This window comes from Streptomyces typhae (genome assembly GCF_009755605.1).
GTDB lineage: Bacteria > Actinomycetota > Actinomycetes > Streptomycetales > Streptomycetaceae > Streptomyces > Streptomyces typhae.
Map to the genome: position 1 here is coordinate 323,862 of NZ_WPNZ01000002.1, position 57,671 is coordinate 381,532.

At 72.8% G+C, this 57,671-nt stretch carries 47 protein-coding genes, 3 tRNA genes and 1 pseudogene (2 of these 51 cut by a window edge); 32 read left to right on the top strand and 19 right to left on the bottom strand.

The features are described from left to right. On the top strand, nt 1-553 hold the 3' portion of the coding sequence (locus GPA10_RS05670) for an FkbM family methyltransferase (RefSeq protein WP_343040374.1). It extends 272 nt beyond the left edge of the window; only the last 553 of its 825 coding nucleotides appear in the window; its start codon lies beyond the left edge, outside the window; its stop codon occupies nt 551-553. 119 nt (nt 554-672) lie between these two features. Further along, complete coding sequence (locus tag GPA10_RS05675) at nt 673-1,287, top strand: hypothetical protein (protein ID WP_157164499.1); 615 nt, start codon at nt 673-675, stop codon at nt 1,285-1,287. A 69-nt stretch (nt 1,288-1,356) separates the two neighbouring features. Here GPA10_RS05675 and GPA10_RS05680 read toward each other — a convergent pair whose 3' ends face one another. Both GPA10_RS05680 and GPA10_RS05685 read right to left on the bottom strand, forming a co-directional pair. Then, a complete protein-coding gene (locus GPA10_RS05680; RefSeq protein ID WP_246258787.1) occupies nt 1,357-1,812 on the bottom strand; it encodes an ATP-binding protein in 456 nt (151 codons plus the stop codon). A gap of 98 nt (nt 1,813-1,910) precedes the next feature. After that, on the bottom strand, nt 1,911-2,651 hold the full coding sequence (locus tag GPA10_RS05685) for a GntR family transcriptional regulator (protein ID WP_343040375.1): 741 nt from the start codon (nt 2,649-2,651) through the stop codon (nt 1,911-1,913). 76 nt (nt 2,652-2,727) lie between these two features. Here GPA10_RS05685 and GPA10_RS05690 point away from each other — a divergent pair, with 76 nt between their 5' ends. Then, nucleotides 2,728-3,840, top strand: a complete 1,113-nt coding sequence (locus GPA10_RS05690; RefSeq protein ID WP_343040376.1) for a DUF1152 domain-containing protein — start codon at nt 2,728-2,730, stop codon at nt 3,838-3,840. Nucleotides 3,841-3,966: 126 nt separating this feature from the next. Further along, a complete protein-coding gene (locus GPA10_RS05695; RefSeq protein ID WP_157164501.1) occupies nt 3,967-4,110 on the top strand; it encodes a hypothetical protein in 144 nt (47 codons plus the stop codon). 72 nt (nt 4,111-4,182) lie between these two features. On the opposite strand, the gene GPA10_RS05700 is transcribed toward GPA10_RS05695, so the two are convergent. Further along, complete coding sequence (locus GPA10_RS05700; protein WP_343040377.1) at nt 4,183-5,784, bottom strand: acyl-CoA synthetase; 1,602 nt, start codon at nt 5,782-5,784, stop codon at nt 4,183-4,185. A gap of 428 nt (nt 5,785-6,212) precedes the next feature. On the opposite strand from GPA10_RS05700, the gene GPA10_RS05705 reads away from it, so the two are divergent. Continuing rightward, nucleotides 6,213-6,608, top strand: coding sequence for a hypothetical protein (locus tag GPA10_RS05705; RefSeq protein WP_058845893.1), 396 nt, complete (start codon nt 6,213-6,215; stop codon nt 6,606-6,608). Nucleotides 6,609-6,651: 43 nt separating this feature from the next. Beyond that, on the top strand, nt 6,652-7,206 hold the full coding sequence (locus GPA10_RS05710; RefSeq protein ID WP_058845894.1) for a hypothetical protein: 555 nt from the start codon (nt 6,652-6,654) through the stop codon (nt 7,204-7,206). A 39-nt stretch (nt 7,207-7,245) separates the two neighbouring features. Here the strand turns inward: GPA10_RS05710 and GPA10_RS05715 are convergent, their stop codons facing one another. Beyond that, on the bottom strand, nt 7,246-8,517 hold the full coding sequence (locus GPA10_RS05715) for an MFS transporter (protein WP_343040378.1): 1,272 nt from the start codon (nt 8,515-8,517) through the stop codon (nt 7,246-7,248). A 293-nt stretch (nt 8,518-8,810) separates the two neighbouring features. On the opposite strand from GPA10_RS05715, the gene mreB reads away from it, so the two are divergent. Continuing rightward, nucleotides 8,811-9,848: a rod shape-determining protein gene (mreB, locus tag GPA10_RS05720; RefSeq protein ID WP_058845896.1), complete on the top strand. Its 1,038-nt coding sequence runs from the start codon at nt 8,811-8,813 to the stop codon at nt 9,846-9,848. Nucleotides 9,849-9,861: 13 nt separating this feature from the next. Next, complete coding sequence (locus GPA10_RS05725) at nt 9,862-11,892, top strand: GAF domain-containing sensor histidine kinase (RefSeq protein ID WP_246258790.1); 2,031 nt, start codon at nt 9,862-9,864, stop codon at nt 11,890-11,892. 123 nt (nt 11,893-12,015) lie between these two features. Here GPA10_RS05725 and GPA10_RS05730 read toward each other — a convergent pair whose 3' ends face one another. Both GPA10_RS05730 and GPA10_RS05735 read right to left on the bottom strand, forming a co-directional pair. Continuing rightward, nucleotides 12,016-12,804, bottom strand: coding sequence for a TauD/TfdA family dioxygenase (locus tag GPA10_RS05730; protein WP_343040379.1), 789 nt, complete (start codon nt 12,802-12,804; stop codon nt 12,016-12,018). Continuing rightward, entirely contained in the window at nt 12,797-14,077 is a 1,281-nt protein-coding gene (locus GPA10_RS05735) for an MFS transporter (protein WP_246258855.1), read from the bottom strand. The genes GPA10_RS05730 and GPA10_RS05735 overlap by 8 nt, the downstream gene beginning before the upstream one ends. 339 nt (nt 14,078-14,416) lie before the next feature. On the opposite strand from GPA10_RS05735, the gene GPA10_RS05740 reads away from it, so the two are divergent. From GPA10_RS05740 to GPA10_RS05775, 8 genes are all read left to right on the top strand, one after another. After that, complete coding sequence (locus GPA10_RS05740; protein WP_157164502.1) at nt 14,417-15,472, top strand: ABC transporter substrate-binding protein; 1,056 nt, start codon at nt 14,417-14,419, stop codon at nt 15,470-15,472. Beyond that, entirely contained in the window at nt 15,462-16,646 is a 1,185-nt protein-coding gene (locus GPA10_RS05745) for a FecCD family ABC transporter permease (protein ID WP_198351511.1), read from the top strand. The genes GPA10_RS05740 and GPA10_RS05745 overlap by 11 nt, the downstream gene beginning before the upstream one ends. After that, entirely contained in the window at nt 16,643-17,431 is a 789-nt protein-coding gene (locus GPA10_RS05750) for an ABC transporter ATP-binding protein (protein ID WP_343040381.1), read from the top strand. Before GPA10_RS05745 ends, GPA10_RS05750 begins: the two co-directional genes overlap by 4 nt. Before the next feature lie 364 nt (nt 17,432-17,795). Further along, nucleotides 17,796-18,620, top strand: a complete 825-nt coding sequence (locus GPA10_RS05755) for a Rossmann-like domain-containing protein (protein ID WP_058845588.1) — start codon at nt 17,796-17,798, stop codon at nt 18,618-18,620. Next, complete coding sequence (locus GPA10_RS05760) at nt 18,617-19,753, top strand: GHMP family kinase ATP-binding protein (RefSeq protein WP_343040382.1); 1,137 nt, start codon at nt 18,617-18,619, stop codon at nt 19,751-19,753. The genes GPA10_RS05755 and GPA10_RS05760 overlap by 4 nt, the downstream gene beginning before the upstream one ends. After that, nucleotides 19,653-20,762, top strand: coding sequence for a pyridoxal-phosphate dependent enzyme (locus GPA10_RS05765; protein WP_157164503.1), 1,110 nt, complete (start codon nt 19,653-19,655; stop codon nt 20,760-20,762). The genes GPA10_RS05760 and GPA10_RS05765 overlap by 101 nt, the downstream gene beginning before the upstream one ends. 545 nt (nt 20,763-21,307) lie before the next feature. Continuing rightward, nucleotides 21,308-22,150 (top strand): peptidase inhibitor family I36 protein, encoded by an 843-nt coding sequence (locus GPA10_RS05770; protein ID WP_157164504.1) that lies wholly within the window; start codon nt 21,308-21,310, stop codon nt 22,148-22,150. Nucleotides 22,151-22,307: 157 nt separating this feature from the next. Beyond that, on the top strand, nt 22,308-22,865 hold the full coding sequence (locus tag GPA10_RS05775; RefSeq protein ID WP_157164505.1) for a hypothetical protein: 558 nt from the start codon (nt 22,308-22,310) through the stop codon (nt 22,863-22,865). A 95-nt stretch (nt 22,866-22,960) separates the two neighbouring features. Here GPA10_RS05775 and GPA10_RS05780 read toward each other — a convergent pair whose 3' ends face one another. Next, complete coding sequence (locus GPA10_RS05780; RefSeq protein WP_079085916.1) at nt 22,961-23,479, bottom strand: hypothetical protein; 519 nt, start codon at nt 23,477-23,479, stop codon at nt 22,961-22,963. Nucleotides 23,480-24,251: 772 nt separating this feature from the next. On the opposite strand from GPA10_RS05780, the gene GPA10_RS05785 reads away from it, so the two are divergent. The 3 genes and pseudogenes from GPA10_RS05785 to GPA10_RS42215 all read left to right on the top strand — a co-directional run. After that, nucleotides 24,252-28,322, top strand: a complete 4,071-nt coding sequence (locus GPA10_RS05785; protein ID WP_198351512.1) for a GDSL-type esterase/lipase family protein — start codon at nt 24,252-24,254, stop codon at nt 28,320-28,322. A gap of 152 nt (nt 28,323-28,474) precedes the next feature. Further along, nucleotides 28,475-29,041, top strand: a complete 567-nt coding sequence (locus GPA10_RS05790; protein WP_157164507.1) for a hypothetical protein — start codon at nt 28,475-28,477, stop codon at nt 29,039-29,041. Nucleotides 29,042-29,222: 181 nt separating this feature from the next. Next, nucleotides 29,223-29,455, top strand: a pseudogene (locus GPA10_RS42215) (XRE family transcriptional regulator); the annotation flags it as partial. Between the two features lie 419 nt (nt 29,456-29,874). Here the strand turns inward: GPA10_RS42215 and GPA10_RS05795 are convergent. The 3 genes from GPA10_RS05795 to GPA10_RS05805 form a co-directional block, all read right to left on the bottom strand. Next, a tRNA-Ile gene (locus GPA10_RS05795) sits at nt 29,875-29,948 on the bottom strand. A gap of 239 nt (nt 29,949-30,187) precedes the next feature. Next, a tRNA-Asn gene (locus tag GPA10_RS05800) sits at nt 30,188-30,260 on the bottom strand. Nucleotides 30,261-30,265: 5 nt separating this feature from the next. After that, nucleotides 30,266-30,338: transfer RNA gene (locus tag GPA10_RS05805), tRNA-Asn, on the bottom strand. A gap of 167 nt (nt 30,339-30,505) precedes the next feature. Here GPA10_RS05805 and GPA10_RS05810 point away from each other — a divergent pair. The 4 genes from GPA10_RS05810 (at nt 30,506) to GPA10_RS05825 (ending at nt 36,259) form a co-directional block, all read left to right on the top strand. Further along, nucleotides 30,506-30,811, top strand: coding sequence for a YtxH domain-containing protein (locus GPA10_RS05810; protein ID WP_157164508.1), 306 nt, complete (start codon nt 30,506-30,508; stop codon nt 30,809-30,811). A gap of 125 nt (nt 30,812-30,936) precedes the next feature. After that, nucleotides 30,937-32,379, top strand: coding sequence for a xylulokinase (locus tag GPA10_RS05815; RefSeq protein ID WP_058845595.1), 1,443 nt, complete (start codon nt 30,937-30,939; stop codon nt 32,377-32,379). A gap of 221 nt (nt 32,380-32,600) precedes the next feature. After that, nucleotides 32,601-34,334 (top strand): ABC transporter ATP-binding protein, encoded by a 1,734-nt coding sequence (locus GPA10_RS05820; RefSeq protein WP_343040383.1) that lies wholly within the window; start codon nt 32,601-32,603, stop codon nt 34,332-34,334. A gap of 14 nt (nt 34,335-34,348) precedes the next feature. Further along, nucleotides 34,349-36,259 (top strand): ABC transporter ATP-binding protein, encoded by a 1,911-nt coding sequence (locus GPA10_RS05825; protein WP_246258795.1) that lies wholly within the window; start codon nt 34,349-34,351, stop codon nt 36,257-36,259. Nucleotides 36,260-36,284: 25 nt separating this feature from the next. Here the strand turns inward: GPA10_RS05825 and GPA10_RS05830 are convergent, their stop codons facing one another. From GPA10_RS05830 to GPA10_RS05850, 5 genes are all read right to left on the bottom strand, one after another. Continuing rightward, nucleotides 36,285-37,607: an RNA polymerase sigma factor gene (locus GPA10_RS05830; RefSeq protein WP_343040384.1), complete on the bottom strand. Its 1,323-nt coding sequence runs from the start codon at nt 37,605-37,607 to the stop codon at nt 36,285-36,287. 178 nt (nt 37,608-37,785) lie between these two features. Then, nucleotides 37,786-39,693, bottom strand: a complete 1,908-nt coding sequence (gene dnaG, locus GPA10_RS05835) for a DNA primase (RefSeq protein ID WP_058845599.1) — start codon at nt 39,691-39,693, stop codon at nt 37,786-37,788. 139 nt (nt 39,694-39,832) lie between these two features. Next, nucleotides 39,833-41,095, bottom strand: a complete 1,263-nt coding sequence (locus GPA10_RS05840) for an NAD(P)/FAD-dependent oxidoreductase (RefSeq protein WP_343040385.1) — start codon at nt 41,093-41,095, stop codon at nt 39,833-39,835. 145 nt (nt 41,096-41,240) lie between these two features. Next, a complete protein-coding gene (locus GPA10_RS05845) occupies nt 41,241-42,584 on the bottom strand; it encodes a deoxyguanosinetriphosphate triphosphohydrolase (RefSeq protein WP_157164510.1) in 1,344 nt (447 codons plus the stop codon). Between the two features lie 49 nt (nt 42,585-42,633). Continuing rightward, nucleotides 42,634-43,569 (bottom strand): sirohydrochlorin chelatase, encoded by a 936-nt coding sequence (locus GPA10_RS05850; protein ID WP_157164511.1) that lies wholly within the window; start codon nt 43,567-43,569, stop codon nt 42,634-42,636. A gap of 201 nt (nt 43,570-43,770) precedes the next feature. On the opposite strand from GPA10_RS05850, the gene GPA10_RS05855 reads away from it, so the two are divergent. Beyond that, entirely contained in the window at nt 43,771-45,864 is a 2,094-nt protein-coding gene (locus GPA10_RS05855) for a molybdopterin oxidoreductase family protein (RefSeq protein WP_157164512.1), read from the top strand. A 19-nt stretch (nt 45,865-45,883) separates the two neighbouring features. On the opposite strand, the gene cutA is transcribed toward GPA10_RS05855, so the two are convergent. Both cutA and GPA10_RS05865 read right to left on the bottom strand, forming a co-directional pair. Beyond that, the gene (cutA, locus tag GPA10_RS05860; RefSeq protein ID WP_058845604.1) at nt 45,884-46,234 is read right to left on the bottom strand and encodes a divalent-cation tolerance protein CutA; all 351 of its coding nucleotides are present in this window, start codon (nt 46,232-46,234) and stop codon (nt 45,884-45,886) included. A gap of 69 nt (nt 46,235-46,303) precedes the next feature. Next, the gene (locus tag GPA10_RS05865) at nt 46,304-46,945 is read right to left on the bottom strand and encodes an NADPH-dependent FMN reductase (RefSeq protein ID WP_157164513.1); all 642 of its coding nucleotides are present in this window, start codon (nt 46,943-46,945) and stop codon (nt 46,304-46,306) included. A gap of 63 nt (nt 46,946-47,008) precedes the next feature. On the opposite strand from GPA10_RS05865, the gene soxR reads away from it, so the two are divergent. The 4 genes from soxR to GPA10_RS05885 all read left to right on the top strand — a co-directional run bounded on the left by soxR (nt 47,009) and on the right by GPA10_RS05885 (nt 49,926). Continuing rightward, the gene (soxR, locus tag GPA10_RS05870; RefSeq protein WP_157164514.1) at nt 47,009-47,467 is read left to right on the top strand and encodes a redox-sensitive transcriptional activator SoxR; all 459 of its coding nucleotides are present in this window, start codon (nt 47,009-47,011) and stop codon (nt 47,465-47,467) included. A gap of 27 nt (nt 47,468-47,494) precedes the next feature. Further along, entirely contained in the window at nt 47,495-48,325 is an 831-nt protein-coding gene (locus GPA10_RS05875; RefSeq protein WP_157164515.1) for an aminotransferase class IV, read from the top strand. A gap of 260 nt (nt 48,326-48,585) precedes the next feature. Continuing rightward, nucleotides 48,586-49,152 carry a hypothetical protein gene (locus GPA10_RS05880; RefSeq protein WP_157164516.1) on the top strand — a complete coding sequence of 189 codons (567 nt, stop codon included), beginning with the start codon at nt 48,586-48,588 and terminating at the stop codon, nt 49,150-49,152. 129 nt (nt 49,153-49,281) lie between these two features. Next, nucleotides 49,282-49,926 (top strand): class F sortase, encoded by a 645-nt coding sequence (locus tag GPA10_RS05885; RefSeq protein WP_157164517.1) that lies wholly within the window; start codon nt 49,282-49,284, stop codon nt 49,924-49,926. A gap of 33 nt (nt 49,927-49,959) precedes the next feature. Here the strand turns inward: GPA10_RS05885 and GPA10_RS05890 are convergent, their stop codons facing one another. Beyond that, the gene (locus GPA10_RS05890) at nt 49,960-50,742 is read right to left on the bottom strand and encodes a sulfite exporter TauE/SafE family protein (RefSeq protein WP_157164518.1); all 783 of its coding nucleotides are present in this window, start codon (nt 50,740-50,742) and stop codon (nt 49,960-49,962) included. Nucleotides 50,743-50,857: 115 nt separating this feature from the next. On the opposite strand from GPA10_RS05890, the gene GPA10_RS05895 reads away from it, so the two are divergent. Genes GPA10_RS05895 through nirD form a run of 3 tightly spaced genes read left to right on the top strand, consistent with a single transcriptional unit; the run spans nt 50,858 to nt 55,071 of the window. Next, nucleotides 50,858-52,084 carry an NAD(P)/FAD-dependent oxidoreductase gene (locus GPA10_RS05895; RefSeq protein ID WP_157164519.1) on the top strand — a complete coding sequence of 409 codons (1,227 nt, stop codon included), beginning with the start codon at nt 50,858-50,860 and terminating at the stop codon, nt 52,082-52,084. Between the two features lie 3 nt (nt 52,085-52,087). Then, entirely contained in the window at nt 52,088-54,709 is a 2,622-nt protein-coding gene (gene nirB, locus GPA10_RS05900; protein WP_157164520.1) for a nitrite reductase large subunit NirB, read from the top strand. Continuing rightward, nucleotides 54,706-55,071, top strand: a complete 366-nt coding sequence (gene nirD / locus GPA10_RS05905; protein ID WP_157164521.1) for a nitrite reductase small subunit NirD — start codon at nt 54,706-54,708, stop codon at nt 55,069-55,071. The genes nirB and nirD overlap by 4 nt, the downstream gene beginning before the upstream one ends. A gap of 82 nt (nt 55,072-55,153) precedes the next feature. On the opposite strand, the gene GPA10_RS05910 is transcribed toward nirD, so the two are convergent. Then, nucleotides 55,154-55,714, bottom strand: coding sequence for a hypothetical protein (locus GPA10_RS05910; RefSeq protein WP_058845614.1), 561 nt, complete (start codon nt 55,712-55,714; stop codon nt 55,154-55,156). A gap of 230 nt (nt 55,715-55,944) precedes the next feature. Here GPA10_RS05910 and GPA10_RS05915 point away from each other — a divergent pair, with 230 nt between their 5' ends. Then, on the top strand, nt 55,945-57,671 hold the 5' portion of the coding sequence (locus GPA10_RS05915) for an APC family permease (RefSeq protein WP_157164522.1). It continues 145 nt past the right edge of the window; only the first 1,727 of its 1,872 coding nucleotides appear in the window; the start codon lies at nt 55,945-55,947; its stop codon lies off the right edge, out of view.

A 57,671-nucleotide genomic window follows, 5' to 3' on the forward strand; every position in this document is an offset into this window, starting at 1 on the left:
CAACGTCCGGGTGGTCCGGGGCGCGGCGGGCGACCGCGACGGATCGGCCCGGCTGTGGCTGCCGCACGGCGACCGGGGCGACCGGGGCGTCTCCTCGCTGGTGCGCAGGGACGACGTGCACGCGAGCGCCCTGGACGTGCCGTGTCTGACCCTGGACGGGCTCGGCCTGCGCGACGTCGACTTCATCAAGATCGACGTGGACGGCAACGAACTGCCCGTCCTGCACGGCGCCCACACCCTCGTCGACCGGGACCGGCCCGCGCTCTTCGTCGAGCTGGAGTGCCGCATCCAGCCCGTCGCACCGGTCGTCGACCACCTCACCGACGCCCACGGCTACCGCGGCTGGGTGCTGCCGGACGACACCTGGGTGCCCCTGGACGCCTTCGACCTGGAGACCCACCAGCGCGCCACGTCGCACGTCGTCACGCAGGGCCTGCTGCGCCGCGTCCTCACCCCGCGGCGGCCCCGGTACGTGAACTCCGTGCTCTTCCTTCCCGACGGGCGGCGCCCCGGGGACCGGGCGGTGCGCGACGATGGAGCGTACGCCCGCTAGCTCCGCGGACGGGCGGGGCCCCGGGGGACCGGGCGATGCGCGACCATGGGGCGTATGCCCGCTAGCTCCGCGGACGGGCGGGGCCCCCGGGGACCGGGCGATGCGCGACCATAGAGCGCATGCCCGCCAGCTCCGCCGCCGGACCCGGATCCGGCTCCCCCGCGCCCTTCACCCCGCTCGGCTTCCAGCTGGTCCTGCTGCGCCGCATGGCCGACCACAACCCGGACCTCGTCGAGGACGCCCGGCGCGAACTCGGCGTGTCCGTCGCGGACATGCGCGAGGCGAACCGCCGCTGGCAGGCGATGCTGCACGCCCGCGGCGGCCGCGCGGCCGTCTCCCGCTACCGCTCCGTCCTCGGCCCGCCCGAGTCCTCGACGCCCCGGCGCATCGGCGACCTGGAGTGCGAGGCCCTCCTGTGGCCCGTGCCGCTCTGGCCCGACCTGCGCTTCGAGGTCCTCCTCGGACCGAAGTCCGCGGTGTGGAACGAATGGCTGGTCCGCGCCCCTGGCGCCCCGGGCCCCACCCTGCGCACCACCGCCGACCTCACCCCCTGGTCCTGCACGGTCGACGAGACCGCCCGCGCCTTCGCCCCCGCCCGCCCCCTGGAGGGCACAGCACCGACCCGCTGGCGCCTCGCGTTCACCGTGCCGGACGCGGGGACGGGGGAAGGGCGGGAGTGTGTCGCGGAGTTCACTTGGGGATTGTTGCAGCGCGTTTCTTGGGGCGCAGGATGACGGGGCATGTGCCGATCAACACTCTGTGAGGGATTTCAGACGCATGCCGAAAAGGCGGCAAGGCCGACCTCACAAACCTGGCTGCCTGGGTTTGAACGCCTGCCGCATGACGAACACCACCACCGTTCCCCCGTAGGCACTCGGACCGGACCACCACTCGTCGGCCAATTCGTCCACCAGCAGCAACCCGCGACCATGAGCCTCCGTGACGTCCGGGGAGCGCATACGAACGTGCGCTGGGCAGCCGGAGTTGTGCACGTCAACACGCAGGGCATCGCCGACGCGGTACCAGCGAACCCGTACCAGCCAGGGCTCGTCGACCGCCCCGTACAGGACGGCGTTGGTGACCAGCTCCGAGAGCATGAGGACGCAGTCGTAGCCCGAGCACATGAGTTCATAGGGCTCGGTGAACTTCCGGTACCAGCGGCGCGCCCGGCCAACCGACTCGGGGATGGGGTGCAGCACCATTCCGCCGAGCAGTTCAGGGGCGGTGCCGTTGCTGGATGGGCCGTCGATACGCGTCATTGCATCACCCTCCTGATGAAGTGGCCTTAGCCACTTTCAAGGAGAGTGGCATTAGCCACCTCAAGCAACAAGGGCTTCCATAGAAGCGGCCGTGCTCTTTACCCCAACGGGTACCCCTGCTCGAACGCCCAACGTCCCGGCGGATACACCGCCTCAACGAATTCCAGAGGTCGGTCCTGAAGGTCGTACACGACGTGATGAACCACCAACACTGCGGCAGGCAGCCGTAGAACGAGTTCAGCCGCCTCGTCCTCAGTGGCCAGCCGAGAGCAGAAGCGGTCCTCGCCATAGCTGCCGCGTCGGCCACAGACCTCCTCGACGTATCGGACTGTGCCCTCACGAATCCGTTCGGGCTCGAGGAGCCGTGGCGCCCTGCGCCCCAACTCGGCAGGAAACCACGAGGTGGACGCCTCGACTGGCGAGTCGCCCGAGATCGTCACCCGGTGCCGCTGCACCGCCCGGCGATGACCGCCCAGCTCCAGAGCCTCCGCTACGTGGTCCGGGGCTTCGGCATATCCGGCCGAGGCGATCACTGCGTACTCGTTGGGGCCGTAAATCCGACCAGTCCGACGGGCCCGCCCGTACCGCTCACGCGCCCGCCGGTGCACCTGCTGATCGCGGACGTACGTTCCGGAGCCCCGTCGCTTCTCGACCAGACCCTGATGACGAAGCGCCTCCAGCGCTCGGGCCGACGTCGGCCGCGAGACGTTCCAGTCCGCCGCCAACTGCCTTTCGGAAGGAACCTCATCGCCAGGGTTCAGGTCGCCTCGCAGGATCTGATCCCGGATGTACTGCGCGATCTGCAAGTACTTGGGCAATGCCTCAGCGATCTGCGGCACGCAGCCCTCCTGTCAACTGGCCAATACCACCGGCCACTATAGGTATGAGGGCCCACATCGCCCCTACGCTGGCCCCGTGAAACGACTGATCGTGGCAGCCGGAGGCGGCGGCGACGCGGTGGCCGCCGCGATGCTGCACGCGGCCCTCTACCGCGACGACCGATCTCCGGCCCTGATCCTGACCTACTCGTGGGACCGTCTGCTCATCGACCCCGCGCCGGGGCCCCGCTCGTCCGCGGACTTCGTCGGCCTGCGCGAGCTCACGCCCCACGTCCGGGCGGTGCCCGGCACAGCGGCTCTGAAATCCTCCCACGCCGCGACGCTGCCGCGGCTGGCGGCCGAACTCCCGCACACCTTCGCACTCATCGACCCGTACGCGGGGGCGACCGGTGTCACCACCCAGATCGACGCGCTGACACGGCACTTCGCCCCCGAGTCGATCGATCTCCTGGACGTGGGCGGAGACATCCTCGCCCACGGGGACGAGCCGACGCTCCGCAGCCCGCTGGCCGACGCCCTCACTCTCGCCGCATGCGCCCGCGCGGAGTCCGGCCGCCGAGTCCGGCTGCTGGTGGCGGGCCCGGGCCTGGACGGTGAGTTGCCCGCGGACACCCTCCGTACGCGCCTCGGGGCAAGGGTTGCCACGTTCACCCCCGCCGACGCCGCCGAGGTCGCCCCCGTACTGCGCTGGCATCCGTCCGAAGCCACCGCTCTTCTTGCCGCTACTGCTGCGGGTGCCCGGGGGCTGTGCGAGGTGCGTGACGCCGGTCTTCTCGTACCGATGACAGCTGAAGGGCCCATCGTGCACGAGGTGGACCTGTCGTCGGCCTTCGCCGCGAATCGCCTCGCGCAGGCGCTCGCCGACACCACCTCTCTCACCGAGGCCGAAGAGCACTGCCGACACGTGTGCGGCACCTCGGAGATCGATGACGAGCGTGCCAAAGCCCGGAGGCGGTCCGTCCGGGAAAGGGAGGGCGGGAAGTTCATCCCCGATGTCGAACTCACAGCCCGGGTGAGCGAGTTCGCGAGCAGGGCGCTCGCCAGGGGCGCCACCCACGCCACAGTCCGCCGCCTGACCGAAGCCCTGCGGCTTTCCGAAGGAGCCCGGCAGCGGCTCGTCGAACTGCTCGCGGAGGAGGACAGTGGGCTGCCGCCGTCCGTACGGGCGTTGGGGATGTGGGCCAAGTAGGGCCCGGGCAGCAAAGTCGCGTGTCCGTATCGTGGCTTTTCGGGATGTTCGTCTAGTCTGGAGTCCGGCAGCGCGCTGATCCGTCCAGCCCATCCACCCCGGCCGGTACAAGGGAGAGGGTCAGACATGGAAGTCGACTACACCATCCCCGCACTGGACATCCGCATCGGCGGATTTCGTATGACTCTGCAGCGTCTCCCCCTGCGGTTCCTCGCGGCCGTGGGAACGTTCGGCGGTTCGGCGCTCGCCGCTTGGTTCACCACTCGCTGACGACGCGTTCCGGACGGGCTGAGGGAATCAGCCCGTCCGGGACCCGGGTGGGGAGCCGACAGGCCCGAAGGGTCAGTCGTCGGCCAGTGAGCGCTTCAGGACCTTGCCCATGTCGTTGCGCGGAAGCGCCGCCACGTAGTGGACGACCCGCGGCCGCTTGTGCGGGGCGAGGCGGGTCGCGACGTGGGCGGCGAGGGCTTCGAGGGACGGCGGGGCCGTCGGGTCGGTCGGTGCGATCCAGGCGACGACGCGTTCGCCCAGGTCGGGGTCGGGTTCGCCGGTGACGGCGGCCTCGCGGACACCGTCGAGTTCGAGGAGCGCGTTCTCGATCTCCCCCGCGCCGATCTTGTAGCCCCCGCTCTTGATGAGGTCCGTCGCCTTGCGGCCCACGATGCGGACGTAGCCGTCGGCGTCCCGTACCGCCATGTCGCCGGTGCGGAACCAGCCGCCGGGGGCGAACGCGGCGGCGGTCGCGTCGGGGCGGTTGAGGTACTCCGTGAACAGGTTCGGGCCGCGGACCTGGATCTCGCCCACCGCCTCCGGGTCGTCGCCGGGGAGTTCGGCGTCCGCCTCGTCCACCAGGCGGAGTTCGACACCGGGGAGGGGGACGCCCACCGTGCCCGCCCGCGGTTCGCCGTCCGCCCGGACGCTCGTGTTCATGAGCGTCTCCGTCATCCCGTACCGCTCCACGACGCGGCGGCCCGTCGCCGACGTGATCCGCTCGTGGTCGTGGACGGGCAGCGCCGCCGAACCCGACACGAGCAGCCGCGCGCCGGACAGCGCCTTCACCAACTCCGGTTCGTCCGGCAGGGCTTCGGCCACACGGTGGTACATCGTCGGGACGCCGAACATCATCGTGGCCCCGGCGGCCAGCTCCCGCGCCACGCCCTCGGTGCTGAAGCGGCCCAGGTGCCGCAGCGAGCCGCCCCGGCGCAGCGGGCCGAGGACGCCCAGGATCAGCCCGTGGACGTGGAAGAGGGGGAGGCCGTGGACGAGCACGTCGTCACCGGTCCAGTCCCACGCGTCCGCCAGCGCGTCCAGGGTGGTGGCGAGGGCGCGGCGCGGCAGGACCACGCCCTTGGGCGGGCCCGTCGTCCCCGAGGTGTAGACGATCAGGGCGGGGGTCTCGGCCCCGACGGGTTCGGGTGCGGCGGCAGCCGGGAGCGGCGCGGCAGCGTCCGCCGGTCCTGGTTCCGCCGCCTCCGCCGGACCCGATTCCGCCGCCTCCGCCGGACCCGATGCCGCCGCGTCCGCCGGACCCGATGCCGCCGCGTCCGCCGGACCCGATGCCGCCGGATCCGCCAGGTGTACGTCCACCCGCGGCAGCCCCGTCAACCGCTCGGGCAGCGCCACCCCCTCGGCCGCGAGCACCGCCGACGGCTCGCAGTCCCGCACGATGTGGTCCAGCTCCGCCTCGCCCGACTTCGGGTTCAGCGGCACGGCGGGCACCCCGGCCAGGAGCGCCGCCACCACGCCCACCGCCGTCTCCAGGGTGGGGGTCGCCCAGACCGCCACGCGGGCGGCCCCGGCCGCGGTGAGGCGGGCCGCCAGTGCGCCTGCCGCGGCGGCGAGTCCGGCGTACGTGAGGGAGTGGTCGCCGAAGCGCAGGGCTGGGGCAGCGCCTGTCGGGCCGGCCGGGGCCGTCAGGGCGGGAAGCAGGGGCTCGGGTTCCACGTGTCGTACTCCTCATGTCTGCTGGTGTGTTCTGCGCGGGCACGGTCGCTCGACGCGAGCGTCACCTCGCTGCACCGGAAGCCACCGCACCCCCTGCCAATCTGTCCACCGGCCCGCCCTCGCACGCCCCCGGCCGCGACCTCGCCGTCGCCGTCCTGAACCGGTCGGCGCCAAGCGCGTGGGACAGCGGCAGCGGACGGCGGTCGCCCGGTGTGCGGACCTTGCGGTCGGAGTGCAGACTGTGACTGGCGACGCCGGCCATTTCCAGGCCGGTGGTGCGCGAGCGCGCAATGCACCAGGCGCGCAGTCACAGCCCCTCGCTGTTTCCCCCGGACGCCTCCGAACTGCACTGGACAGAAGCTGTCCATGTCACTTGGCGTCCAGGACCAGTCCTCGAACGAGAACGAATTGAGAACGAAGGGAACGCCATGCCCATCATCGACCCGAACGCCAAGAAGGACGACGGCCCCAAGCTCCCGCCCGGAGTGAGTGAGGGACGGAAATCCGTCCACCTGGAGGCATACACCGGCAGGGGGAGCCTCATCGCGGGCAAGGGCCGCTTCCTGGCCAAGGGAAGGCTGACCACCACGGACGGGCAGCCCATCGCGGACGCCACCCTCGAGTTCCACATCAAGGGCGACAACACGCTCTACGACACGGTGGACACCGACCGCGACGGATACGCCGAGTACGACACCGCCCAAACACTCACCGATGTCCAGGGCATCCTCATGGGCGGCCTGAGCGGGTACACCATTCGCTTCGCCGGCAATCCGACGTTCAAGGCGGCGACAGCCGAGGGCGCCATCCACGTCACCGCATGACCGGCCGGAACCCGAGCCGGCCCCGCGTCACAGGGAGAACAGGATGAAGGAGCAAGCCCCCACGGCCGCCGACACGGCGTTCGAACCGATCGAGAACTTCATCAAGGACAGTGACTTCCGCCAGCCCGCGGCGTCGAACAAGAACGGGGACCAGCCGTACCTGGAGGTCGTCGCGCCGGAATACCTCGGGGCCTGGCAGGTGGAGGACGGGGAGGCGCTCATCTGTTCGGCGACGATGACCCGGTCGAACCACCAGGCCATCGACATCGGCTGCGCGGTCCTGACGCAGGACTTCGACCCGCCGAACGGCAGAGCGGTCGAGATCACCTGGATGCACAGCAAGAACACGGACCCGTCGGTCCAGGGGAAGGCCCCGCAGTCCTACGGGGCCACCGTCCTGGATCCCAGCGGCCAGGTGGTGGCCGAGGGCACGTACCAGCCGAGCAGCAGCACCTTCAATCACATCCCGGCCGCCCAGGCGCTGAGGTTCACCGTCACCAGCGGTGCCTCCTACGTCCTCCGGTTCGAGGGCAACTCCAGCACCACCGGCGGCGCGATGATCTACCAGGTCCTGGGCCAGGCAGCCCCCTCGTCCTGAGGGGCCGACCCGTGCGGGGGGCGTGAGCGGGGGCGCGGCTCAGGCCTCCGGCGCCCGCGCGTCGTACCGCAGGAACGCCCGCCACCGCGTCACGAGCAGCCCCACCGTCACCACGCACAGCGTGCCGCCCCCGACGATCGCCACCCCGGGCGACACGGCCTGTCCGACGGCCCCGGCCAGGAAGTCGCCGAGCCGGGGGCCGCCCGCGACGACCACGATGAACACGCCCTGGAGGCGCCCTCGCATCGCGTCGGGCGTGGCGGTCTGGAGCATCGTGTTGCGGAAGACCATCGAGATCATGTCGGAGCAGCCCGCGAGGGCGAGGAAGAAGACGCCGAGCCACAGGTTGCGGGTGAGGCCGAACACCGCGATCGCCGTGCCCCAGGCGGCCACCGACAGGACGATCGCGAGGCCGTGCCGCCGGATCCTGCCCTGCCAGCCGGAGAACACCCCGCCGAGCAGCGCGCCCACCGCGGGCGCCGCGGCGAGCAGTCCCGCGGTCCTCGCGTCGCCGCCGTACCAGACCACGGCGACCGCGGGGAACAGCGACCGCGGGTGCGCGAACACCATCGCGCACAGGTCGGTGAAGAAGGTCATGCGCAGGTTCGGGCGGGTGGCGAGGAAGCGCAGGCCGTCCATGACGGAGGCCCGCCGCCGCCTGCCCGCCGCCCCGGGGGCGGCCGTTCCCGTCCCCGGCCCGTCGTCGGGGCGTTCCGCGGCCTCCGGGCGCATCGGGGGCAGCCGCCACATCGCGTACAGCGCGGCGGTGAACGCCACCGCGTCGATCACGTACGCCGACTGGTAGCCCCACAGGCCCACGAGGACGCCGCCCAGCATCGGGCCGACGGTGGTGCCCGTCGTCAGCGTGACGGAGTTCAGGGCGTTCGCGGCGGGGAGCTGCTCGGGCGGCAGCAGGCGGGGGATCATCGCGCTGCGGGCCGGGCTGTTCAGCGCGCCGCACATCGACTGGAGCGCGACCACGCCGTAGAGGAGCCACACCCGGTGGAAGCCGGCGAGCGCCGCGGCGGCGAGGGCGAACGACAGGGCGCACAGGCCAGCCGACGAGTACAGGCCCACCTTGCGGCGGTCCAGGGTGTCGGCGATCGCGCCCCCGTACAGGCCGAAGGCGACCAGGGGGACGAGGGTGAACAGACCCACGAGGCCCACGGCGAGGCTGGACCCGGTGATGTCGTACACCTGGAGGGACACCGCGAGCGCCGTCATCGCCTGGCCGGTCCAGGAGACGGTGCTGCCGATCCAGAGCCGCCGGTAGTCGGCGGAGGTGCGCAAGGGGGTCAGGTCGGCGAACACGCGCCGCCTGCCCGCGGGCGGCTGCGGGCCCGGCGGCGGTGGCGGTTCGTCCGGCTCGCGTCGCTCGACCCGTTCGTCAGGTGTGTCCTCTGCCGATGCTCGTGTCACAAGGGATGCTAACCGGCGGCCCCCGGCCGGGGTTTCACCCGCACGGCGGCACCCCGCCCGGCCCAGCCCGGCGTGCGCCCCGCCGCCCGCGGCCGCACGATGCGAGACAGGACCGTCGGCCGACGGTCCTGTCCCGGACCACCGCCCGGCGGTCCGCACGGTCTGTGCTCTCGGGAGGATCCGCCATGACCGTCAGCCTGGAACAGCTGCGCCGCTGCCATATCGCCGTCGACCTCGGGGCCGCGCGCACGCGGGTGTTCGTGAAGGGCGCGGGCCTCGTCGTCGACGAGCCGAGTGCCGCCGCCGTGAACACGCGGACCGGGGCGCTGATCGCGGTGGGCCAGTTCGCGGAGCAGATGACGGGGCGCACTCCCGGATACATCCGGGTGGTGCGGCCGGTGTCCGGCGGCACCGTCGTCGACATCGAGATGTGCCAGCGGATGCTGCGGCATCTGCTCGGCGAGAAGCTGCGCCGTACGCTGCGCCGCAAGCCGCGGCTGCGGGCGGCGGCCTGCGTCCCGCACGACGCGGACCCGCTCGCGCGCCGGGCCGCCGTCGAGACGATGGTGGGGCTCGGCGCCCGCCGTGTCGAGCTGGTCGACACGCTCATCGCCGCGGCGGTCGGCTGCGGGCTGCCCGTGGAACGGCCCGAGGCCACCATGATCCTGGTGTGCGGGGCCGCCACCACCCAGGTCGCGGTGCTCTCGCTCGGTTCGATCGTGACGGCCGAGCGGATTCCCGTGGGGGGCGAGGCCATCGACCACGCGATCGTGCAGCACCTGCGGCACCAGCACGAGCTGATGCTGCCGTCGCAGTCGGTGCGCCCGCTCCAGCTCGCGCTCAGCGGCAACGGTCTGACCCCGCACGGTCCCGAGTCCACGGAGATCCACGGCAGGGACGTGGCCACCGGTCTGGCCCGCTCGGTGCACGTGGACACCGCCGCCGTGCGCGACGCGATCCACACGCCGCTGACCGCCGTGCTCGACGGCATCGGCAAGGTCCTGCGGGACTGCCCGCCCGACCTGGTGGCCGACCTCGCGGACCGCGGGATCATGATGGTCGGCGGCAGCGCGCTGCTCCCGGGCCTCGACCAGATGCTGGTGAACGCGACGGGCATGCCCGTGCGCATCGCCGAGCGCCCCGACGTGTGCGCGGTGCTCGGCCTCGGCGCGATGCTCGACGGCAAGATCCAGCCGCTGGGTCTCGACCCGCTGGCGGGCTGAGGACGCGGGCCCCATGAGCGACGGCGCCGGGCCGCCGCTGCCGGTCCTCCTGGACGCGGTCCTGAGCGTCGGCACCGAACTCGAAGTCGAAGCCACGCTCCAGCACATCGTGGAGGGCGCGGTACGCCTCACCGGGGCCCGGCACGGCACGCTGCGGGTCGCGGGCGGCGGGGAGCGGGACGTGTTCACGGCGGGCGGGGACACCGCGGGCCCCGCCCCCCTGAGCGTCCCCGTCGTCGTGCAGGAGGAGGAGTTCGGGACCCTCCACCTCACGGCCGGGGCGGGCGGGTTCACGGACGGCGACCGCGGGCTGCTGCGGATCCTCGCCGGGCAGGCCGGGATCGCGATCGCCAACGCCCGCCTCTACGAGACCGCCCGCCAGCGCGAACGCTGGATCGAGGGCGCGGCGGCGGTCACCACGGCCCTGCTGACCGGCGAGGCCGCCGCCGACGCCCTGATGACGGTGGCCCAGCAGGCCCGACTGCTCGCGGCCGCGGCGGCGGGCGTCGTCCTACAGCCCACGCCCGCCGGCGGCATGACGATCGTGGCGGCGGCGACGGATGAGACGGGGGGTGGGGCTGGGGTCAGCGCTGGGGCTGGGGTTAGTGCCGGGGCTGGGGCCGGGACCAGCACTGGGGCCGGAGCCGGGACCAGCACTGGGGCCGGAGCCGGGACCAGCACTGGGGCCGGGGCCGGCATCGAGGCCGAAGCCGAGACCAGCGCCGGGGCCGAGGCAGATGCCACCGCCGGGACAGGCGCCAGCGCCGAGACCGGAACCGGGCCGGGTGCCGGGGCCGAAGCCGGTATCGGCACCGAGGCCCTAGCCGGGGCCGAGGCAGGTGCCACCGCCGGGACAGGCGCCAGCGCCGAGACCGGAACCGGGCCGGGTGCCGGGGCCGAAGCCGGAATCGGCACCGGGGCCGGAGCCGATACCGGGGCCGGAGCCGATACCGGAGCCGGAACCGATGGCAGAGCCGGAGCCGATGGCGGAGCCGGAGCCGATGGCGGAGCCGGAGCCGAGGCCGAAGCGGGAGCCGAAGCCGCTATCGGCACCGAGGCCCTAGCCGGGGCCGAGGCCGGGGCTAGGGCCGGAGCCGCGAGTGGCGGTGGTGCCCCCGGCGACCCCCCGCCCAAGCGCCGCAGGCACCCCGCCGAACCCCCGCCCGAGCGCCGCAGGCACCCCGCCGCCGCCGCGCAGAACGACCTCATCGGCACCACCATCGAGCCCGGCAGCGCCGTACTCGAACAGCTCCTCGGCGGGGAGCCGGTGTTCATCGAGGACTCGGCGACCGACCCCCGGATGACTACGCACGTACGGTCCCGCTTCGGGCCGAGCATGATGCTGCCGTTGCAGGCCGGCGGCCGTCTCATCGGCACCCTCGCTCTGCCGCGCCGCCGCGGCGACCCCGCGTACACGGCGGTGGAGCGGCTCCTCGCCACCCAGTTCGCCTCGCAGGCCGCACTCGCCCTCGTGCTCGCCGACGCCCAGCAGTCCCGGCAGCGCCTCGCCGTCTTCGAGGACCGCGACCGCATCGCACGCGACCTGCACGACCTCGTCGTACAGCGGCTGTTCGCGACCGGCATGATGCTGGAGTCGACGCGCCGCAGGGCCGGTTCGGCGCCCGTGCAGAGCGCCCTCGACCAGGCGGTGGACGAGCTGGAGTCCACGATCCAGGAGGTGCGGACCGCCATCTTCGCCCTCCAGCAGCCGCCCGTGGAGGCGCCGACCACCTTGCGCGGGAAGGTGCTCAAGGAGACGGCGGGCGCCGCGGCGGTCCTCGGCGTGCAGCCGTCCGTGCACTTCACGGGCGCACTCGACACCCGCGTCACGGAACCGGCCGCGGGCCGCCTGGTGGCGGCCCTGCGCCGGTCCCTCGCCGCGACCGCCCGCCGCCCCGACGTCACCCGCGTCGACGTCACCGTCGACGCCCGCGCCGCACTGCCGGACGGCAGGACGGGGGTCCGCCTCACGGTGTACGACGACGGCGAGACGGACGGCGTGAGCGCGGGCACGACGGTGACGTGGCAGGCACCGGTCACCTGACGTCGCCAGCGCCGGCGCCAGTGCCTACGACGGCGACAGCGACAGCGAGGCGGCGGCAAGGCGGCAGGACGCGGGGCTGTGACCCGGGGGGTCGACCTGAGGGGCACCCGCGCGGCGGGGCGCCTACCGCGCGTCCGCGCTCCGCACCGTCAGGATCCGCACCGCCCGCTCCCCCACGTGCCCGTCCCGGCCGTGCCAGCAGCGGTAGTTGTCGAGTACGAGGATGTCGCCCGCGTCCAGGCGGAAGCGCGGCAACCCGGGTTCCAGGGCGTGCACGGCGCGGGTGAAGCGGGCCAGCATGGCCGTCACGTGGTCGGCGTCGGGGTCCCGGTGCAGGGGCGCGGCGCCGTCCGTGCGCCGCACCACGCGGCGCCCGGTACGGGTCCACTCCACGTGCCTGCCGACCCGCGGGGTCGCGGGCAGACCGCGCAGGCCCGCCCACGCCCCGTACAGATCGACGTCGTACCCCGTCAGGAAGGACCACAGTTGCGGATCGGCGTCCGCGAGCCCGTCCACGTACCGCACCGCGTCGACCGCGAACGACTCCCCGCCGTCCGGCGCGGGCCGCACGCACTGCACGAACACATGGTCCTCGTCGGGGTGCCGTCTCCTGACCGGCACCCCGCCCACGTCCACGGACACGTCGAAGCTGTCGGCGTGCAGGTGCACGGGGCCGCCGTCGCGCGAGGCCCGCAGCCGCTGCGGGAACAGCTCGCGCAACCGCGCGCCGAGCACCGTCGCGGCGGCGACGGCGAGTTCGTCGCCGCCGGTGCCGTACCCGGTCAGCACGACGGCTCCGTGCCCGGCGAGAAGACCGGCGGCCGCACCGAGGTCCCCGGCCGCCACGCGGGGCGGGACGACCCCGTACCCCGACGCCCCGTCCGGGCTCGGCGGACCCGTCCGGTCACGCACGCGCCGCCTCCTCGGGCTCCGCGCGCCCGGCGCCCTCCCGGGAGAACCCCCGGGCGCTCGGTACGAGGGCCGCCGCCGCGGGCGCCGCGAAGCACAGCGCCGCGCACACCGCGAGCACCGGCCGGGCGCCGAAGTGCTCGATGGCGGGGGCGATCAGGGCGAGGCCCGCGGGGGCGAGGCCGTAGGACAGCATGAAGTCGAGGGACGAGACCCGGGCCAGCTTGTCGGGCGCGACCTCGCGCTGCGTCGCCGTGAACCACGGCACGTTGAACAGTTCGATGCCGATGCCCGCCACCGCGTACGCGGCCACGACGAAGGTCCAGTGCACCGGCAGCAGCAGGCTGAGCGGCGCGAAGCCGTACAGGCCGAGGCCCGCGAGCGCGGCCCACCCCTGAGCGCGGGGCCGCCACCGCGCGACGACGACGGCTCCGCCGAGCGCGCCGAGCGTGTACGCGGTCATGGCGGCGGCCAGCACCACCCCGGTGTCGTACTTGTCCCGGCTGACCAGCGGCAGGGCCACCCCGGTGGCCGAGTAGCCGGTGGAGATGACGACGGTCAGCGCGCCGAGACCGGCGAGGAACCAGGGGTGCCGCCGCGCCTCGCGCAGCCCTTCGGCGAACTCGGCGAAGAAGGAGGGGCGGCGGGCCGTGGTGTCCACGGCGCCCACCGCGCCGGACTCGCCGACCCCGCCGTCCCCTCGGGCCTCGTCGACCCCACTGTCCTCTCCGGCCTCGGTGGCTCGGCCGGTCCTCCCGGCCCCCGGCACTAGCGCCGCGACCAGCCACAGCACCCCGATCCCGAGCAGCAGCGCCCAGGTGTCGAGGACGAAGGCGAGCAGTGCGGTCAGGGAGGGCCCGGCGAGACTCGTGGCCCGTACGGAGAGCGTCATCGCGGCGTTCGCGGTCTGGCGCCGGTCCTCGTCGACGACCTCGGCGGTGAGTGCCTGGAACGCGGGCCGGCAGGCGCCCTGCCCGGCGCCCGCGACCGCGGCGGCGGCGAGCATCAGCGCGAGGGAGCGGCCGAGCCCGAGGGCGAGGAGCGGGGTCGCCGCGGCGGCGGCGAGGCCCGCCCAGAGGACGACGCCGCGCCGCGAGTACCGGTCGGCGAGCACCCCGCCGACGGCCACGGCCACGAGGAACCCCGCGGTGCGGGCGGCGAGGAGCAGGCCGAGCGTGGCCGCCCCGATGGTGCGGTCGAGGACCGCGAGCCCGAGGACGAAGGGCAGCGCCCAGGTGGCGAGGCCGGAGGCGGTGGTCCCCGACCAGAGCCGCAGGAAGGCGACGTCCCGCAGCACGCTGCGCCCGCCGTGAGCCGCGGGCCCCGCCCCGCTCCCGCTCCCCTCCTCGCTCGCCTTCTCGCTCCTCTTCCCGCTCCCGCTCTCCGTCTTGGACTCCGTCTCGGACTCCGGTATCGGCGTAGTCGCCACGTGACGTACTCCCTGTCTCGAAATCGTTATGCGATCCCCGGGCGACGCCAACTCAGCACCCAGGCCGGGGGATTGGCGGTGACCCACGCGCGGCGGCCACGCACTCGACGGCACCCCGGGATCCACTAATGAAAATGATTGCCATTACAGTACCCTTATCGCGTCCCACCCGAGACCGGAGGTCCCATGCGTCACCCCGCCCGCTTCGGCATAGCCGCCCTGACCCTCGCCCTGACGGCCGTCGGCTGTACGTCCTCCGGCTCCGGCCCGACGTCGCACGACAAGGCGGGCGGCGGCCGCGAGACGACCGTCACCAGCTGCGGCCGGAAGCTCAGCTTCGACGGCCCGCCCGAGCGCACCGTCGCCCTCGACCAGTCCTCCACGGAGGTCCTGCTCGAACTCGGCCTGGAGGACCGCTTGGCCGGTACGTCCAACCTCAAGACGAAGATCGCGCCGGAGTACCGGACCGCGTACGACAAGGTCGACGTGCTCAGCCCGAAGATCCTCACCAGCGAGCAACTGCGCGCCGCGACACCGGACTTCACCATCGGGGGCTTCACCGACTACTTCACCAAGGACCGGGTGGGCACCCGCGAGGAACTGGCGGACCTCGGCCTGCCGTCGTTCGTGAGCGCGGTGGACTGCCCGAAGCAGAACATCGCGGGCAGCGGCGACGGCGGCGGGAAGAAGGCGAAGTCGCCCTTCGAGCTGCTCTTCCAGGACTACGCGGACCTCGGCCGGATCTTCGGCACCGAGAAGCGCGCCGCGAAGCTCGTCAAGGACCAGCGCGCCACGCTCGCCGCCGCGGCGAGGACCGCGGACAGGGCGAAGGACGAGGGCGGGGACGCGCCGACGGTCGTCTGGCTGTACTCCGTGTACGGCGACACCCCCTACGTGGCGGGCAGGAGCGCCATTCCCAGCGAGATGAGCCGGACCGTCGGCGCGAAGAACGCCTTCGACGACATCGACGAGGACTGGCCGACCGTCACCTGGGAGCAGATCGCCGAGCGCGACCCGGACTTCCTCGTCATCGGCGACCTGTCCGAACGCGGCAAGCCCGGCGACAGCGCCGCCGACAAGCTGAAGGCGATCCGCGCCAACCCGGTGATGTCCAAGCTGGCGGCCGTCGAGAAGAAGCGGTTCATCGAGATTCCGGGCACCGAGATGGACCCGTCGGTCCGCACGGTCGACGCGCTGCCGCGCCTCACCTCGGGGATGAAGGACCTCGGGTATGTCCGCTAGCCCGGACGCCACCCGGGCCACGCACAGCGCTGTCGCGGACCTGCTGCATCCCTCGGCCCGGGGCAGATCCCCGGGCGCGGCGGCGGCGCCCGAAGTATCCGGGGTGACCGGGGCGTCCGGGGTGTCGGACGCGCCCGACGCAACCGACGCGCCCCGCACCGCCCGCCGGGTGTCCACCGTCGGCCTCTACCTCCTCACCACCCTCGTCCTCCTCCTCTCCCTCGTCGCCTCCGTCCGCATCGGCACCACCGATGTCTCGTACGCGGACGTGCTGCGTACGGCCGGGTTCCATCTGGGCCTGGACGTGGAGCCGCTGCCGCGGCTCGTGGACTCCCTGATCTGGGAGCTGCGGGTGCCGCGCGTCCTGATGGCGGCCCTCGTGGGCGCCTCGCTCGCGGTGTGCGGTGCGGCGCTCCAGGCCGTCACGCGCAACGCCCTCGCCGACCCGTATCTGCTCGGCATCTCGTCGGGAGCGTCCACGGGCGCCGTCACCGTCGTCGTGCTCGGGGTCGGTTCGGCCTCGCTCGGGGTGACGGGCGGCGCGTTCGTGGGCGCGGCGGTGTCGTTCGCGCTCCTCATGGTGCTGCTGCGCAAGGGCGGTCTGGACTCGGTACGGGTGGTCCTCACCGGTGTGGTGGTGTCGCAGCTGTTCACGGCGCTGACCTCGCTCGTGCTCATGGCGTCCGGGGACGCGGAGGCGATCCGGGCGATCACGCAGTGGCTGCTCGGCTCGATGGCTCCGGCGCGCTGGGACACGACGGTGGTGACGGCCGTGGTGACAGCGGCGGGACTCCTTGTCCTGTGGCTCAACTCGGCCGCCCTGGACGGTTTCTCGTTCGGCGCGGACACGGCGTCGTCGCTCGGCGTCGACGTGCGGACGACGCGCTGGCTGCTGCTGGTGGTGACGTCCCTGATGACGGCGGTGGCGGTGGCGTCCGTGGGCGCCATCGGGTTCGTCGGCCTGATCGTGCCGCACGGCGTGCGGTTCCTCGTCGGTCCGCTGCACCGGGTGCTGCTGCCCCTTTCGGCGCTGGTGGGCGCGGTGTTCCTGGTGTGGACGGACGCCCTCGCGCGGGTGGCGTTCGCGCCGCAGGAGGTGCCCGTCGGGGTGTTCACGGCGCTGCTCGGCGTGCCGCTGTTCCTGTTGGTGCTGCGCAGGAGGGGAGAGCTGTGAGGATCACCGCGGAAGGACTGACGTGGGCGGTCGCCGACCGCCGGATCGTCGCGGACGTGGGCCTGGACATCGCTCCCGGCGAGACGGTCGGGCTGATCGGTCCCAACGGCTCCGGCAAGTCGTCCCTCCTCCGGTGTCTCGCGGGGCTGCGGGCGCCGACGGCCGGGTCCGTCGCGTACGACCGCGAGCCGATCGGGGGGTGGAGCAGCCGCCGGATCGCCCGGCACGTCGCGTTCGTGGAGCAGGCCGCCGACACCGACAGCGACCTCAGGGTCGCCGACGTCGTGGGCCTCGGCCGGACGCCGTTCGGCGACCGGTGGCGCGGGCCCGACGCCCGGGACCGGGCCGTGGTGGCCGCGGCCCTCGCCCGCCTCGGCCTCACCGAGCTGCGCGATCGCCCCTGGAAGGCGCTGTCGGGCGGTGAGCGGCAGCGGGCCCACATCGCGCGGGCGCTCGCCCAGCAGCCGTACGCGATCCTGCTCGACGAGCCGACCAACCACCTCGACGTGAAACATCAGTTGCAGCTCCTCGGTCTGCTCGCCGCCACCGACCAGACCGTGCTGATCGCCCTGCACGACCTGTCCCTGGCGGCCCGCTACTGCGATCGGCTGCTCCTGCTGCACGGGGGGCGGCTGGTCGCCGCGGGGCCGCCGCGGGACGTTCTGACGCCGCCGCTCCTCGCCGAGGTCTTCGAGGTGGACGCGCTCACCGCCCCCGACGCCCTCGGCCACCTGACGGTGACCTACCGGGGCGTGGCCCCCACCCCCCTCAAGGAGCCCCGATGACGGCCCCGCCGACACACTGCCCCGAGCCCCCCAGGGACGCGGGACACCGCCCCGAGCCCCACAGGGGCGCGGGGAACTGCGCGACCAGCCACACACCACCCGCAGACGCGCCCGCACACCCACGCAGCAGACGCGACTGCGGCCCACCCCGGGCTGAGCGCGCAGTTCCCCGCGCCCCTACAGGGCGCCACCCCAAGCCCCACAGGGGCACGAGGAACCGCGCGACCAGCCACACACCACCCGCAGACGCGCCCGCGTCCGCGTCCGCACCCGGCAGAGACGCGACAGCGACTCGCCGCGCGCTGAGCGCGCAGTTCCCCACGCCCCCACAGGGCACCACCCCACCCCCCGGAGGAGACCGCACATGAAGACCGTCGACGATCTGCTGTCCGCTGTGCTCGGCGGTGAACTCGGCCCCGACCCGGCCGGGTTGACGGCCACCAGCGTGTTCTGGGTCCACCACGGGACGCGCCTCGCGGGCGGCGGCGTCACCTACCTCAACCAGTACGTCCTCACCCGCGTGGGCGCCTCCTTCGGCGGCTGCGCCTTCGAGGCGGGCGAGATCGGCCCGGAGATATGCGAGGAGGCGTCCGGGAGCCCGCTCGCGACGCTCCTGCGCGAGGCCCCCCGGCCCCTCGCCATGGCGGCGCTCGACGCCTACCTGGCGGCGGTGCGCCCCCACCGCGACGCGGCCGACGCCGAACCCGTGCCCCTGCCCGCGGGCCCGCCCGAGGTCCGCGCGGTGGCACGGGACACCGCCGTCGCCGGACTCCTCGACATCCCGCCGGGGGCGAAAGTCGCGCTGATCGGCGTCGTCAACCCCCTCGTCGCGGCCATCAGGGAACGCGGCGGCGAGCCGCTTTTGTGCGACTTCAACCTGCGCACGACCCAGTGGGGCGACCCCGTGAGCCGCGACATGCACGAGGTCCTCGACGCCGCCGACGCCGTCGTCGCCACCGGCATGACCCTCAGCAACGGCACCTTCGACACCGTCCTGGCCCGCTGCCGGGAGCGGGACGTGCCGCTGATCGTGTACGCGCAGTCCGGCAGCGCGGTGGCACGGGCGTTCCTGGGGGCGGGCGTGACCGCGCTGTCCGCGGAACCCTTCCCGTTCTCGCAGTTCAGCGCGGAACCGACGACCCTGTACCGGTACCGGGCGGCCACGCAGCGCGAGAAGGGGGGATCGTGACACCCCCGCCCCCGCCCTCGTCCCTGCCCTCGCCCCTGCCCCTGTGTCCACCCCCGGAGCCACACCCAGCCGGGTCCGGCACCGGACCCGGCGTCGGCACCGGGCGAGCCGCCTGCCACCACGGCGAGATCCTCCAGGGCGTCTTCCTCGACGAACGCGGACGGCGCCGGGCCGGTCTCGTCACCCTGCCGATGCCGTCCCTCGGCACCCGCGCGGAGTTCGTGCGCCGTCCGGGCACCGAGGACATCACGGTGGCACCGGCCGACCGCACGAAGGCCCTGCGGGCCGCCACGTACGCCATGGCCGAGTGCGCGACGCGCGTGCAGACCCCGCTGTGCGGAGGCGAGTTGACCCTGTCGGGGAACATCCCGGTGGGGCTCGGCATGGGCTCGTCGAGCAGCGACGTGATCGCGGCGGTGCGCGCGGTCGCCGACGCGTTCGGCGTGCGGCTCGCGCCCGAGGCCGTCGCCCGGCTCGCGGTGCGCGCCGAGCGGGCCTCCGACCCCCTGATGCTGGACGGCCGCCCGCTGCTCTTCGCCCAGCGCGAGGGCCGGGTCCTGGAGGAACTGGGGGCCGCGCTGCCGCCCGCGGTCGTCGTCGGCTGCGCGCTGGGCGGCGGGCGGCCCGTGGACACCCTCGCCCTGCCGGCGCGCGTGTACGACACCGCGGACGTACGCGCCTACGAGCGGCTGCGCTCCCTGCTGCGGCGGGCCGTCGCCACCGCCGACCCGGCGCTGCTCGGCCGGGTCGCGACGGAGAGCGCGCGCCGCGGCCAACGCGTCCTCGCGCACGAGGAGTTCGGGGAGCTCGTGGCCGTCGCGGACCGCGTCGGCGCCACCGGTGTGCAGATCGCGCACAGCGGCAACGTGGCGGGCCTGCTCTTCGACCCGGCGGCCCCCGACCTGCCGGCCCGCATCGGCCGCTGCTCCCGCGCCCTCACGGCCGCGGGCATCCCCCTCACGTACACCTTCGGCACGACACCGCACGCCGTACCCCCCTCCCCGAACCCCCCGACCAGCGAGGAGCACCCGCATGGACACGCCCACGGCGGCAGCGGACGAGCACATGGCGGAGGCGATCGGCCGCCCCGACCTGATACGTGTCGACGACCGGCTCATCTGCCTGCGCTTTGAGACCATGAAGGTGGTGTCGGCGCTCGCCGCGGTCCGCCATCTGCTCGACTCCGGCGCGGTACGCCGGGGCGACACCCTCCTGGACAGCTCCAGCGGCATCTACGCGTACGCCCTCGCCCTCGCCTGCCACCGCTACGGCATGCGCTGCCACATCATCGGCTCGACCACCGTCGACCACACCCTGCGCACCCAGCTCGCGGTCCTCGGCGCCCACGTGGAGCAGATGCCGCCGAGCTCCGACCTGAAGCTGGACCAGAAGCGGCGGGTCGCCCGGGTCCGGGAGATCCTGCGGGTGCACCCCGAGTACCACTGGATGCGGCAGTACCACGACGACGTGCACTACCTCGGCTACCGCGCGATCGCCGAGCGCGTCCGCGCGGCGGTCCCGGCGGACGGCTCCCCGCTCACGCTGGTCGGCGGGGTGGGTTCGGGGGCGTCGACGGGCGCGCTCGCCCGCTATCTGCGGGAGGGACGCGAGGGGAGCGGGAACCGGGCGGGTCCGGTGCGGCTCACGGGGGTGCAGCCGTTCGGCAGCGTCACCTTCGGTAGCGAGCACGTGGCCGACCCGGAGATCATCATCGCCGGGATCGGCAGCTCGATCCCGTTCGGCAACGTGACGCACACGGCGTACGACACCGTGCACTGGCTGTCGTTCCACACCGCGCTGACCGGCAGCGTCGACCTGCTGCGGCGGCACGCGGTGTTCGCGGGCCTGTCCACGGGCGCGAGCTACGCCGCGGCCCGCTGGGAGCACGCCCGGGTGCCCGGCGGCACCACGGTGTTCATCGCGCCCGACACCGGCCACCGCTACGTCGACACGGTCTTCGCCCGCCACCAGGAGGCCGCCGACCTGGACGACCTCGCGCCCCGCACGGTGTCGTCCCTGGACGAACTCGCGCTGCCCTGGGCCCGCATGGAGTGGAACGGCGCCCCGGCCCCGGCCCAGGCGTCCGCGGGGACGGGAACGGGGGACGGGAGCGGGTGGGTCGACGTGGTCCGCCCAGGGTGAGCCGTGACCGCCGACGCCACAACCGGTGGACACCTCCTCCGCAACCCGAGAAGGCGGCCGCACCCGGGGGGGCGGCAGGGGCTGCGACGGCATGCAAACCGGCCATTCCCACGGACGGGGCGAGGCCTTCACCCTTCCGTTTCATCATGACCACACCAGCCACACATCGCCCTCCCGCACCAGCCGCCGAGGAAGGAACATTCCGGGCACAGGCAACTTCAAGCCAGCCACCCCGGAGGCTCTAGATTCACAGCGGCGAATCATTGAGACTGTGATCGCAAAGTTGAGCAAACGCATGCCGCCCACCCTGAGGGCGACTTCTCCACCCTCTGCCACCCTCGCCCTGTACCTCCGTACTCACCCGCTCAGCAGCTGCGTCGCCATCGTGGACGGCGCGCGGTCCACTCACCCGCAGTTGCGAGGGTAACGCTTTGTCCCATAACGGGAGCGAAGACGTTCATCCGAGCTGGATGTCAAGTGCTCTACGCGTACAGGACACGTGAGAAGCGGCTGCACACCCACCACACCCCCCGGAGCACACTGTGATGCGCAAACCGTTGACCTCTCTGTTCGTCGTCACCACGTCGGCCGCCGCGCTGATGATCACCAGTGGTGCGGTGGTCCACGCGGCCGATCCGGTTCCCGAGCCGAAGGCCACCTCCTCGACACTGCCGGAGGACCCCGCGGAGGAGCAGTTCGACGAGCCGTCCGACGAGACCACCGACGTGCCCGTGGACGAGCCGTCCGAGGAGCCCACCGAGGAGCCGTCCGACGCCCCGACGGACAAGCCCGACGGCCCGGCGAGCAATCCTGCCGAGGGCGGGCCCGGCACGGCGGAGCCCGCCGGGCCCGTCATCGCCGACTACAACGGGCGCAAGATCAACCTCGCCGAGTCCTGGGAGGGCGCCACCAGTTGCACCGAACTCCCCGACGGGGATGTCCACTGCTACGACACGGACGAGGAGGCACTGGCCGACCCGGCGCTGCCCGCCGCCTCCCGCGAGGCGACGCGGCAGGCCGAGGCCGCGCCCGGCGCACTGCTCAGGCTGCCCAGCCGGTGTGTCTATGACTACTGGTGCCTGTACTCGGACGTCAGTCACGAGGGCAAGATCCTCCGGTTCTCCGAAGACGGCACGAAGAAGCTCAAGAGCTACGGCATGCGGAACAAACTGAGCTCCGTCTACTACCGGGTCATGAACTGGACCCTCAACTACGGCGACGCCAAGGTCACCGACTCGCGCACCTGGCCCACCGCGGACCGGGTCAGGAGGCTCTCGGCCGGAAGCATCACGAAGGCGGGCAACTACCCCAACTTCAAGCGCCTCGGCTACCCGGGCGGCGGCAACTGGAACGACAAGGTCGACTACTTCGAGATCCGGCGCGCCTGAGCGGCACCCGTGGGCGCGACACCCCGGGTGCGCGACCGCGGTGCGCCGGGCGTGCGCCCCCCTGTCGCATGCCCGGCGTGCGACCCCCTGTCGCAGGGGAAGCACAAGCCACACCAGTCGTACAAGCCGTTCAAGTCGTACCGAAAGGCGCTCAACCATGCGTAAGACGATGTCCGGTGCCGCACTCGCGGTCATTGTCCTGGCCGGAGGCGTCGTGCTCGCGGCACCCGCGCACGCGGCGGGCTCGTGCAGCGACCCCCTCAAGAACGACTTCGGCGTGACGATCCCGGGGCCGAGACCCGACCTGACCTTCTACGTGAAGAACTGCGCGGACGTCACCGGCACCAAGGTCACCGGCCACAGCTTCACCTCCTGGCGCCCTGTCGACCCGCAGGGGCACCTGGACGAGAAGCGGTTCGCGAGCTTCGTCGTCACGACGCGCATCGAGTCACGGGTCTCCCCCACCCCGCCCCTGGACCAGGACAAGGTCGTCACGTCCACGTCGTGCGACCTGACGTCCCTGGTGAACAAGCACGTCAACTACACGGGCAACGAGGACGAGTGGGAGAACCCGCCGAACCGCTGCGTCGCACCGTCGGCCACCTTCGACGACGAGCTGTGGTGGTCCACGGACTCGACGATCGTGTACGACATCGTGGGCGACGGCAAGGGCGCGATGACGCAGCAGCTCGACGGCTCACCGCTGCTGCACTGAGCACCATGTCCCGACGTGGCGGGCCCGGAAGCGCACCGTACGCCTCCGGGTCCGTGACGCGCCGGCGCATCCCCCGCGTACGCCGGGTGCCGGTTCTATCCGCAGGGGTAGACGCGGTCGGACTTGTAGTTGACGTACGGGGTGCTGCTGGACGTCTTGGCCATCTTGGCCGTCACCGGGGCACAGGCGAAGCTGGAGACACGGACCGGCCCCGCGTACTCGGTGAAGTCGCCGGAGTCGGTGTCACAACTGCCGCCCCCGACCTTGCATATCTTCACGTACATGTACTGCTTGCTGCCCTGGTTGTTGTCGAGGATCACGCAGCCTTTGCTGCCATTCTCGTAGGCGAACAGGGTGGCCAGGCGCTCGCGGGGATCGTCCCCGACGGGCAGAGGGATCGCCTTGCGCAGCGAGTAGCCCGACCCGCAGACGTTCGCGGCCGCCACGGCAGCACGCGGGTCGGCCTGTGCGGTGACCCGTGTCGTCCGGTCGGCGTCCTTGGACACGCGTACTGCCGACGCGTCCGCGGCACCGGCGTGCGGCGCCACGGCCACGGCCGAAACCAGGGTCGCGGCAACGACTGTCGCCCGCCTGACACGTACTGATCTAGACATACCGAACCATCACCTTCTGCTTGGAAGTTCCCCATGGCCGCTCTTCCGTCCCCAGGGCGGTGTCAGCCGTCGATCACTGTAGGGAACGTCCAGACCTTTCACCGCTGTTAATTGCGAACACGGTGACAAGCTGACGAGAAAGCATCTCTTGCCGGAATGTTCACAAAGTACACAGGAGACAGGTAGATGTACTGATGCAGAGCAAAACGGAATGGTGAATGAGCACGTCCGCTCTCCCTTGAATGACCTGTTTGCGCATTACACACGACTCCCTCTTTGCTCTCACCGCCTCCCCACGACTCCGCCCCACCGCACCACCGCCACCGCAGCAGCGCCCTCCGCGCCGCAGGGTCTGGATCGCGGCTCCCCAAGGGCAGCATTCAGCCACTCCGGCGATATTCGGAATGTGGAATTCCTGAGTTCCGGTTCACGAAACCTTCATAGACGGAACCAGGTCCGCCCGTGCCGGGCCGAGCTTCCAGAACCGCCATGCCCATCAAGCTCTTTCGCGCCAGCACACGTCGTCCATCCTTGTGCCGCTGCTCAGTGGCGTGCAATTTGATCTCAGCGCACCGGATCGGGAAGCGAGAGACACAAGCACTCCGTTAGCGAACACAAACGGGATCGCCGACCGGCACCAGCGGTGCCCCCGCCCGTCTCGGCGTCCCGTAGGGGGACACGCCGGCGCGCCGCCATGCCCGCGCATCCGCGCCGGCATGAATCATCCGTGAAGGACATTGAGTTGAGACTCGACATACTGAGGTATGCGCGCATGCCGGTCACGGCGGTGCTCACACTGTCGCTGTCCGCCGGCATCGCCACCACCCAGGCATTCGCGGCACCGCCGCCACCGGGGGCAGCGGAAGGCTGGTCGCAGCCCGCCGCCCGTGACACCGGAGGGAAACCCGGTGACCAGCCCCGCGCCGTTCCCGCCGGACAGCGCGCCCAACTGCTCGGCGAGGACTACAAGAAGTCGTCCGACCGGACCTACACCACATCCGGCGACGGGACCGGTTTCCATGTCATGGTCGCCGACGCGAAGAACGGCTACGCCTGGCGGACGGCCGCGACGCTGTCCGAACCCGGGTTCGAGACCGACACGTGGGTGGGCAACGCGTGCGTCACGGAGTCGGGCAAGTACGCGGCCGTCGCCTACGCCCCGCGTACGTTCACGAACAAGCCGGAGCTGATGACGCGCGGCGCGTTCACGGCCGTGCTCGACCTGAACAGCGGACAGATCACGAAGCTGCCGTTCCAGGCCACGCTCGGCTACTTCTCGCCGGGCTGCGGCCACGGTGACGAAGCGGTGTTCACCGCGCTCACGGACGACGCCTCGAAGAAGAACCAGACCCGGCTCGTGACCGTCGACGCCCGGACGGGGAGGACCGGCGCCGAGCAGACCGTCACCGGCCAGGTCACCTCCGCCGTCCCGACCCGCGAAGGCATCGTCGCCTCCGCGGGCAGGAACATCGTGACCGTGCGCGACAGCGAAGTCCGGGCGGTCGCCGAAACGCGGACACGGCCGTTCCAGTTGAAGGCCGACGCCGACGGGGGCGTCGTCTTCATCAGCTCCGACCCGGCGTCCGGCAAGGCCGGCGCCGCCGCCGACCCCACGGCCACGGTCGCCCGCGTCAGCGCGGGTCAGATCGACGAGCAGGACGCGAAGGCGAAGCCCGTCGGCCTCGCCCGGGGCAAGCTGTCCGACTTCGACCTCACCGCCACCCCCGGCGGCGAGGTCTACGTCACGGGCGAGGCCACGACCACGTCACGTGCCTCCGGCGTCCTGCACAACCCCGGTGGCGTGCCCAAGGACGCCCGGGTCTCCAGCAGGGCCGAGGCCTTCGTGTCCTCGCGATGGGCGGACGGCAAGGACTCGCGGCTCCGCCCGGACGAGGTCCTGCAAGCCCGTACGGTCCGTACCACGGTCACGGTGCCCGACACCCGCAGGACGGTCGTCCTGGACGCGTCCCCGGCCGGGGACCGCGTCGGAGGGCAGCAGCAGCGGACGCAGGGTACGCGGACCAGCCCGGTCCTTCGCGCGCAGAGTGCCGGGCCGGGTCCCGCCAAGGGGTCGCTGCGAGCGCCCGCGAACGACACGGTCGACGCCGACCGGTACTGCTCCGTACCGCGCAACGACCCGAAGAAGCAGGCCTTCCAGCCCACGCCGCGTCAGGTCGAGTGGGCCGTGAACCAGGCCATCGTCGGCAAGCTCAACAAGAGCGCGACGCGCCCGGCGAACTGGAAGAACACCGGCATGGCGGCGTACGCCCCGCAGTCGCTGTTCCCGCTGACCCCGCTCGCGGGCGGTTCCGGGGAGGACTGGCACGTGCCGGCGCAGGTGATGCTCGGCATCACCGCGCAGGAGTCCAACATGTGGCAGGCCACCCGGCTCGCGGTGCCCGGCGTCACGGCGAACTCGCTGATCGGGAACTTCTACGGCGTCGAGTACGCCGCCGACGGCCAGCAGACCGACCCGTGGGCGGTGAACTTCGCCAAGGCCGACTGCGGTTACGGCATCACGCAGGTCACCGACGGCATGCGGATGCACGGCAAGGAGAAGGAGAACGAGAAGCCCAAGACCACGGTCCAGCAGGAGGCCGTGGCCCTGGACTACGCCGCGAACATCGCGGCCGGTGTCAACATCCTCATCGAGAAGTGGAACGACACCCGCAAGGACGGCCTGGTCATCAACGACGGGCACCCGAAGTACATCGAGAACTGGTTCTACGCCCTGTGGGCGTACAACGCCGGGTACTACCCCAAGTCCGCCCCCAAGAACGGCAAGTGGGGCGTCGGCTGGACGAACAACCCGGCCAACCCGCTGTGGAAGGAGAACCGGACCCCCTTCCTCGAAGCCGCGAGCGGCAAGGACGACTACAGCCACGCCTCGCATCCCCAGGACTGGCCGTACGAGGAGAAGGTGATCGGCTGGGCCGCCCGCCCGATCGCCGCGATGGTCAAGCCCGGTGACATGCAGACCGGTTACCGCCCGGCCTGGTGGAACACCGACGCGGCCCGCACGACGGCGAAGCCGCCGCTGCACTCCTTCTGCGGCCCGCAGAACGACTGTGTGCCCTCGAAGATCGGCGACGGCGCCTCCAACGACGACGGCAAGGGCCCGTGCGCGCTACCCGGTGACCCGCACGACGACAATCCGCTCTATCTGAAGTGCTGGTGGAACCAGCCGGTGAAGTGGAAGAACTGCACCACGGAAGCCAAGTGCGGCAACGCGATCCATCGCTTCAACGACACCTACCCCGAGCAGCCCGACGAGAATTCCTATCCGCCGAACTGCAACACGGGCCTGCCGGACGGGGCGCTGATCGTCGACGACCTCCCCAACGGCACGGTGCCGGGCGGGACCAACGAGCGGACCTGCGTCGTCGGCTCCAGCGGCTCCTTCAAGTTCACCTTCGCCGGTGAGGGCGGAAAGTACCCGTCCAAGATCGACCTGCACCAGATCGGCGCGGGCAACGGCAACCACTTCTGGATGGGCCACACCCGCTGGCTCGCCACCGCCGACGGCAAGCGGCTCCACGTCAGCGGCAAGTGGACGCTCAACAGCTCCAAGCGGGGCTGGATGCGTGTCTTCACCCACATGCCCGACCACGGTGCGCACACCCGGCAGGCCGCGTACCGGATCGGTGGCACCGACTCCACCAGCCCGGTCCGCGTGCATCCGCAGCGCATCCGCAAGAACAAGTGGGTCGACCTCGGCGTCTTCAACTTCACCGGCACCCCGTCGGTGACCCTCGACACCGACACCGAGGACGGCAGCGGTGACGAGGACATCGCGTGGGACGCGGTGGCCTTCCAGCCGCTGTCGGGCAAGCCGAAGGACTTCGTGGTCGCGATGGGCGACTCCTACTCCTCCGGTGAGGGCGCTTCCGAGGGCAACCGGGACTACTACCCGGAGACCAACTACCTGGACGAGCAGAACAAGGACACCCGCAACGCCTGCCACCGCTCCACTCAGGCGTGGTCCCGGCAGGCCACCATCCCGGGCCGCTCCAAGTCCGTCGGCGCCCTGGCCGACAGCAACGGCTCCGCCATGGACTACCACCTGATCGCCTGCTCCGGTGCCCGCACCTACAACGTGGTGCACGCCGGTGAGAGACAGTCCAACGGCGGTGAGGCACCGCAGATCGACAAGGGGTACCTGGACCAGAACACCACCCTGGTCACCCTCTCGATCGGGGGCAACGACGCCCGTTTCTCCAAGATCATCCAGAAGTGCCTGGTCGCCTTCAACGGCGGCAACTGCAAGGACAAGACATTCGAGGAGGGCGACGTCGACGGGTCCGTCGGCGGCCGCGACCGCAAGTTCATCGGCCAGCCCCTGGAGAAGGCCACCGTCGGCCTCATCAGGGAGATCGTCCGGCCGGACATCGTCAAGACGCTGAAGGAGGTCCACGACAGGGCCCCGAACGCCAAGATCGTGCTGATGGGCTACCCACCGCTCTTCGAGAACCGCGGTTCGTGCCTCGACCTCTTGGCCCCGCCCTTCCACATCGGCCTGTCGCCCGGCTCCGCGGACTGGCTGAACGGCGTCGCCGACACGCTCACGGCGGAGATGCAGGGTGCGGCCGACGACGCCGTCAAGCTGGGCGCCAAGGCCTGGTTCTCCAACCCGACGCCCAACTTCGCGGGCAAGGCGGTCTGCGGTTCCCCGGAGTCCGTCCACGGCATCGTCAAGACGCTGGTGGACTCCGACAAGCCGATGTCCGACTACCCGATCCTGGAGAAGTTCGGCCTCTCCGCCCAGTCGTTCCACCCGAAGATCGGGGGCGCCCGCCTGTACGCGGACTCCCTGGAGCGCACGATGAACGGCATGGGTCTGTAGGTTCCCTGAAACCTCAGGGAACTGCCGTACCGCGCGTACCGCGCGTGGGGCCCCGCAGCCTGCGGGGCCCCATGTGCGCGCCATCGCCGACGAAGATGAGTACCGGTACTCATGGACCCTGGGCATCAGGCAGGGAGCATCGGATCATGCCCATGCGGAACTTACGAGACACGCGCAACAGGCGGAAGCAGACGGCCGCTGTGGCGGTCGCCGGCGCCCTCTTCGCTCTGGCGGGCTGCGGGCAGAGCACGGACGACGTGTTCTCCAACCTCAACGGCAATGGTTCATCCGGCTCACCCGAAGCCACGGCTCCCGCGTCGGACGCACGGCCGGAGACGCCGCCGGACGCGCCACCTAACTACGCCGACAACAGCCGGGTCCGGCGGCCGGGTGAGATGAGCGCACGGGACGAGAAGCGGGCCAAGCACGAGGCCACCGAGGTGGAGCGAGCTCTGGAGGAGCTGCGCCGGGACGGCAGGATCGGCCCCGCGGCGGTACGGCCCCTGCTCACGAGGCTCTCCGCGCCCGCACATGTCGCGGTGGAGGAACTACGCATCGGCACCGGCACCGGCGCCGGCAAGGCCGAAGGCAGCGCTTTCGGCATCTGGATCGGCGGGACCGCCTGCGTCACGGGCTCCGTCAACAGGACCCGCGCCCAGGCCCACGCCAATGGCCACTACCCAGAGACGGGCTGCCTGCCTCCGGCACCCACTCACTGAGGGTCCGGCCCGGCTCTCCTTCGCGCGCGCTGCGGCCGCTCCGTCATGCCCGTACGACGATGCCCTCGGGAGCCACGCTCGGGCACCAGGGCGGCGCACACTCGGCGCCGGTCTTCTCTGTACGATCCCCCGACACGGGGCCCGGCTGCTGTGACGCATGAAGTCCCCCAGCTCAGGCGCTGTCGCGGTGGAACTGCATCAGGGCGGCGAGTCCGTGCGCCAGGCGGCGAAGGCCGGCCGGACGTTCATCAGGTCGCGGCCCCGCCGCGGAAGGCGCATGAGGCGGCGTCCGAGACCATCGCGTACAACGGGTACGCGCGCCGGATCATCCTAGAAGAGGCCGAGCCGAAGCATGCTGTACGGCGGCACCGCTCCTCTGAACCGGCTGTACGGGCCGGCATCCTGGCCGCGTGACGAGGGGACCGAAATCCGGTCCTGCCTGCACGCTCACCGCGCCGACCCGTCCGGCGGGTGCCATCACGGGCCGCGGACTCCGCGCGCGCGGGGACGATCCTCTTTAAAACGAACGTTCTATGCAATGCTGAGCTGTGGTTCCCGCGTGTGCGGGGACAGCCCAACGGAGGCGCTCAGCCGTCCAAGGCGCTCGACGGGACCGGCCTGTACAGACACCGGAGCCGCACCCACGCATCGCCCGGGTTGAGGCCCCGGCCGGTGCGTGTCTCCCGGCCGGGGCCGACGCATGTCTTGATCGTTTGCCTTTCGGGCCAGCAGCGGGCCTGCCAACGATCACCCGAACGCCGCCCGAACGGGCAACCGCCGCAGGTTTGCGCGGTTGACGCAGGTGGAATCGTTCCTGCGCCCTGACGCCTGGGTGGGGCGGGTGGGACTCGAACCCACGGCCGACGGATTATGAGTCCGCTGCTCTAACCGGCTGAGCTACCGCCCCTAACGGCGCGTCGCGCACATTTGTGCGCGCCGTCTGCCGCAGCATAGCCGCTCATACGATCTCCTGCTCCGAGTGGTCGGCTACGCACGACCATGAGGACCCCGCTGCGGCCCGCGCGGTTCCACCGGGGGCGAAACCCGCACGTACGAGGGAGCGTTGGAGGGCCGCGGGCAGGACTCCATGGGGCAGAAGAGGGCCCTCGGGCACCGGTGATGGTGGCCGAGGGCCCTCTCTCACAGCTCTCCCGACTGGACTCGAACCAGTAACCTGCCGGTTAACAGCCGGCTGCTCTGCCAATTGAGCTACAGGAGACCGCGCTCCCCCGACTGGACTCGAACCAGTAACCTGCCGGTTAACAGCCGGCTGCTCTGCCAATTGAGCTACAGGGGAATGACTCTTGGTGACGGAGTCACTGCAACAATGTCACCTGCCTGGGGAATCCCGGGCGGCGTGCGCTCGCTGCGACACATACATTAGCGCAAGCAGGGGGGTGCTCCGCCAATCGGTATCCCCAGGCGACCGACGTCGGCAGTCGAGGCAAGGGAAGGGTGGCCGTCATGCGCTACCGGCTCACATTCGTGGCAGGACTGGCTCTGGGGTACGTGCTCGGTACGCGCGCCGGGCGTGAGCGCTACGAGCAGATGAAGAAGTCCGTCCGCGAGGTCTCGCAGAACCCCGCCGTCCGCAACACCGTCGAGTCCGCGACGCAGCAGGGCAGGGATGTGGCGGGCAAGGCCTTCCACACGGTGTCCGAGCGCGTCGGCGACCGGATGCCGGACTCCGTGGCCGAGCGGGTGCGGGCGTTGCGCGAGCGCGGGCAGGGCGGCGAGGCCGCGGACGACTGGGGCACCAGCAACACCTGAGGGTTCCGCACCCGGTATCGCCGGGCGACCCGTTCCGTATCCGGCATCGCCCGGCGACCTGCGACGACGTGCCCCGTACGGACAGCCGTGCGGGGCACGTCCCGCGGTGCGGCAGAATCCTTGCCATGGGGATAGTCGCGGGGTTGGACAGTTCGCCCGATTTCACACGCATCGTGGTCTGCGACGCGGACACGGGCGCCGTACTCAGGCAGGGCTATGCCCCGCACCCGCTGGAGACGCCGGAGGGCGGCGGGCGGCCGACGGACGTCGATCCGCAGGCCTGGCTGCTCTCCCTCGGCGAGGCCGCGGGCGGCGGGCTGCTCGAAGGCGTGCAGGCCATCGGCGTGTGCGCGCAGCAGCACGCCCTGGTGCCGCTCGACCACCAGGGCAACACCGTCCGGCCCGCCCTCGTCGGCAACCATCCGCGCGGCCAGGTCGCCGCCGCCGACCTCGTCGACGGGTTCGGCGGCCGGCAGGCGTGGGCGCAGGCCGTCGGCTGCGTACCGGGGGCCCCGACGCCCGTGACGAAGCTGCGCTGGCTGGCCAAGCACGAGCCGGAGGCGGCCCTGCGCACCCAGCTCCTGGTGCAGGCCCACGACTGGCTCGTGTGGCAGCTGCTCGGGCGGCCCGCCCGGCGCACCACCGACCGGGGCGGGGCCTCCGGCACCGGCTACTGGTCGGCGGCCACCGGCTCCTACCGCCCCGACCTGGTCGAGCTGGCCCTCGGGCACCAGGCGATGCTGCCGGAGGTCATCGGGCCCGCCGACGCCGCCGGTACGACCCCCGAGGGGCTGCTGATCTCCGCCGGTACCGGCGAGACCATGGCCGCCGCCTTCGGGCTCGGGGTGCGGCAGGGCGACGCCGTCGTCTCGCTCGGCGCCTCGGGTTCGGTCATGGCCGTCCACCACGAGGCGCTCGTCGACCCGAGCGGCACCATCACCTCGCTCGCCGACGCCACCGGCATGCATCTGCCGGTCGTCCACACCCTCAACGCGGTACGGGCGCTGCGCGGCACCGCCGAGATGCTCGGCCTGCCCGACCTCGAAGCGCTCTCCGACCTGGCCCTGAAGTCCACGCCCGGCGCCCACGGCCTCGTCCTGCTGCCCTACCTGGAGGGCGAGAAGACGCCCAGCCTGCCGCACGCCGCGGGCACCCTGACGGGGCTGCGGCGCGAGTCCATGAAGCCCGAGCACCTGGCGCGGGCCGCCTTCGAGGGCATGCTGTGCGGGCTCGGCGACGCCCTGGACGTGCTGCGCGGGCGCGGTGTCGAGGTGCGCCGGGTGTTCCTGCTCGGGGCCGCCGCGGAGCTGCCCGCGGTGCGGGCGGTCGCGCCGATGCTGTTCGGCACGCAGGTCGTGGTCGTGCAGCCCGCCGACTACGCGGCGATCGGCGCCGCCCGGCAGGCGGCGTGGGCCCTCACCGGGCAGCTGCCGCACTGGCAGGACGCCGTCTCGCAGGTCTTCGAGCCGGGCGAGGAGCTGGCCGTCGGGCAGGCCGTGCGGCAGCAGTACGTGACGGTGCGGGAGCAGTCCCACCCGGGGGCGTTCTCCGGGACCCCGGTCGCCTGACGGGGCCCCGCGCACCTGCGCGGACACTTCCTGCCCGGAACTGGGCATTCCACAGCGCTGCGTGAGTGGATCGAAGCGTTCAGGGTGCCCAGTTCTTTACCAAGACTGATTTTTGACCGGGTCATGGGTTAATCGGTTGCACGCGTACGGGTGCGGTGGCGCAGGATGGTGGGCGGCCTCGCCAGCCACCTCCCGTCCGAGACTCCTGCCGAGAGACGAGCGTGCTCATACGACTCCTGCGGACCCATCTGGTTCCGTACAAAAAGCCCATCGCGTTGCTGGTGCTGCTCCAGTTCCTCCAGACCTGCGCCTCGCTCTATCTCCCCACCCTGAACGCCGACATCATCGACAACGGCGTCGTGAAGGGCGACACGGGCTACATCCTGTCGTTCGGCGCCCTGATGCTGGCCGTCACCGTCGGCCAGATGGTCTGCAACATCGGTGCCGTCCTGTACGGCGCCCGCACCGCCGCGGCGGTCGGGCGCGACGTGCGGGCCGCCGTCTTCGACCGGGTGCAGTCCTTCTCCGCCCGCGAACTCGGCCGCTTCGGCGCGCCCACCCTGATCACCCGCACCACCAACGACGTCCAGCAGGTGCAGATGCTGGTCCTGATGGCGTTCACGCTGATGGTGTCGGCGCCGATCATGTGTGTCGGCGGCATCGTGATGGCGCTCGGCCAGGACGTCCCGCTGTCCGGGGTGCTGCTCGCCGTCGTCCCCGTGCTCGGGATCAGCGTCAGCGTGATCGTGCGCAAGCTGCGGCCGCTGTTCCGCACCATGCAGGAGCGCCTCGACACGGTGAACCGGGTGCTGCGCGAGCAGATCACCGGCAACCGCGTCATCCGCGCCTTCGTGCGCGACACCTACGAGAAGGAGCGCTTCCGGGGGGCCAACGCCGAGCTGACCGCGGTCTCGCACGGCACCGGCAAGCTGCTCGCGCTGATGTTCCCGATCGTCATGACGGTGGTGAACCTGTCGTCGATCGCCGTGGTCTGGTTCGGCGCCCACCGCATCGACGGCGGCCATATGCAGATCGGCGCGCTCACCGCGTTCCTCGCCTATCTCATGCAGATCGTCATGTCCGTGATGATGGCCACGTTCATGTTCATGATGATCCCGCGGGCCGAGGTCTGCGCCGAGCGGATCCAGGAGGTCCTGGACACCGACACCAGCGTGGTGCCGCCCGCCGAACCCGTGCGGGAGCTGCGCGGCCACGGCCACCTGGAGCTGCGCGGCGCGGGGTTCCGCTACCCGGGCGCCGAGGAGCCCGTGCTCACCGGCATCGACCTGACCGCGCGCCCCGGCGAGACGACCGCCGTGATCGGGTCGACGGGCAGCGGCAAGTCGACCCTGCTCGGCCTCGTACCGCGGCTGACGGACGCCACCGAGGGGGCCGTCCTGGTCGGCGGCGTCGACGTGCGCACCCTCGATCCCGCGCTGCTCGCCCGCACCGTGGGTCTCGTACCGCAGAAGCCGTATCTGTTCGCCGGGACCGTGGCGAGCAATCTGCGCTACGGCAATCCGGACGCGACGGACGCGGAGCTCTGGCACGCCCTGGAGGTGGCGCAGGCCAAGGAGTTCGTGGCGGGGCTCGCGGAGGGGCTCGACGCGCCCGTCGCGCAGGGCGGCTCGAACGTGTCCGGCGGGCAGCGGCAGCGCCTGTCCATCGCCCGGACGCTGGTGCAGCGGCCGGAGATCTATCTGTTCGACGACTCCTTCTCCGCGCTCGACTACGCCACCGACGCCGCGCTGCGGGCCGCGCTCGCGTACGAGACCCGCGAGGCGACCGTCGTGATCGTCGCCCAGCGTGTGGCGACCATCCGTGACGCCGACCGCATCGTGGTCCTCGACGAGGGCCGGGTCGTGGGCAGCGGCAGCCATCACGAGCTGATGGCGGACAACGAGACGTACCGGGAGATCGTGCTCTCCCAGCTGACGGAAGCGGAGGCCGCGTAATGCCCCCTGGTGGCATGGGTGGACCCATGATGGGTCCGGACTCCAGGTCCATGGACTTCAAGGGCTCCGGCAAGCGGCTCCTGAAGCACTTCCGGCCCGAGCGGGCCACGATCTTCGCGATGCTCGCGACCGCCGTGGTCAGCGTCGCCCTCTCCGTGCTCGGGCCGAAGATCCTCGGCCGGGCGACGGACCTGATCTTCGCGGGCATCGTCGGGCGGACCATGCCCGAGGGCGAGTCCAAGGGCGAGGCCCTCGACCGGCTGCGCGCGAGCGGCGAGGGCGGCATGGCCGACATGCTCTCCGGGCTCGACTTCACCCCCGGGCAGGGCATCGACTTCGGCGCGGTCGGCTCGGTCCTGCTGTTCGCGACCGCCGCGTTCCTGGTGGCGGGCCTCCTGATGGCGGTCGCGACGCGGCTCTCCAACCGGGCCATCAACCGGACCGTGTTCCGGCTGCGCGGCGACGTGCAGGCCAAGCTGTCCCGGCTGCCCCTCTCCTACTTCGACAAGCGGCAGCGCGGCGAGGTCCTCAGCCGCGCCACCAACGACATCGACAACATCAACCAGACGCTCCAGCAGACGATGGGCCAGCTCATCAACTCCCTGCTGACCATCGTCGGCGTGCTCGCGATGATGTTCTGGATCTCACCGCTGCTCGCCCTGGTGGCCCTCGTCACGGTGCCGCTGTCGTTCGTGGTGGCCACGAGGGTCGGCAAGCGCTCGCAGCCGCAGTTCGTGCAGCAGTGGAAGTCGACGGGCTCGCTCAACGCGCACGTCGAGGAGATGTACACCGGGCACACCCTGGTGAAGGTGTTCGGCCGCCAGGAGGAGTCCGCGAAGGCCTTCGCGGAGCACAACGACGCGCTGTACGAGGCGTCGTACAAGGCACAGTTCAACAGCGGCCTCATGCAGCCGCTGATGTTCTTCATGTCGAACCTGAACTACGTCCTCGTGGCGGTGGTGGGCGGGCTGCGGGTGGCCTCCGGCGCGCTGTCGATCGGTGACGTGCAGGCCTTCATCCAGTACTCGCGCCAGTTCTCGATGCCGCTGACGCAGGTCGCCTCGATGGCGAACCTCGTCCAGTCCGGCGTCGCGTCGGCCGAGCGGATCTTCGAGCTGCTCGACGCCGAGGAGCAGGACGCCGACCCGGTGCCGGGCGAGCGTCCCGCGGACCCGCGCGGGCACGTGGAGATGCAGCACGTGTCCTTCCGGTACGAGAAGGACAAGCCGCTGATCGAGGACCTCTCGCTGGTCGTGGAGCCGGGGCACACCGTCGCCATCGTCGGTCCGACCGGCGCGGGCAAGACGACCCTGGTGAATCTGCTCATGCGGTTCTACGAGGTCACCGGCGGGCGCATCACCCTCGACGGGGTCGATGTGGCCCGGATGTCCCGCGACGAACTGCGCGGCGGCATCGGCATGGTGCTCCAGGACACCTGGCTGTTCGGCGGCACCATCGCGGAGAACATCGCGTACGGGGCCGCCGAGGACGTCACGCGGGAGCAGATCGAGGAGGCCGCGCGCGCCGCGCACGCCGACCGGTTCATCCGCACCCTCCCCGACGGGTACGACACCGTCATCGACGACGAGGGCACCGGCGTCAGCGCGGGCGAGAAGCAGCTCGTCACCATCGCGCGGGCGTTCCTGTCCGACCCGGTGATCCTGGTCCTCGACGAGGCGACGAGTTCGGTCGACACCCGTACGGAGGTGCTCATCCAGAAGGCGATGGCGCGGCTCGCGCACGGGCGTACGTCGTTCGTCATCGCGCACCGGCTCTCCACGATCCGCGACGCGGACACCATCCTGGTGATGGAGGACGGGGCGATCGTGGAGCAGGGGTCGCATGCCGCGCTGCTGGACGCGGGGGGCGCGTATGCGCGGCTCTACAAGGCTCAGTTCGCCGAGGCTGTGGCCGAGGTGGACTAGCGCCACCGCCGTGGCCGCCCGCGCCTCAGTCCAAGTAGCCCCGCAGCTGGTCCGCGAAGGCGTGGTCCCGGAGTTTGTTGAGGGTCTTGGACTCGATCTGGCGGATGCGTTCGCGGGTCACGCCGAAGATGCGGCCGATCTCCTCCAGGGTGCGGGGGCGGCCGTCGGCGAGGCCGTAGCGGAGCTGGACGACCTTGCGTTCGCGCTCGCCGAGCGTGGAGAGCACCGCTTCCAGGTGTTCGCGCAGGAGCAGGAACGCCGCCGACTCCACGGGGCTCGTGGCGTCGCCGTCCTCGATGAGGTCGCCGAGCGCGACGTCGTCCTCCTCGCCCACGGGCGCGTGCAGCGACACGGGCTCCTGGGCGAGGCGCAGGACCTCGCTGACGCGCTCGTGCGGCAGGTCCAGGTGGGCGGCGACCTCCTCGGGCGTCGGTTCGTAGCCGCGCTCCTGGAGCATGCGGCGCTGCACGCGCACGACGCGGTTGATGAGTTCGACGACGTGCACGGGCACGCGGATGGTGCGGGCCTGGTCGGCGAGCGCGCGCGACATGGCCTGGCGGATCCACCAGGTGGCGTACGTGGAGAACTTGTAGCCGCGGGCGTAGTCGAACTTCTCGACCGCCCTGATCAGGCCGAGGTTGCCCTCCTGGACGAGGTCGAGCATGGTCAGGCCGCGGCCCACGTAACGCTTGGCGACGGAGACGACCAGGCGCAGATTGGCCTCGATGAGGCGGCGCTTGGCCATCCGGCCGAGGACGACCAGCTTGTCGAGGTCGAGGGCCAGTTGGGAGTCGAGGTCGGGGGTGCCGGAGAGCTTCTCCTCGGCGAACAGGCCGGCTTCGACGCCGCGTGCGAGTTCCACTTCCTCGGCGGCGGTGAGCAGGGGTATCCGGCCGATCTCGCGCAGGTACTGGCGGAAGAGGTCCGACGACGGGCCGCCGGTGTCGGCGCGGCCGCGCGGGCTCGGCAGTTCCACGACGTCCGCGGTGGCGCCGGAGGCTCCCGGGTCATCGCTGTCACCGGCGGGTTCGGTGCCTGCCCGCGCGTCGTGCGCGGTGGTGTCGGGGGGCGGCTCCGGCCGGAGCGCGGCGCGGCCCTGCGGCGGGACGGCCGCGACGACGTCGGCGTCCGCCTCGTCCGCCGGCGCCGCGGTGGCTGTCTGGGTGAGGGTCTGGGTCTGCACGGGGGCGACCTCCAGGGTGATCGCTGCTGCGGGGGACGGCAGCGGTACAGCGGGAACGGCGTCGACGGCCTCGCCGCTTTCCGTCCCGAACACGATGTGTGGAACCGCGGGAATGTCGGACCCGCTGGCGTTCACGGGCCGGCCGCGCTCCGAGGACTCAGGCACCGCAACCCAGTGTGGAGTACGACACACGGCCGCCACGAGGGGCGTGCGATGACTTTTTGAGTCCGTTCCGTGACCATGTGATTACTCGACGGGTATCCCGCCGGGGGCGGAGCCACGCCGGTGCGGGGGCAGGACCCTGGATATGGCCTGAAGGTGGTCCAGGGGGCCCAGGAAGGCCCTAGAGGGCCGCTGCGCCCCGCTCGCGCAGTGCCCTGCCGTACTGCTGGAGGACCCACAGCTCGTTCTGTACGGCGGCGAGGCGCTGCGGGTCGCCGTGGCCGCCCGCGAGCCGCGTGAAGGTGCCCTGGACGTCCCGGACGCGGCGGTCCACCGCGCGCAGCCGCACCGTGACGAGCTGCTCGGCGGCGTACGCCTCGTCGACCGTGCGGCGCATGATGGCCTCCACGGCGAGTTCCGTGACCGTGGCGCGGACCACGTCATCGGGCGCGGCGTCGCGGACGCGCACCAGATACTCCTGCGGGTCCTTCAGGCCCTCCTCGGCGCCGCCCGCGTCGAGGATCGCCTGCCGCACCGCGGCGTAGGGCGCGGCGGTGAACTCGTCCACGCCGTACGCGTCGAAGGCCGGGGAGACCAGCTGGGGGTACTGGAGGGCGAGCTTGAGGAGTTCGCGCTCGGTGGCGTACACGGGGTTGCGCAGGTTCAGGGCCGGGCCCGCGTGGGCGGGGCGGGCGGCGGGCGCGGGTGCCTGCGGTCCGCGCCCCGCGGAGCCCGCGGGCGCGGGGGCGCCGCCGCGGTCGCGCGCCCAGCGGGCGAGCTGCCAGACGCGCTTCACGACGAACTGGGTGTCGAGGATGCCGAGCATCCCGGCGAGCTGCACGGCGACCTCGTGCTGGGCGCCGGAGTTCTTGATGCGGGCGACGACGGGCGCGGCCTCGTCGAGGGCGGCGGCGCGGCCCGCGGGGGTCTCCAGGTCGTAGCGGGCGACGATCTGGCGCAGCGCGAACTCGAACAGCGGGGTGCGCGGCTCGACCAGGTCGGCGACGGCCTCGTCGCCCTTGGCGAGGCGCAGGTCGCAGGGGTCCATGCCGTCGGGGGCGATGGCGATGTACGTCTCGGCGGCGAACTTCTGGTCGTCCTCGAAGGCGCGCAGGGCCGCCTTCTGGCCGGCCGCGTCGCCGTCGAAGGTGAAGATCACGCGGGCGGAGCCGTTGTCCATGAGCAGGCGCCGCAGGATCTTGATGTGCTCGCCGCCGAAGGCCGTGCCGCAGGTCGCGATGGCCGTCGTGATGCCCGCGAGGTGGCAGGCCATGACGTCGGTGTAGCCCTCGACGACGACGGCCCTGCTGGACTTCGCGATGTCCTTCTTGGCGAGGTCGATGCCGTACAGGACCTGGGACTTCTTGTAGACCGGGGTCTCGGGGGTGTTCAGGTACTTCGGGCCGTTGTCGTCGTCGCGGAGCTTGCGCGCGCCGAAGCCGACGACCTCGCCGCCGATGTCGCGGATCGGCCACATCAGCCGCCCCCGGAAGCGGTCGATGGGGCCGCGGCGGCCGTCCTGGGACAGGCCGGAGAGGATCAGCTCCTTGTCCGTGAAGCCCTTGCCGCGCAGGAAGCGGGTGAGGTGGTCCCAGCCCGCGGGGCTGTAGCCCACGCCGAAGTGCGCGGCGGCGGCCTGGTCGAAGCCGCGCTCCGCGAGGAACCTGCGGCCGATCTCGGCCTCGGCGCTCTCCAGCTGGGCGGTGTAGAAGTCGGCGGCGGCCTTGTGGGCCTCGATCAGGCGGATGCGTTCGCCCCGCTGGTGCGAGGGGTTGTAGCCGCCCTCCTCGTAGCGCAGGGTGATGCCCGCCTTGGCGGCGAGGCGCTCCACCGCCTCGGAGAAGGTCAGGTGGTCGACCTTCATCACGAAGGTGAGGGTGTCGCCGCCCTCCTGGCAGCCGAAGCAGTGGAACAGGCCCTTGCTGGGGCTGACCTGGAACGACGGGGACTTCTCGTCGTGGAAGGGGCACAGGCCCTTGAGGTTGCCGCCGCCCGCGTTGCGCAGCTGGAGGTACTCGGAGACGACGGCGTCGATCGGGACCGCGTCCCGAACCGCCTTCACGTCCTCGTCATTGATCCGTCCAGCCACGCAGAGATTCTACGGTCTCCCCGGGCTTCCTATGGGGCTGCGCCCCTCTCCCCCCTATCGGCCCTCCGGGCCTCGTCCTCAAACGCCGGACGGGCTGGGACTGCCGGGCGGACTGAGAATGCCCGCCCGGCGGTCGTCGTCAGTCCAGGAGGGACGCGAGTGGCCTGGTCGGGTCGGACAGGGCCTCGGGGTCGGGGTGGGAGCCGGTGCGGATCAGTTGCTGGATCGTCTCGGTGACGTCCCACACATTCACGTTCATCCCGGCGAGCACCTGCCCCTCGCGCAGCCAGAACGCGATGAACTCGCGCTTGCCCGCGTCGCCGCGGACCACCACCTGGTCGTAGGTGCCGGGGGGCGCCCAGCCCGAGTACTCCATGCCCAGGTCGTACTGGTCGGAGAAGAAGTACGGCACGCGGTCGTACGTCACCTCCTTGCCGAGCATGGCGCGGGCCGCGGCCGGGCCGCCGTTGAGGGCGTTCGCCCAGTGCTCGACGCGCAGCCGGGTCGCGAACAGGCCGTGGTCGACGGCGGCCACGTCACCGGCGGCGTGGATGTCGGGGTCGGAGGTGCGCAGGGACGCGTCGACGGCGATGCCGCCGCCGTCCGCGCGGTCCACGAGGGCGAGGCCGGCGGCCTCGGCGAGCGCGGTGCGCGGCGCGGCGCCGATCGCGGCGAGCACGTCGTGCGCCGGGTGCTCCTCGCCGTCGTCGGTGCGGGCGGCGAGGACCATGCCGTCCTGGCCTGCGATCTCGGTGAGGCGGGCGCCGAAGTGGAAGCGCACTCCGTGCTCGGCGTGCAGGTCGGTGAACATCTGGCCGATCTCCGGGCCGAGCACGGAGTGCAGCGGCGTGGGCTCCGGCTCGACGACGGTGACCTCGGCGCCGTACTCGCGGGCCGCGGCGGCGACCTCCAGGCCGATCCAGCCCGCGCCCGCGATCACCAGATGGCCGTTGTCGCGGCCGAGCGCGGCCAGGACGTGCCGCAGCCGGTCGGCGTGCGCGAGGCGGCGCAGATGGTGCACGCCCGCGAGGCCGGTGCCCGGCACGTCCAGGCGGCGCGGTTCGGCCCCGGTGGCGAGAAGAAGCTTGTCGTAGCGGATGACGGTGCCGTCGCCGAGCCTGACGGTGTGCGCGGCACGGTCTATGGCCACGACCGTCTGGCCCAGGTGCAGTTCCACATCCGCCTGTGCGTACCACGCGGGTTCGTGCACGAAGACGCTGTCGCGGTCCTCCTTGCCGAGGAGATAGCCCTTGGACAGGGGCGGACGTTCGTACGGGTGGTCGCGCTCGTCGCCGATGAGGATCACCCGGCCGGTGAAACCCTCGCTGCGCAGCGTCTCGGCCGCTTTCGCGCCCGCGAGGCCCCCTCCGACGATGACGAACGTCTGATCCGCGTCGACCACTTGATGCCTCCTCGAAACCTTCAGCTCACTGGAGCGTCCCGCACGGAGCGTGAGGACGGAAGAGGGTGTGCCGCCAGGTGGCCACTTTCCGTCACCCCGGATCTTGCTGCTCCGGTCGGTTCCGCACGCTCAGTTCACCCTATGGTCACTGGTCACTGTGGTTTTTCGGGTGTCGTGCGGTGAGCCGCGTGTGCAGGGAGCGGGCCGCGGCGTCCGTGAGGGACGCGATCTGGTCGATGACGACGCGCTGCGCGGCCCGGTCGTCGGGCGCCGCGTCGTACAGCGCCCGGAACTGCGGGTCGAGCCCCTCGGGGGCGCGGGCGGTGAGGGCGGCGGCGAGTTCGGCGACGACGACGCGCTGCTCGGCGCGGAGCCGCTCCTGGGCGGGGCGCTGCATCACATAGCGGTCGGCGACGGCCTTGAGGACGGCGCACTCCAGGCGGGCGGAGCGCGGTACGACGAGTTCGGCGGCGTACCGGGTGAGGGGTCCGGTGCCGTACCGCTCCCGGGTCGCGGTCTCCGCGGCGAGGCAGAAGCGGCCGATGAGCTGGCTGGTGGCGTCCTTCAGGCGGGCCTGGGCGACGGCGGAGCCGTCGTAGCCGTGCGGCCACCACTCCTGTTCCTGGAGCCGGTCGAGGGCGGCGGCGAGTTCGGCGGGGTCGGTGTCCGCGGGGACGTAGCGGCCGACGGCGACGGCGAAGACGTCCTGGCGTTCGGGTTCGGCGTGCAGCAGGTTCGGGTCGACGTGGCCGGCGTGCAGGCCGTCCTCGATGTCGTGCACCGAGTAGGCGACGTCGTCCGACCAGTCCATGACCTGCGCCTCGAAGCAGACGCGCGGGCCGCGGCCCTCGGGGTGGCCCGGCGCCTCCTTGCGGATCCAGTCGAAGACCGGCCGGTCGTCCTCGTAGACGCCGAACTTCACCGACGCCGGGTCGGTGGGGTGGTCGCCGCGCGGCCAGGGGTACTTGGTGGCGGCGTCCAGGGCGGCGCGGGTCAGGTTCAGGCCGACGCTGACGAAGTCGCCGCCGCCCTCCCCGCCGCTCACGAACCGCTTGGGTTCGATGCGGGTGAGCAGGCGCAGGGACTGGGCGTTGCCCTCGAACCCGCCGCAGCCCTCGGCGACTTCGTTGAGCGCCTGCTCGCCGTTGTGGCCGAACGGCGGGTGGCCGAGGTCGTGGGAGAGGCAGGCGGTCTCCACCAGGTCCGGGTCGCAGCCGAGGGCGGCGCCTAGCTCACGGCCGACCTGGGCGCACTCCAGGGAGTGGGTGAGCCGGGTGCGGGCGCTGGCGTCCCAGGCCATGCTCTTGGTACCAGGGGTGACGACCTGCGTCTTGCCCGCGAGGCGGCGCAGGGCGGCGGAGTGCAGGACGCGGGCCCGGTCCCGCTGGAAGGCGGTGCGTCCCGGCCGTTTGTCGGGCTCGGCCGCCCAGCGTTCGGTGGCCGCCTCGTCGTAGGGCGCGGTGTGGGCGATCGGTGCGGTGCCTGCCATGCCCCGACAGTAGACGGCGGGCGCGGGGCGCGGCGCCCCGGACCCCCGTTCAGACGGACACCGGCCGGGCGGGTGCCGCCGTGACCGGTGCGGTGGTGCGGGCCTGGTCGTAGCGGTGCAGGAGCAGGGCGGCGAGGGCCGGGTGCGCGCCGAGCGGGGCGGCGGCGGGGCCCGGCGCGGCGGCGGCGGCCTGCGCGGCGAAGCGGCCGGGCGCGGTGAAGTAGGCGGCGACGGCGGGGTGCCGCACCCCGCCCGCGGCGAGGAGGCGCAGCGCGGCGGGCACCGTCGTCGGGGTGTGCTCGGTGGGCGCGGCGTACGCGGGGACGACGGGAACGCCGAGGCGGCGGGCGAGGAGGGCGGCGGCGCGGCGGGTGTCGACGGCGGCGGCCGGGTCGCGGGAGCCCGCGGCGGCGAGGACCACTCCGTGCGGGGTGCCCTCGTCCGTCGGCCAGCCCGCCTCCGTGAGGCGGGCGTGCAGGGCCTCGGTGAGGAGGGGGTGCGGGCCCAGTGGGGCGGCGACGCGCAGGGGGCGGCCGGGGCGGGTGGCCTCGGCGGCCGCTGCCGGGAGGTCGTGGCGGACGTGGTGGCCGCGGCTGAGGAGGAGGGGTACGAGGATGCCACCGCCGCCACCACCGCCACCGCCACCGCCGCCACCGCTGCCGCCGCTGCTGCCGCCACCGCTGCCGCCCTCACCGCTGCCACCGCCACCGCTGCCGCCGCCGCCGCCCTCACCGCTGCCGCCGCCACCGCTGCCGCCGCCGCCCTCACCGCTGCCGCCGCCACCGCTGCCGCGCGGCTCGGCTGTGGGCAGCGCGTGCAGCGTCTCGACGAGGCGTGGTGCGGTCAACTCGATGTGGCCGAGGCGCACGTCGAGCCCGGGGCGCAGTGCCCGTACCTCGTCGAGCAGTGCCGTCACGGTGGCGAGGGCGCGGGGGTCGCGGCTGCCGTGCGCGACCACTACGAGGGCGGGGTCCTGACAGGTCATGGACCGAGGGTCGCCGCACCGGGTTTCCGCCCTGTTGCGCCGCCGTGACGGCTCATTTCCGCCGGCTCACCGGGACGGTGGGGCGGGCGCGGCGGCGGGGCGGGGCCCTCACAGCGGGACTCCGTGCCCGCGGAGGCCCGCGTACCGCCGGTGTAACCGGCCGGGTCCGGGGGTGAAACACGCCCGCCCGAGGGTGGGGACATGCACACCTCGGCCGTCACCCCCACCCACTGCCCCTACTGCGCGCTCCAGTGCGGCATGGGCCTGACGCGCGGCCCGGCGGGGGTGGAGGTCGTGGAGCGGCCCGCGTTCCCCGTCAACGGGGGCGCGCTGTGCGGCAAGGGACGTACGGCACCGGCCGTGCTCTCGTCGCGGGTACGGCTGACCGGGCCGCTGGTGCGCTCCCCCGGCACGGGCGAGCTGGAGCCGGCCGGCTGGGACGAGGCCCTGGACCGGGTCGCCGACGGTCTCGCGCGGACCCGGGCCGCGTACGGGGCGGACGCGTGCGGGGTGTTCGGCGGGGGCGGGCTCACCAACGAGAAGGCGTACGCGCTCGGGAAGTTCGCGCGGGTCGTGCTCGGGACCTCGCAGATCGACTACAACGGCCGGTTCTGCATGTCGTCCGCGGCGGCGGCGGGAACGCGGGCCTTCGGCCTGGACCGGGGGCTGCCGTTCCCGCTCGCGGACGTGGCCCGCACGGACTGCGTGCTCCTCGTCGGCTCCAACCTCGCGGAGACGATGCCGCCCGCGCTGCGGTACCTCACCGAACTCAGGGACAACGGCGGCACCTTGGTCGTGGTCGACCCGCGGCGCACCCGTACCGCCGAACAGGCCGACCTGCACCTGGCCCCGCGCCCCGGCACCGACCTCGCGCTCGCCCTCGGCCTGCTGCACCTCGTGGTCGCCGAGGGGCGTACGGACGAGGCGTACATCGCGGAGCGCACCACCGGCTGGGAGGAGGCGCGGGCCGCCGCCATGGCGCACTGGCCCGAGTACGTGGAGCGGATCACCGGGGTGCCGGTGCCGCTGCTGCGGGCGGCGGCGCGGATGTTCTGCGCCGCCGAGCACGCCATGGTGCTCACCGCGCGCGGGCCCGAGCAGCAGGCCAAGGGCACCGACACCGTCGCCGCGTGGATCAACTTGTGCCTGGCCACGGGCCGGCCGGGGCGGCCCCTTTCCGGGTACGGGTGCCTCACCGGGCAGGGCAACGGGCAGGGCGGCCGTGAACACGGCCAGAAGGCCGACCAGTTGCCCGGCTACCGCAAGCTCACCGACCCGGCGGCCCGCGCGCACGTGGCGGCGGTGTGGGGCGTGGACCCCGAGGCGCTGCCCGGCCCCGGGCGGTCCGCGTACGAGCTGCTCGACGCGCTCGGCGGCGACGTGAGGTCGCTGCTCCTGATGGGCTCCAACCCGGTGGTGTCGGCGCCGCACGCCGCACACGTGGAGCAGCGGATCAGGTCCCTGGACTTCCTCGCCGTCGCGGACGTCGTCCTCTCCGAGACGGCGCTGCTCGCCGACGTGGTGCTGCCGGTGACGCAGTGGGCCGAGGAGACGGGCACGGTGACCAACCTGGAGGGGCGGGTGCTGCTGCGGCGGCGGGCCGTGGACCCTCCGGACGGGGTCCGCGGCGACCTCGATGTCCTGCACGGTCTGGCCGCGCGCCTCGGGCACGGGAAGGGGTTCCCCACCGACCCGCGGGAGGTGTTCGAGGAGTTGCGGCGGGCCAGCTCCGGCGGGCTCGCCGACTACGCGGGCATCTCGTACGAGCGTCTCGCGGAGGACGGCGGCGAGGGGGTGTTCTGGCCGTGCCCCGCCGTCCCCGACGGCGCGCCGGCGCACCCGGGGACGCGGCGGCTGTTCCTGGAGCGGTTCGCCACCGACGACGGGCGGGCGCGGTTCGTGCCCGTGGCGCACCGGGGCGCCGCCGAGGAACCCGACGCGGCGTACCCGGTGGTGCTGACCACCGGGCGGGTGCTCGCCCAGTACCAGTCCGGCGCGCAGACCCGGCGCGTGGACGAGCTGAACGCCGCCGCGCCCGGACCCTTCGTGGAGGTCCACCCCCGGCTCGCCGCCCGGCTGCGGGTCGCCGACGGCGACGAGGTGGCCGTGGTGTCGCGGCGCGGGCGCGTCGTCGTGCCCGCCCGTGTGACGACCGCCATCCGGCCGGACACCGTCTTCATGCCGTTCCACTGGCCGGGCGAGGGCCGGGCCAACACCCTCACGCACCCCGCGCTCGACCCCGTGTCGCGGATGCCCGAGTTCAAGGTGTGCGCGGTACGGGTGGAGCGGGCCTGAGCCAGGCCGCCGGGGCGGTTCACCCGGCCGCCGGGGCGGTCTCCGCCGCCACCCAGGACAGGTACGCCGCGCTCCCCCGCGTCACGGGCGTGGCGATGATCTCCGGGGTGTCGTAGTCGTGGGCCCGCGTCAGCCAGGACTCCAGGTCGGCGTAGCGGTGCTCGGTGGTCTTCAGGAGCACCCGCCACTCGCGGGCCGTCTCGACGGCGCCCTCCCAGCGGTACACGGAGGTCACGGGGCCGTCGATCTGCGCGCAGGCCGCGACGCGCGCCTCGACCGCGCCGCGTGCGAGGGCGTCCGCCTTCTCCGGGGTGTCGGTCGTGGTCAGGACCGTGAGGACGGTGCCGGTGCTCGGCGTCGGCTCGGTCACGGGTTCGACTTCCTCTCCTCGGGCTGCCTGCCGGGTCACTCCGCCCCGGCAGGGCAGAGGCTACCGCCGTCAACTGCCGTAGGCCCGCTTCTCCTTGGCCGACCGCAGCGCCCACGCCCACCAGTGCAGCTGGTCCAGCATGCCCTTGGCCGCGGCGTCCGCGAGTGCGGGGTCCTTGTGGTTGCCGTCGTCGTCGAAGAGGCCGCCCGCGTTGTGGAAGGAGACGGTGTCGCGGACGGTGACCATGTGCAGCTCCGCGAAGACCTGCCGCAGGTGCTCGACGGCGCGCAGGCCGCCGGAGATGCCGCCGTAGGAGACGAGGCCGACGGGCTTGGCCTCCCACTCGGCGCGGTGCCAGTCGATGACGTTCTTCAGGGACGCGGGGAAGGAGTGGTTGTACTCGGGCGTGAGCACGATGAAGGCGTCGGCGTCGGCCAGCTTCGGGGTGACCTTGGCGAGTTCGGTGACGACGTCGGCGGAGGGCCGGAAGGACAGGGAGGTCGGCAGGTCCACGTCCGCCAGGTCGACGACGTCCGCCTCGAACCCCTCGTGTTCGCGCACCCGGCGCAGCAGCCATTCGGCGACGACCGGGCCGAAGCGGCCCTCGCGGTTGCTGCCGACGATCACGGCGACCTTCACCGGGGTCGGGGGCTCGGCCTCGAACGCGGCGGCGGGGGACGGGGAGACGGTCTGAGCTGTGGTGGTGTTCATGCGGAGAGCTTCTTAGTTAAACCTTGGTTCAGGTCAAGCCGTGCCCGCGATTAATCTGGCGGCATGACGACGCATCTCTCACCGGGCGCCAAGGAAGCATCCGTCGGCGAGCTGGCCGAGCGCAGCGGAGTGGCTCCCTCCGCCCTGCGTTTCTACGAGCGCGAGGGTCTCATAAGCAGCCGCCGCACCAGCGGCAACCAGCGCCGCTACAGCCGTGACACGCTGCGCCGCGTCGCCTTCATCCGCACCTCGCAGCGGCTCGGCATACCGCTCGCCACGATCCGCGACGTGCTGGGGCTGCTGCCCGACGACCGCACGCCGACGCGCGAGGACTGGGCCCGTATCTCGGAGTGCTGGCGCGCGGACCTGGACCAGCGCATCCGCACCCTGGAGCGGCTGCGCGACAATCTCTCGGACTGCATCGGCTGCGGCTGCCTCTCCCTCGACCGGTGCGCCCTGTCGAACCCGTGGGACGAGCTGGCCGCGCACGGCCCGGGGCCGCGGCGCCTCCTGGAGGACTGAGAGGACCCCGCTCGTACGGTGGGGTCCATGACGACACCATCAACCCCCACGGACGTCCTCCGACTTGAGGTCGACGGCCTGCCCGGCACCGTCGAGTCCCTGCGGGCACGCGCCCTGGACAGCTTCGGGCACTTCACCGCGATGCAGGTCAGAGGGGGCGGGGTGCGCGGCCTCGACCTGCATCTGCGGCGCCTGGACGCCGCCACGCGCGAGCTCTTCGGCCAAGGGCTCGACGGCGCGGAGGTCCGTGACCTCGTCCGGCACGCGCTCACCGGCGACGGCGGCACGGGCGCCACCGGGGTGATCGCCGACGCCTCGGTCCGCGTGTACGTGCACGCCCCCGGCGGCACCCCGTCCCTGATGGTCACCGTGCGGCCGCCCACCGAGCTGCCCGCCGCCATGGCCGCGCGGGCGCGGTCCCTGAAGTCCGTGCCGTACGTCCGGCCGGTCGCGCACGTCAAGCACCTCGGCGGCTTCGCACAGGCCTACCACGGGCGCGAGGCGCGCCGCGCGGGCTACGACGAGGCGCTGCTCACCGGCCCGGACGGGGCGATCAGCGAGGGCGCGATCACGAACGTGGCCTTCTGGGACGGGCACGAGGTGGTGTGGCCGGACGGCCCGCACCTGGCGGGCATCACCCTTCAGCTCCTGCGGGCCCGCCTCGCCGACGCGGGCCTGCCCACCCGCCTCGGGCCGGTGCGGCTGCGGGACCTGCCCGCGTACCGGGCCGTCCTCGTCGTGAACTCGTGGGGCGTCAGTCCGGGGCGGCGCGTCGACGACCTGGACTTTCCCGTCGACGAGAAGCTGATGACGGCCGTGTCGGAGGTGTACGAGGCCGTCCCGTGGGACGCGCTCTGAGCGGGCGGCGGCCACGGGGCGCGCGGCCGGGCGGGCAGCGGGGCGGGCAGAGGCGCCGGGTCACCCATTCACAGCCGCCGCGCGGCGGCTTCGGCCACAGGTCCCCGACACCCGGGGTGACCTGCTGGAACGTCCTCGCCGATGCGTCCGGACGCGCGTTCTCACAGGGCTTCTGACGACTCCTCAGCAGGCGTGCCGCGCCGAGTGCCCGTTACCTCGGAGGTGCGTCCCGCACGAAGGCATCGACAGGAGCCCTCCCCATGCGCACTGCCCGCCCGCCGGCGATCTCCGCCGCGCTCGCCGTCGCCTCGGCCGCCGTCCTGAGCGCCGGGGTCTTCGTCGCTCCCGCGGCCGCGGCGCCCGCAGACGGCCTGGAGGTGGCCCCGGCCACCGTCACGCCCGGCACCAGCGTCACGGTGCACACCGCCGCGTGCGACGGGGGCGGCGGCGCCACCGGGGACGCGAGCGCGGTCGGCGCGGGCACCTTCGCGCTGGCCCCCGGCAAGGGCGACCGGGCGCTGTCCGGGCGGTTCGAGGTGCCTCCGTCGGCGCAGCCCGGCACCTACGAGATCGTCGCCCGCTGCACGGGCTCCGGTGGCCGCCAGGTGGCCGGTGACCTGTCGGTGACGCTGACGTCCACGGCGTCCGCCCGCGCGGAGCAGCCCGTGCCCGTACCGGTGCACCCGAAGGGACATGTGAAGACGGGGGTCGGCGGCGCCCTTGGCCCCGATCCCGTGAAGACCGCGGCCGGTGTGGGCGTCCTCGCCGTCGCCGCCGCGGGCGGTACCTGGCTCCTGCATCGCCGGGCGAGAGGCGACAGGATCTGACGGGCCCCCTCCGCGGCCCGCGGGTACCGCCGCTCCCCTCCCCCTCTCCCGGCCGTCCGTCCCTGGCGGCCCCGGGAGGGGGAGGCACCCCCCACTCCCCTTCCGACGATCGATCCCGGGTGGTGAACCATGCGCCGGACTGAGCGGCCAGGCAGATTCGGCAACTCCCTGATAGCGGCGGCCACCGTACTCGCCCTCGGCAGCGGCGGTTGGCTGGTGTACGAGGGCGCGGCGTCCCATCCGCCGCCGCAGCCGTCCGCGGCACAGGCCGCCGTGGCGGGCACCGACCCGGTGGGCCCCGGGGCCGCGGCCCCGCTCCCGCCCTCGCCACCCGACCGGATCCGCATCCCTGCGATCGACGTGGACGCCCCGATGACGGGCCTCGGCCTGACCCGCCAGGGCAGCCTCGACGTGCCGCCGCCGCGCCACAAGAACCTCGCGGGGTGGTACGAGGCGGGCACCATGCCCGGCGAGCGCGGCACGGCCGTCGTGGCCGGGCACGTCGACAACGCGGAGGGCCCGGCCGTCTTCTACCGGCTGGGGGCGCTCACCAAGGGCCGCGTCATCGAGGTCGAGCGGCGCGACGGCGGCGTGGCGCTGTTCGCGGTCGACGCCGTCGAGGTTTACGACGCGAAGGACTTCCCCGACGAGAAGGTGTACGGTGCCGCGTCCCGCCCGGAGCTGCGCGTCATCACCTGCGGCGGCGCGTACTCCAGGCAGACCGGCTACCAGGGCAACGTGGTGGTCTTCGCCCACCTCACGGGCGTCCGCTGAGCCCCTGGCGGCGTCGGCGGACGGCTGCGCCCCCTACGCCACCCACTGCTCGTAGGCCATCTTCGCCACGAGGCCGACCACCGTCGTCAGGAGCACGACCCGTACGAAGCCACTGCCCTTCTTCAGGGCGGTGCGGGCGCCGAGGGTGCCGCCCACCAGGTTGAACAGGGCGAGGAGGAGGGCGAGGCGCCAGAGCACGGCGCCCTGCCAGGCGAACATCGCGAGGGCACCGGCGTTGGTGCAGCAGTTGACGATCTTCGCGTTGGCGGAGGCCCGGACCAGGTCGAGCCGGAGGACGGCGGTCAGCGCGAGCACGAGGAAGGTGCCGGTGCCGGGGCCGATGAGGCCGTCGTAGAAGCCGATGCCCACGCCCGCGACGCCGATCGCGGCGAGGACGCGGCCGGGCGGCAGCGGGCCGGTGGCGGGGGCCGTGCCGAAGTCGGGCCGGAAGATCACGAAGGTGCCGACGCCGACCAGGACGGCCATGATGACGGGCTTGAGCACCTCGGTGCTCATGCCGGCCGCGAAGAACGCGCCGCCCATCGACCCGGCGAGCGCCGCCAGGCCGATCCGGACGGCCGTGGCCACGTCTATGGGGGTCTTGCGCACGTACGTCACGGCGGCACCGGTCGTGCCGACGATCGCCACCGCCTTGTTGGTGCCGAGCGCGGTCGCCGCGGGGGTCGTCCCCGGCAGACCGAGCAGCAGCGCGGGCAGCAGCAGGAGCCCGCCGCCGCCCACCACCGCGTCGATCCACCCCGCCGCGAGCGCGGCCAGGCACAGGACGACCACCGTGGTCATGGATATGTCAGCCATGATCGCGACCTTAGCGGGCCCCTCACACCGTGTACCGGGCCCCGCTGAGCCCACCGTTCCGCGAGGGAAACAGCCCAGCCCCCGCGGGGAAACCTGCGCCCCGCACGCTGCGGGTATGACCAACAGGACCCCCCGCCACCGCACCGTGGTGCTGGGCGCCGGCCTGGCCGGAGCCCACCTCGCCGCCCGCCTGGGCCCCGACGCCCTCCTGATCGGCGAGGAGCCCCACCCCCCGTACAACAGGGTCCTGCTCACCGATGTCCTCGCAGGCCGCTACGGCCCCGAGGTGATCGCCCTGCCACGCCCGGCACGGGGGAACCACCTGCGCGCCCGCGTCGTCCGCCTCGACCTCGCCGACCGCGTGCTGCTGTGCGAGGACGGCGCCCGCGTCCCGTACGGCACGCTCGTCCTCGCGACCGGCGCGGGCCCGGTGCTCCCGCCGCTGCGCGGCCTGTTCGCGCCGGGCGCCCGGGACCTGCCGGGCGCGGTGCACGCGTTCCGCACGATGGCGGACTGTCTGGCCCTGTCGGCGGCCGCGCGGCCCGGCACCCGCGCGGTCGTCGTCGGCGGCGGACTGCTCGGCGTGTGCGCGGCACGGGCGCTGGCGGACCGGGGCGCCCAGGTGGTCCTGGCACAGCAGGGCGAGCGGCTCATGGAGCGTCAGCTCGACCCGGACGCCTCGGACCTGGTGCGCGCGCACCTGACCGCGCTCGGCGTGGAGGTGCACACCGAGTGCCGGGTGCGCGGGGTGCGGCAGCGCGACGGGGCGGTGCGGACGGTGGAGCTGGCGGACGGCTTTGCGCTCGACACCGATCTGACGGTCCTCGCGTGCGGGGTCAGGCCCCGGACGGGGCTCGCGCGCGCCGCGGGCCTGACCGTCCGGCGGGGCGTCGTCGTCGACGACCGGCTGCGCACCAGCGCCCCGCACGTGTACGCCGTCGGGGACTGCGCGGAGCACGCGGGCCTGACCCACTGCCTGGCCGCGCCCGCCCTCGACCAGGCCGACGCCCTCGCCGCCGCCCTGACGTCCCCTAAGACCGCCCGCCCCTACTCCGGCACCCGCTCCCTGACCCGCCTCACGCTGCCGCACGGCGAACACCCCCTTGACCTCGCGGCGTTCGGCGACCCCGAGACCCGGCCCGACGACGACGTCGTGCGCCTCAGCGACGCGACCCGCTCCACGTACCGCAAGGTCGTGGTCCGCGACGACCGCCTCGTCGGCGGGGTGCTCCTCGGCGAACTCGCGGCCGTGGGCGCGCTCGCCCGCGCCTGGGAGTCCGACGAGCCCCTGCCCGGCGACGGCCCGCTGCTGCACCTGCTCACTCACGACGGAGGCATCTGACCCATGGACCCTGCGCGCTCACTACTTCCCCCGCTGAGTAGAACGCTCGTCCTAGTCGGCCACGGCATGGTCGGTCAGCGCTTCCTCGAGGCCTTGGCCGAGCGCGGCACGACCGCGACGCACCGCGTGGTCGTGTTCGCCGAGGAACCGCGCCCCGCCTACGACCGCGTACAGCTCACCTCGTACTTCTCCGGCCGCACCCCGGACGAGCTCTCCGTCACGGACACCGGTTTCCTGGCGGAGCACGGCATCGAGCTGCACCTGGCCGACCCCGTCGAGCACATCGACCGAAAGGCGCGCACCGTCACCTCGCGCGCCGGGCGCACCCTCACGTACGACACCCTGGTGCTCGCGACCGGCTCCGCCCCGTTCGTGCCGCCGGTGCCGGGCAGGGACGCGCCCGGGTGCTTCGTGTACCGCACCGTCGAGGACGTCCTGGCGATCGAGGCGTACGCCCGTGCCGGCGCCACGACGGGTGCAGTGGTCGGCGGCGGGCTGCTCGGCCTGGAGGCGGCGGGCGCGCTCCAGGGGCTCGGCCTCGGCACGCACGTGGTGGAGTTCGCGCCGCGCCTGATGCCCGCGCAGGTCGACGAGGGCGGCGGTGCCGCGCTGCTGCGCACGCTGACCGGCCGCGGCCTCACGGTGCACACGGGCACCGGAACGCAGGAGATCCTCACCGACGGCGCCGACAACACCGGTGGCACCGGCGCGGTGCGCGGCATGCGGCTCTCCGACGGCACCGAGCTGGACGTGGACCTCGTCGTGTTCTCGGCGGGCGTGCGGGCCCGCGACCAGCTGGCCCGGGAGTGCGGTCTCGCGGTGGGCGAGCGCGGCGGCGTCGTCGTCGACGAGCGCTGCCGCACCGGCGACCCGCGCGTGTACGCGATCGGCGAGTGCGCGCAGGCCGCCGATGGCCGGGTGTACGGCCTGGTCGCCCCCGGCTACGAGATGGCGCAGACCGCGGCGGCCGCCATCGCCGCACACGACGCGACCGCCGCCTCCACCACGGTCTTCACGGGCGCCGACACGTCCACCAAGCTGAAGCTGCTCGGCGTCGACGTCGCGTCGTTCGGCGACGCGCACGGCGCGGCCGAGGGCTGCCTCGACGTCGCGTACGCCGACTCGCGCTCCGGCACGTACAAGAAACTGGTGGTGGACGCCGACGGCACACTGCTCGGCGGGGTGCTCGTGGGCGACACGGAGGCATACGGGACGCTGCGCGCGCTCACCGGATCGGTGCCGCCGACACCGGCGGAGCAGCTCGTGCTGCCCGCGGGCGCGGGCGCCGCCCCCGCGCTCGGCCCCGAGGCGCTGCCGGGCGACGCGGTGGTGTGCAACTGCCACAACGTCACCAAGGACGCCGTCCAGGCCTGCGCGACGCTGACCGAGGTCAAGAAGTGCACCAAGGCCGGTACCGGCTGCGGGAGTTGCGTGAGGCTCATCGGGCAGCTCCTGCCGGAGTCCGGCGACACGGGCCTGTGCGGCTGCTTCCCGCAGACCCGTCAGGAGCTGTACGAGATCGTGCGCACCCTGCGCATCGCCTCCTACCGGGAGCTGCTCGACCGGCACGGCCGGGAAGGGGCGCGCGGCGGCGAGGGCTGCGAGACCTGCAAGCCCGCCGTCGCCTCCGTCATCGCCTCGCTGGCGTCCGCGATCGGCGCCGACGGCTATGTCCTGGACGGCGAGCAGGCCGCGCTCCAGGACACCAACGACCACTTCCTCGCCAACCTCCAGAAGAACGGCTCCTACTCGGTGGTGCCGCGCATCCCCGGCGGCGAGATCACCCCGGACAAGCTCATCGTGATCGGCGAGGTGGCCCGCGAGTTCGGGCTCTACACGAAGATCACCGGCGGCCAGCGCATCGACCTCTTCGGCGCCCGCGTCGAACAGCTCCCCCGGATCTGGGCCCGCCTGGTGGCCGCCGGCTTCGAGTCCGGGCACGCCTACGGCAAGGCGCTGCGCACCGTGAAGTCGTGCGTGGGGCGGACCTGGTGCCGGTACGGCGTGCAGGACTCGGTGCGCATGGCCATCGACCTGGAGCTGCGCTACCGGGGGCTGCGCGCCCCGCACAAGCTGAAGTCGGCGGTGTCGGGGTGCGCCCGCGAGTGCGCGGAGGCCCGGTCCAAGGACTTCGGCGTGATCGCCACCGCCGGCGGCTGGAACCTGTACGTGGGCGGCAACGGCGGCGCGGCCCCGCGCCACGCGGACCTCCTCGCCCAGGACCTGGACGACGCAGGTCTCGTACGGCTCGTCGACCGGTTCCTGATGTTCTACATCCGTACCGCGGACCGCCTGGAGCGCACCTCGGCCTGGCTGGAGCGGATCGACGGCGGCCTCGACCACGTACGGGACGTGGTGGTGCACGACTCGCTGGGGCTCTGCGCCGAGTTGGAGGCCCTGATGGCGGACCACGTCACGCACTACCGCGACGAGTGGGCCGAGACCCTCGCCGACCCCGAACGCCTCGCCCGGTTCGTGTCGTTCGTGAACGCCCCCGAGGCCCCGGACCCGCTGGTGGCGTTCGTCCCCGAGCGCGGCCAGATCAAGCCCGACCTGCCGCTGCTGACCCTGCGTCCGCCCGCGCCCGCGCCGACGCCCGCCCTGGAAGGTGCCACCTCCCGATGACCACCGCGACGACCACCGCTCCGCCCCCGTACGCCAGCGTCCAGCTCCGCCTGGACGATTCCTGGCTGACGGTGTGCGCCTGCGACCGCCTCACCCCCGGCCGCGGCGTGGCCGTGCTGCTCCCCGACGGGCGGCGGCAGGCGGCCCTGTTCCTCGACCGGGACCGGCGGCTCTACGCCATCGACAACCGCGACCCCTTCTCCGGTGCCGCCGTGCTCGCCCGCGGCCTCGTCGGCTCGGCGGACGGCCGCCCGTTCGTCGCCTCGCCCCTGCTGAAGCAGCGCTTCGACCTGGCGTCGGGCCGGTGCCTCGACGACGACGCCGCCGGGGTGGGGGTGTACGAGGTACGGGTCCTGGCCTGACCGGGGGCGTACGCCCTGCCGCACGACCGGCCCCCGGTTCCCCGGCCGGGGTGCGCCCGTGCCGTCGCCGCGGACCGGCGGGCTACCTCAGCCCCGACGCCTCGAACACCCCCTTGGCCTGTCTGCGCTCCAGGCGCGTGAGCAGCCGCCCCAGTTCCACCGACCCCGACCGCAGCAGCCCCGCGGCCCGGGATCTTCGGGCGCCGACGTCCAGGCGGTGCAGCAGGAGCGGGTTCGCGGCGAGGACCTTCGGGTCGAACTCGACGCGGTTGCCGAGCGAGTCGCACAGCACGAGCCGCGCCGCGACGGTCTCACTGACCCGTACCGCGGTGAGCAGGCCGGTGCAGACGTGGCGGCTGCGCAGCGGACCGCGCACGGCGAGCCAGCCGGGGCCCGCCGTCACCCGCACCGGGTAGAGGATCACGTAGAGGAGCCCGGCGAGGCCCGCCCACAGGCCGGCCCGCGCACCGCTCAGGGTGCCCGCGCCGAAGTCGACCAGCAGGATGAGGGCGAACAGCGCGCACGAACAGAAGGCCGCCGCGCGCAGGTCGGCCGCCCAGCTCCGGTCGGTCAGCACGGCGTCCGCGTCCGGCACCGCCCGCGCGTCGGGGTGCGCGCCCCGAGTCGTCCAGTCATGTCCCATGTGCGGCACCGTAGGCCGGGTCGGGCCCGCCGTCTGCGGCGTTGACGTGCCACATACAGACCCATGCCACACCTTTACGCGCAGTTGACGCTCCCCCTCAACGAGGCGTCAAGAGGTGGCCCGGCCCCGTCAAGGAGTCGCCAAGGGGTGCCGCTGCGCCTTCCGCGGGCGCCGACGCTGGACCGGCCCGGGGCACGACCGCACCGGCCGACCAGGAGGAAAGGCCAAGCATGACGACCGTTTCCCGGCAGCCGGGCGCCCCCGCGCCGGTGGCGCCTTCCGGTTCCGGTACCAGTACCGGCAGCGGCGCCCCCGACCCGGGCGAGCGGCACCGCCTCACCGCGCTGCAAGGGCTCGCCGCCCTGTCCCTCGACGCGATGGCGTCCGTCGCGTACGGACCCGAGGCCATCGTGCTCGTCCTGGCGACGGCCGGCGGGCACGGCCTCGGCTTCACCCTGCCGGTGACCCTCGCGATCGCCGCCCTGCTCGCCGTGCTCGTGGCCTCCTACCGCCAGGTCGTCGCGGCCTTCCCCGACGGCGGGGGCAGCTATGCGGCGGCCAAGACCCATCTGGGGCGGCGCGCGGGGCTCGTCGCGGCCGCGTCCCTCGTCCTGGACTACGTCCTGAACGTCGCCGTCGCCGTGACCGCGGGGGTCGCCGCCCTCACCTCCGCCTTCCCCGGGCTGTACGGGGACAGGCTGTGGCTGTGCCTGGCCGTCCTCGTCGTCGTCACGGGCGTCAACCTGCGCGGCATCGTCGACTCGGCGCGGGTGTTCATCGTCCCGACCGCGGTGTTCGTCGGCGCGATCCTCACCCTCGTCGCCGTCGGTCTCTTCCGCGGGGCGCCGGTCTCCACCGAGGCGTCGGCGGGCCATGCCTCCGTGCTCGCCGACAACGCCTCCACGGTCGGGGCGCTGCTTCTGCTCAAGGCCTTCGCGTCCGGCTGCTCGGCGCTCACCGGCGTGGAGGCGATCGCCAACGCGGTGCCGTCCTTCCGAGCCCCGCGCGTCAAGCGCGCCCAGCACGCGGAGGTGGCGCTCGGCGCGCTGCTCGGCGTGATGCTGATCGGCCTGTCCGTCCTCATCTCCCGCTTCGGCCTGCAACCGGTCGCGGGCGTCACCGTGCTCGCCCAGCTCACGGACGCCTCCCTCGGCCACTCCTGGCCCTTCTACGTCGTGCAGTTCGCGACGATGATCCTGCTCGCGCTGTCCGCGAACACCTCCTTCGGCGGCCTTCCCGTCCTGATGAGCCTGCTGGCCAGGGACAACTGTCTGCCGCACGTGTTCGCCCTGAAGGCCGACCGGCAGGTGCACCGGCACGGTGTGCTCGCCCTCGCCGTCGCGGGCGCGGCCCTGCTCGTCTTCTCCGGCGGCGACACCAACACCCTCGTGCCGCTGTTCGCGATCGGCGTGTTCGTCGGCTTCACGCTCTGCCAGACCGGCATGGTCGTGCACTGGCGCGCGGCGGGCCGCCCGGCGAATGCGCTCCTGAACGGCTTCGGCGCGGTCCTCACCGGGGTCGCCGCCGTCGTCGTGACCGCCACGAAGTTCACCGAGGGCGCCTGGCTGATCGTGCTCGCGCTGCCCGCGATCGTCGTCGCCTTCGAGGTGGTGCACCGCGCCTACGGCCGCATCGGCGAGAACCTCGGCCTCGGCCGCGTGCCCGAGCCGCCGCACCGCGACCACTCCCTTGTGATCGTGCCGGTCTCCCATCTCTCCCGGCTGACCTGCGAGGCCCTCAACGCGGCGGTGTCCCTCGGCGACGAGGTGCGGGCCGTGACGGTGTCCCACGACGACCCCGAGGACCGGCGCGCCACCGAGGAACTGCGCCGCGACTGGGAACTGTGGAACCCCGGCGTGGACCTCGTGGAGCTGATGTCCCCCACCCGTACGGTGGGCCGCCCCGTCGCCGCGTACGTGCGGCGGGTGTACCGCTACCACCCCGGTACCCGGGTCAC

Bases quoted from the DNA above. Each gene is read 5' to 3' on its own strand.
- GPA10_RS05675 (WP_157164499.1), top strand. From the start codon at position 673: ATGCCCGCCAGCTCCGCCGCCGGACCCGGATCCGGCTCCCCCGCGCCC.
- GPA10_RS05680 (WP_246258787.1), bottom strand. From the start codon at position 1,812: ATGACGCGTATCGACGGCCCATCCAGCAACGGCACCGCCCCTGAACTG.
- GPA10_RS05695 (WP_157164501.1), top strand. From the start codon at position 3,967: ATGGAAGTCGACTACACCATCCCCGCACTGGACATCCGCATCGGCGGA.
- GPA10_RS05705 (WP_058845893.1), top strand. From the start codon at position 6,213: ATGCCCATCATCGACCCGAACGCCAAGAAGGACGACGGCCCCAAGCTC.
- GPA10_RS05710 (WP_058845894.1), top strand. From the start codon at position 6,652: ATGAAGGAGCAAGCCCCCACGGCCGCCGACACGGCGTTCGAACCGATC.
- mreB (WP_058845896.1), top strand. From the start codon at position 8,811: ATGACCGTCAGCCTGGAACAGCTGCGCCGCTGCCATATCGCCGTCGAC.
- GPA10_RS05725 (WP_246258790.1), top strand. From the start codon at position 9,862: ATGAGCGACGGCGCCGGGCCGCCGCTGCCGGTCCTCCTGGACGCGGTC.
- GPA10_RS05740 (WP_157164502.1), top strand. From the start codon at position 14,417: ATGCGTCACCCCGCCCGCTTCGGCATAGCCGCCCTGACCCTCGCCCTG.
- GPA10_RS05745 (WP_198351511.1), top strand. From the start codon at position 15,462: ATGTCCGCTAGCCCGGACGCCACCCGGGCCACGCACAGCGCTGTCGCG.
- GPA10_RS05755 (WP_058845588.1), top strand. From the start codon at position 17,796: ATGAAGACCGTCGACGATCTGCTGTCCGCTGTGCTCGGCGGTGAACTC.
- GPA10_RS05765 (WP_157164503.1), top strand. From the start codon at position 19,653: ATGGACACGCCCACGGCGGCAGCGGACGAGCACATGGCGGAGGCGATC.
- GPA10_RS05770 (WP_157164504.1), top strand. From the start codon at position 21,308: ATGCGCAAACCGTTGACCTCTCTGTTCGTCGTCACCACGTCGGCCGCC.
- GPA10_RS05775 (WP_157164505.1), top strand. From the start codon at position 22,308: ATGCGTAAGACGATGTCCGGTGCCGCACTCGCGGTCATTGTCCTGGCC.
- GPA10_RS05780 (WP_079085916.1), bottom strand. From the start codon at position 23,479: ATGTCTAGATCAGTACGTGTCAGGCGGGCGACAGTCGTTGCCGCGACC.
- GPA10_RS05785 (WP_198351512.1), top strand. From the start codon at position 24,252: ATGCCGGTCACGGCGGTGCTCACACTGTCGCTGTCCGCCGGCATCGCC.
- GPA10_RS05790 (WP_157164507.1), top strand. From the start codon at position 28,475: ATGCGGAACTTACGAGACACGCGCAACAGGCGGAAGCAGACGGCCGCT.
- GPA10_RS05810 (WP_157164508.1), top strand. From the start codon at position 30,506: ATGCGCTACCGGCTCACATTCGTGGCAGGACTGGCTCTGGGGTACGTG.
- GPA10_RS05815 (WP_058845595.1), top strand. From the start codon at position 30,937: ATGGGGATAGTCGCGGGGTTGGACAGTTCGCCCGATTTCACACGCATC.
- GPA10_RS05825 (WP_246258795.1), top strand. From the start codon at position 34,349: ATGGGTGGACCCATGATGGGTCCGGACTCCAGGTCCATGGACTTCAAG.
- GPA10_RS05845 (WP_157164510.1), bottom strand. From the start codon at position 42,584: ATGGCAGGCACCGCACCGATCGCCCACACCGCGCCCTACGACGAGGCG.
- GPA10_RS05850 (WP_157164511.1), bottom strand. From the start codon at position 43,569: ATGACCTGTCAGGACCCCGCCCTCGTAGTGGTCGCGCACGGCAGCCGC.
- GPA10_RS05855 (WP_157164512.1), top strand. From the start codon at position 43,771: ATGCACACCTCGGCCGTCACCCCCACCCACTGCCCCTACTGCGCGCTC.
- GPA10_RS05865 (WP_157164513.1), bottom strand. From the start codon at position 46,945: ATGAACACCACCACAGCTCAGACCGTCTCCCCGTCCCCCGCCGCCGCG.
- soxR (WP_157164514.1), top strand. From the start codon at position 47,009: ATGACGACGCATCTCTCACCGGGCGCCAAGGAAGCATCCGTCGGCGAG.
- GPA10_RS05875 (WP_157164515.1), top strand. From the start codon at position 47,495: ATGACGACACCATCAACCCCCACGGACGTCCTCCGACTTGAGGTCGAC.
- GPA10_RS05880 (WP_157164516.1), top strand. From the start codon at position 48,586: ATGCGCACTGCCCGCCCGCCGGCGATCTCCGCCGCGCTCGCCGTCGCC.
- GPA10_RS05885 (WP_157164517.1), top strand. From the start codon at position 49,282: ATGCGCCGGACTGAGCGGCCAGGCAGATTCGGCAACTCCCTGATAGCG.
- GPA10_RS05890 (WP_157164518.1), bottom strand. From the start codon at position 50,742: ATGGCTGACATATCCATGACCACGGTGGTCGTCCTGTGCCTGGCCGCG.
- GPA10_RS05895 (WP_157164519.1), top strand. From the start codon at position 50,858: ATGACCAACAGGACCCCCCGCCACCGCACCGTGGTGCTGGGCGCCGGC.
- nirB (WP_157164520.1), top strand. From the start codon at position 52,088: ATGGACCCTGCGCGCTCACTACTTCCCCCGCTGAGTAGAACGCTCGTC.
- nirD (WP_157164521.1), top strand. From the start codon at position 54,706: ATGACCACCGCGACGACCACCGCTCCGCCCCCGTACGCCAGCGTCCAG.
- GPA10_RS05910 (WP_058845614.1), bottom strand. From the start codon at position 55,714: ATGGGACATGACTGGACGACTCGGGGCGCGCACCCCGACGCGCGGGCG.